The following is a 45,964-nucleotide window of genomic DNA, read 5'->3' on the forward strand; positions in this document are numbered from 1 at the left end:
AGAGCGACCGGGGCCCGCAGGCCGACCGCATCGAACGCCTCTGACGAGGCGGCCCCACCGATGGCTGATCACTTCCCGACGAGAGTGCTCGTTCATCCCGTCGATGGTGCCGTCGGCAACGCGGCTGCAGCCTCCTCCAGGAGATCGATCTCCCTCGTGGTGACGGGGGCCCCGTGCCGACCCGAGGACCTGCTCCGCGCTCAGAAGCTCACCAGTCACCCCACCCAACGACACAGAGCTATTGATGTATCCCAAACGAGTGAATGGATGCGTTAGACCTGGTCGCAGAGCTCGATCTTTATGAGCCGGCGGACGTTGATCACGGTGCAGGCCAGCGTGAGTAGCGCCAGCGTGGTGCGTTCGGTCCGGTCGTAGCGCAGCCCGAGGCGTTTGAACCGCAGCAGCCAGGAGATGGTGCGTTCGACGACCCAGCGGACCCGGCCGAGGCGGGACTTGCCCTCAATCCCGCGCCGGGCGATACGGACCTTGATACCGCGGCGGGTCAGGTAGCGGCGGCAGCGGCGGTAGTCGTAGCCCTTGTCGGCGTGCAGCTTGTCCGGTCGGCATCGTGGCCGGCCCGCCCGGCCGTGGTGGCCGCGCACGGTCGGGTTCGTGTCCAGCAGCGGCTCGAACAGCATGCTGTCGTGGGTGTTTGCCGCCGACAACACGATGTGCAGCGGTAGCCCGTTCGCGTCGCACAGAACGTGGTACCTGGAGCCGGCTTTACCCCGGTCAGTGGGGCTGCGGCCGGTCAGCTCGCCCCCCTTTTCGACCGCACCGACACCGCGTCGATGCAGCCTCTGGTCCAGTCGAGCTCGTCGATGTTGGACAGCTCGTCGAGCACGAGCTGGTGCAGCCGGTCCCACACGCCGGCGTCCTGCCACTCACGTAACCGCCGCCACGCGGTGTGCCCGGAACCGCATCCGAGCTCCTCGGGTAGGTCTCGCCAGCGGCAGCCGGTGTCGAGCACGAACAAGATCCCCTCTAGCGCGGCACGGTCATCGATCCGGGGCCGCCCACCCGGACCGCGCGGCGCTGGTCGGGACGGGATCAGGGGTTCGATCAGCTCCCAGAGCCGGTCTTCGACCCGCCGCTGCTGCGTCGTCTTCGCCACGACTGCCCACGATCGACGACCAGGACCGGCAGGTTACGCGGTGACATACCCTTAAGTTTTGAGACCAGGTCTAAGTGTTATCGCCATAGAAGTGTGGCCGCTACAGTTTTGGCGTGGCTGCACCATCGCGGCCGGTACGCGTCTGGACCCACTGCATTACTGAAGTGACTCCACGTTCGGAGCCGCTCACCTTTGGCGTAGATGCGCCGCCGCGAGACGGTCGAACTGGAGCGCCGCTGCGTGAGCATCCTCGCCGAGCTGTGGCCACCGTGGACTGGATCCACTACATGACTTAAGTGACTCCACCTTCGAGGTCACTCATCTTTCGGTCTGGATGTACTGTCGCGGCCGCTGTGCGTCTGGACCCACTGCATTACTGAAGTGACTCCACTTTCGAGGCTGCTCACCTTTCGGCCTGGATGCGCCGTCGCGGCCGGTGGGCAGATGGAGCCACTGCATGTCTGAAGTGACTCCACCTTTGGAGTCGATGCGCAGCTGAAGCCACTCCGACATTTGAGCCGCTGCGCATCCGGAGCCCCTGAGCACCCGCTGGGCTCCACTCCGACTCGAGGTCAGCGTCGCGGATCCGCCCCGCCACCCAGACCGGCCACCCAGACCCGCCACCCAGAACCCGACGCCAGGCTTTCGAAGCCGCTCAGCCCCCGGATGGGTCCCACCGCCGGAGTTGCACCGTCCGGGTGGGAACCACCACTCCACACCAGTCCACGACGTCCCCCAGCCGCGAACGCCTCCCACAAGCAGGGTGAGGTGGAGGGTGCCGGGCATGGGTGAGCGAGGGCGGCTGCGGCTGCATCCGGACGAGGAGCCGGTGCCCGTGGCGAGCGCCGAGGAACTGCTCCGGCGCGTCGCGGCGGGGGACGAATCCGCGTTCGCGGCGCTGTACGACCACATCGCCGGGCCGGTGCTCGGGCTGGTGACGCGCGTGCTGCGCAACCACGCCCAGGCCGAGGAAGTGGCGCAGGAGGTCCTGGTGGAGGTGTGGCGCAAGGCCACGAGATACGTCCCGGAGCGCGGCAGCGCGCTGTCGTGGGTGCTGACGATCGCCCACCGCCGGGCCGTGGACCGCGTGCGCTCGCACCAAGCCGTGCTCGACCGCGAGGAGCGGGCGGGCCGGATGGACGTGCGGCGGCCGTTCGACGAGGTCACCGAGTCCACTTTGGCCACTCTCGACCAGCAGCGGGTGCGGCAGTGCCTCGCCCAGCTCACCGATCTCCAGCGCGAGTCGATCGTGCTGGCCTACTACAACGGCTACACCTATCCCGAGGTCGCCGAGGTGCTGAAAGTGGCGCCCGGGACCGTGAAAACCCGCATCCGGGACGGTCTGATCCGGTTGCGTGACTGCCTGGGGGTGGATCGATGACCGCCGAGCTGCACACGCTGACCGGGGCCTACGCGCTGGATGCCGTGTCCGATGTGGAGCGTGCCGGGTTCGAACGGCACCTCGGGGAGTGCGCGGCGTGCCGCCAGGAGGTGGCCGAGCTGCGGGCGACCGGCACCTGGCTCGGCGTGGCCGAGACCGTGGGGCCGCCGCCGGCACTGAAGGCGCTGGTGCTCGCCGACGTGACGCGCACCCGCCAGCTGCCGCCGCGGGTCGCCGCGTTCCGGAAGCCGCGGCGTACCAAGGCTTTCGGGCTGCGCGTCGCGCTGTTCGGGGCCGCCGCGGCCGCCGTCGTCGCGGTCGGGGTCGGCGTCGTCACGACGTCCGCGCCGCCGGCTCCGGTCGACTCGGTCCTGTCCGCGCCGGACGCCACCGCGATCCAGGGCGCCGGCGAGGGCAGCGCGACGCTCGTCGTCTCGCGCAGCCGGAACCAGGCCGTCCTGCTCGCCTCCGGGCTGCCCGCACTCGACGCCGGGCACGTCTACCAGGTGTGGATGATTCGCGCCGGCGAAGCGCGCTCGGCCGGGGTCCTGCAGCCGCGGATGCTGATGTCCGACATCCCGCCGGGCACCGACCGGATCGGGATCACCGTCGAACCCGCGGGCGGCTCGGCCGGCCCGACGACCCCGGCGGTCACCCGGATCTCGCTGACCTAGCGCCACGACTGGAGAACCATGAGCACGTCAACGGCCGAACAGGCCACCCCGGCGTCCGGTGAGGCGCCCGAGCCCCGGCTGAGCCGCCGGGTGGCCGCCCTCCTGGGCGTCCTGGCGCTCGCGGCGGCGCTGGCGGCGGGACACCTCGTCGCCGGCCTCGTCGGCATCAACGCTTCGCCGTACCTCGCGGTCGGCAACGGCGCCATCGACCTGACCCCGGTGGAGCTCAAGGACTTCGCGGTCCGCACCTTCGGCACGTACGACAAGCTCGTGCTGCTCGCGGGGATGGCCGTGGTCATGGTGGTCGTGGCGGCGGTGGCGGGTCTCCTTTCGCGCCGCACGCCGTGGCCGGGGCTCGTGCTGGTCACCGGGTTCGGCCTGGTCGGGCTCGTCGCGGTGTACGAACGGCCCGACCTCGACACGCTCGCGCTGCTCGCCCCGCTGGCGAGCCTGGTCGCGGGGGTCGCGGTGTTCGCCCTGCTGCACCGCCTGGCACGGCGCGACGCCGCGCCGGCGTCCGCCGAGGGCTCGTCACGCCGGACGGTGCTGCTGGCCGGGGCCGGCGTGGTCGTCGGAGCCGGGGTCGCCGGGCTCGGCGGGCAACTGCTCGCCGGGAGCCGTGACGCGGCCTCGTCGCGCGAGGCGGTCGGGCGGCTGGTCCCGGCGCGGACCGCCCCGATGATCCCGGCGGACGCCGACTTCGCGAAGCTGGGCACCCCGACGTTCCTCACCCGCAACGCGGACTTCTACCGCGTGGACACCGCGTTGTCCGTCCCGCAGGTGCGGACCGAGGACTGGAGCCTGCGGCTGCACGGCATGGTCGACCGCGAAGTCCGCTACGGCTACGGGGACATCCGCAACCGGCCGCTCGTGGAACGCACGATCACGATGACGTGCGTCTCCAACGAGGTCGGCGGCACCTACGTGTCGACGGCGAACTTCATCGGCGTCGACCTCGCGGACCTGCTCGAGGAGGCCGGCGTGCGCCCCGGCGCCGAGCAGCTCTACTCGTCCAGTGTGGACGGCTGGACCTCCGGCAGCCCGGTCGCCGCGGCGATGGACCGCGGGCGCGGCGCCATGCTCGCGATCGGGATGAACGGCGAACCGCTGCCGATCGAACACGGTTTTCCGGCGCGCCTGGTGATACCCGGGTTGTACGGTTACGTGTCGGCCACGAAATGGGTGACCGATCTCGAAGTGACGACCTGGCAGGCGCGGCAGGCGTATTGGCTGAAACGCGGCTGGAGCCGGGAAGCGCCGATCAAGACGGAATCGCGGATCGACACGCCGAAGGGGTTCGAAACCGTGCCCGGCGGAAAGGTGCGCGTCGCCGGGATCGCGTGGGCCCAGCACACCGGAGTCGACCGGGTCGAAGTGCGGATCGACGACGGCCCATGGCGCGAAGCCATGCTGTCGCAGCAAGTAAATCTCGAAACCTGGCGAATGTGGTGGATCGAGTTCGACGCCAAGCCCGGCGGCCACCAGGTCGTCTGCCGGGCCACCGACAAGAGCGGTTACACACAGACGGACATGCGCGCCGGAACCGTTCCCGACGGCGCCACCGGGTGGCACAGCATCAATTTCACCGCCCAGTGACCCGCATCACCCGATCGGATGGCAATCCGATTCGAGTACAGCCTCGAATGACCCGTAAGAAGAAGTTCACAGCCGCTTTATTGGAGTGATTTTCGTGACCAAGCTTCGTGTCGCCGGAATCGGTTTCGCCGCCGTGGCCGCGCTTTCGCTGACCGCGTGCAGCGGCAGCGACACCGCTTCCTCCGGGAGCTCCAGCAGTGCCCCGGCCCCGGCTCCTTCGTCGTCGATGGCCGCGCCGTCGACCGACTCCGCCGCGTCCAACGGCGTGACCACCAACGCCGACGTCTTCGGCCCGGCCTGTTCGCAGCTGCCGCAGGGTTCGGCGCCCGGCTCGCTCGACTCGATGGGCCCGCAGCCGGTCGCGTCGGCCGCGTCGACGAACCCGCTGCTGACCAAGCTGGTCGCCGCGGTCAAGGCCACCAACCTGGTCGACACCCTCAACAGCCAGCAGGCCATCACGGTGTTCGCGCCGGCCGACCCGGCGTTCGCCGCGCTGGGCGACGCGAAGTTCGCCGAGCTTGCGGGCAAGCCGGCCGAGCTGGCGCCGATCCTGCAGTACCACGTCGTCGGCAAGCGTTACGACGCCAAGGGCCTCGAGTCGGCCGGCACGCTGGAGTCGCTGAACACCGCCGGCGGCCCGCTGAAGATCGAGGGCTCGGGCGAGAACATGACCGTCAACGGCGCGAAGATCCTGTGCGGCAACATCCCCACCAAGAACGCCACGGTCTTCGTGATCGACAAGGTCCTGACGCCGGGCACCAACAAGTAAGTCAGGGCTTCCGGCCCAGTGCCGGGGCGAGGCGTTCCGCGATGTCGGTGAGGATCTGCACGTAGTCTTCGTGTTCGAAGGTGAACGGCAGGGCGAAAGCCACCTCGTCGACCTCGCGGAACGCCGCGTGTGCGTGCAGCCGGTCGGCGATCTCGGCCGAGCTGCCGACGAAGTCGCGCGAGAACAGCATCCGCGCCGGGCCTTGCGGTTCCGCGGTGCGGGGAAGCCGCTTCTCGGCGTACGCCTGGTATTTCGCGCGCTGCTCCGGCGTCGCGCTGTCGGTCGGGACGACGACCAGTCCCTGCGAGACGCGGGCCGCTTCGCCGGCCGGGTGGTGCTCGCGGAAGGCCCGGATGTGCGACAGCTGGATCTCGGCGAAGTCGGCGCTTTCGCCTTCGGCCTTGACCACGCTGCTGGTCAGGAAGTTCATCGCGTGCTTGCCGGCCCACTCGGCCGAGCGCAGGCTGGCACCGCCGTACCAGAGGCGGTCGCCGAGCCCGGGCGCCTGCGGCTGGACCCGGTCGGAGAAGACCTCGAAGCCCTCGGTGCCGCTGAAGCCGGTCGCCGGCTTGCCACGCACGAAGTCCAAGAGCCGTCGCACGCGCTCGTAGGAGAAGTCCTCGGCGTCGGCGGTGTCCGGGTAGAGGGCGCGCTTGACCTCGTCGTAGCGCATCGGCGGCCCGACGCTGAGCCCCGGGTTGAGCCGGCCGCCGGAGAGCAGATCGACGGTGGCCAGGTCCTCGGCGAGCCGCAGCGGGTTCTCCCAGCCGAGCGGGATGACGGCGGTCCCGAGCTCGATCCGGCTGGTCCGCTGGGAGGCGGCGGCGAGCACGGCGACGGGCGAGGAGATGCCGTGCTGCAGGTGCCGGTGCCGCACCCAGGCGCTGTCGAACCCGAGCTGTTCACCGAGCTCGATGATCCCGAGGGTCGACTCGTGCCCCCGCCGCGGGTCGGCGGGGTCGAACAGGCCGATGGTCAGGAAGCCGAGCTTCCGCAGTGGTCGCGACACACCGCCGATTCTGCCTCCGGCGGCGCAGGTGGCCGTGGGAGTTCCACCTGCTGGGCGACCGCGTCGGGGCGATCGCCGAGCCGCGCGCCGAGGCCGGCGGACGTGAGGCCGTCAACGGGCTCACTTCGCCGCACAGTCGATATCCGATGGATACGGCCAAGGCGGTCGATCCGCGCACAATGGCCGAATGCGGAAGTTCATCATCGGCTTGATTTCCCTGGTCGTCGTGCTCCTGGTTCTCGTCGGAATATTTCTGGCGCATGCGCGACCTGAGACGGATATTCCTCTCGAAGTGGCCAAGGTGGGGATGAATCTGACCGTCGCCGTGCTGATCACCGGCGTCCTGTCCGTCCTGGTCGGCCGCCGGGCCGAGGAGCGGGCGCGAGCGGAAAAGGAAGCGTCCGAGCGGACGGCGCGAGAAGAGGAGCGCGCGTCGGCACTGGCGGGAGCCTTGCGTGAGCTGAAGGCGGGATACGAACGAGTTCAGGTCGCGCGGTTCTACCTGCGCGCCCGCACGACGGGTAAGACCTTCGGAGAGCAGATCGAGGCGTTCTCGGATGCTCGGGCGCATCTCCACCGGGTCCAGCGCGAACGGTTCGTCCTCGGGACCGACGTCGAGAAATGCGTGCAGCGCATGCTGGACTACCTGAACGGTGTATTGGACGAATATCGGCACAACTACTCGCGCATCACGTCATACGCACTCGACGAGGAACGAGTCCGGCAACGCATCCTCAATGGTGCGGACGCTGATCTTTCCGCGTTCCCCAGCTTGCCGGCTGAGGAATTCGTAGCGGTTGCCCGGATCGTCGTCGACGAGGACGGGTGGAAGGAGACGGCGTTCCACCGGAACTACCACGACGCCAAACACCAACTCCTGGATCGGATGGCCGTGCGGCCGCCACTGGTGACCGGCTGAGTCAAGCCTGCTCGCGCAGGCGGTCCAAGCCGTCGAGGATGACGTCCAGGCCGAATTCGAACTCGGCCTGGTCGTCGCACCAGCCCAGGGTCGAGTCCGGGTCGTCGTGGGCGATCTCGCCGAGCATCCCGACCAGGTTCGGCAGCTGCCAAGCCAGGTCCACCGGCACGTCGGCCGACTGGCCGGCCGACGGGTCGAACAGCTCCTGGCTGAACCCGAGCGCGCGGCTGCCGAGCGCGTGCAGCGCGTGGTGGACCAGGTCGTAGGAGAACCCGCCGCCGCGCATCTGGCCGACCAGCGCGTCGTAGTAGCGCAGGACCGCGGTGCTCGTCGACGACCTCGTCTCGAACAGCTCCGGCGCCCAGCGGTGCCGGAGGAACACCTCGCGCGCGGTCAGGATCCGCTGCCGCACCGCGGGCTTCCACTCCGGCGACGGCTCGACGCGGGCGACGGCGTCGTTGATCTCCGCGGCCACGACGTCGACGATGCCGTCGAGCACGTCCTCCTTCTTGGCGACGTGGTAGTAGAGCGACATCGCCTCGGCGCCGAGCTCCTCCGCGAGGCGGCGCATCGTCAGCGCGCGCAGCCCGTGTTCGTCGGCGAGCTCGACGGCCGCACGCAGCACGCGCTCGCGGCTGAGGGGGATCCGCGCGTCGGTCGTCACCCACAAGATCGTACAAGGTAAGGCGCCATTGACGTTCTTACGTTGTACGGCGTACCTTACGAAGTACGACTTACGGCGTAAGAATCGCGGGAGGCGACATGAAAGCCCTGGTCCAGTACGTGTACGGCGCATCGGACAGCCTGACGTTCGAGGACGTCCCCGATCCGGTGCCCGCCGAAGGCGAGGTGCTGGTCCGGGTGCGGGCGACTTCGGTCAACCCGTACGACTGGCACTTCATGAGAGGCGAGCCGTACGTCGCGCGGCTGATGCAAGGCGGCTTCGGCCTGCGCCGCCCACCCGCCGGCATCCTCGGCTGTGACCTGGCAGGCCGGGTCGAGACGGCGGGGGCGAACTTCCGGCCCGGCGACGACGTCTACGCGCTGCTGCCGAGGGGCGCGTACGCCGAGTACGTCTGCGTGCGCGAGGAACTGCTGGCGCCCATGCCGGTGAACCTCACCCACGCCCAGGCGGCGGCGATGCCGATGGCGGCCGTCACTGCGCTGGTCGCGTTGCGAGGCGTGGAAGCCGGGCAGCGAGTGCTGGTCAACGGCGCGTCCGGCGGCGTCGGCACCTTCGCGGTCCAGCTGGCGCGAGCTTTCGGGGCCCGGGTCGACGCTGTCTGCAGCGCGGCGAACGTCGAGCTGGCCCGCTCCCTCGGCGCGGAGCACGTCGTCGACTACCGCTCGGCGGACTTCACCCGCAGCGGGCGGCGCTACGACTTCGTGCTGGACATCGCGGGCAGCAAGTCGCTCCTGTCGTGCCGCCGGGTGGTGGATCGCGGCGGCAAGTTCGTGGCCGTCGGCGGCCCGGCCGGGCGCTGGCTGCAGCCGGCCGGGCACGCGTTCGGAGCGCTGGCCACCGGCCCGTTCGTCCGGAGACGGGCGGTGCTGGCGGACGCGGTGGGCTGCCAGGACAAGAAGGCGGCGCTGGGCGAGCTGGCCGCACTGACAGAGCGCGGCGCGCTCACGCCGGTGATCGACCGGAGCTACCCGTTCGACGACCTGCGCACCGCGATCACGTACCAGGAAGCGGGGCACGCCAAGGGAAAGGTGGTGGTGACGCTGTGACAGTCGCGAATGACTCATCCGCGACACCGAAGCCGGGAGACGCCGGGCGTGCCGGCGCCTCCCGGTGTCGTCAGCCGTTGTGCGGGCAGTTGCCCCGATAGTCCGAAATGGACAGACTGGTGCCCGGGATCGGGCAGAGGAACTGTTCGTAGCGGGTGTCGTTGTCGATGAACCGCTTGAGCCAGGAGAGGGTGTACTTCGCGATCGTCGTGTTCGACGAGTTGGGAGCGAAGTGGCTGGCGCCGCGCAGTTCGAGGTACGCCTTGTCCAGGGAGGACGGAAGGCTGGTGTAGAAGGGAATCGAGTGCGAGGCCACCGGGGCGACGGTGTCCGCCTCCGCCCCCACGACGAGCGTCGGCACGCGGACCGTCGACCAGCTCTTGGTCAGGTTCCAGCCGGTCAACGGGATCGCGGCCTGCAGCGACGGCCGGGAGCGCGCCGCTTCGAGCGTGCCGCCTCCGCCCATCGAGTGCCCGACCACGCCGAGCCGGCTGCTGTCGATGCGTGAGCGCACCGAGCTCTGCTGGGTCAGGTAGTCGAGCGAGGCCAGCAGTTGCCGGCCCCGGCTGTCGGGCTGGTCGCTGGTGGTCAGGGTGTCGATCGTGAAGACCACGAAGCCCTGCGACGCGAGCCGCGGGCCCAGCCAGGCGATGCTCGACTGGAGCGCGGTGAAGCCGGGCGCGATCGAGATGGCCCCGAACGTGCCCGCGGTCGTGCTCGTCGGGTAGTAGATGGTGCCGCCGCCGAAGCCGGAGACGGTCAGCCGAGACACGGTGACGGTGCTGGTCGCGAAGCTGCCGCGGCTGGCTTCGATGCTGGAGGTGGTCGGGTCGGGGCCGCGTTCGTAGGGGTTCGCGGCGGCGGGCGCCGGAGCGGCGACACCGGTGGTCAGCGCGAGCGCGGCCAGGACGACCCCGGCAGCTTTGGCGCGCCACCCCCGGTGGCGGGATATTTTCTCACCCGAGCCAGACGACGTCGGCGGGCTGGTGAGTACGGACATGGATCGCTCTCTTTCCCCGGGCAGGCGAAAGCGCGCCCGGACACAGGCGGGCGGATCGATGGAACCGTTGCACGGCAACGAAGGAAGTGCCGCGTGCGGGGTGCGGGGTAACCGCTTTCCCCGGGTGCAATGAAACACTTCGGTCAAATGTTCCACAACGGCCGAACGGGTGAGTGGTTGACCGACTGTGCGCTTGCTCAGCGACGAGACCAACCTCGGCGGGCCGGCCGGTGCCGCGTCAGAGGGCCGCGGTGGGCCCCAAAGCCCCGGTCACCAACGTGTCCAGCAACGTCGTCGCGACCTTCAGGTCCACCGTCCGCGCCGCCAGCACGTCCGAATACAGGAACGACTCGCCCAGCCGCACCACCGCGAACGCCAAGTCCGGCAACCCCACCAGCGGCGTCAACTCCGCCGCCGAAGCGTCCGCGCGAAAGAGGTCCACGTGCGCGTCGACGAGGGCCGGCTGCACCTCGCCGCGCGGGTCGGTCAGCACCCTGAGGGCCACCGTCGACTCCGCCTCGAACAGCTTGCGCATCCCCTCGTTGCCCGCGACCTCGCGCCGGTACTCCTCCATCACCCACAGGCACCGCAGCCGGCCCTCGGGAGTGCGGACCGCTTCGCCGTGCGCCGAGCGCCACTGCTCCAGCGCTCGCTGCCACGTCCGATCGGACAGCAGTCGCAGCCCCGCGCCCATCAGGTCGTCGCGGTTGCCGACGCGGCGGAAGAACGTCGTGCGCGAAATCCCGAGCTCCGCCGCCATCCGGCCGAGGTCGAGGCGGGTGCCGGCGAACAGCAGCCGCGCCGCGTGGCGGACGATGTCGTCGGTCGAGACGGTCACCGGCCCACCCTATCCGCAGGTCGCCGACGGTTACTTTGAAGTGCGTGCCACCGCGCGGTTAGCGTGGTGGGGTGCGTGTAGACATCTGGTCCGATCTCGTCTGTCCCTGGTGCTATCTCGGCAAGCGCCGCTTCGAGCAGGCGGTCGCCGAGCTCGGCGCCGACGTCGAGGTCGTGCACCACTCGTTCCAGCTCGACCCGTCGTTCCCGCGCGGGACGTCCCGGCCGACGCGTGAGGTGCTGTCCGAAAAGTACGGCCGGACGCTCGAAGAAGCCGACGCGATGGAAGCGCAGATGGAAGCGCGCGCGGCCGCCGACGGTCTCGAGTACCACCTCGACGGCGTCCACATGGGAAACACCGTCGACGGCCACCGCCTGGTGCACCTGGCAGGCGAGCGTGGGCTGGCCGACGCCGTCGTCGACCGGTTCTACCGCGCGCACTTCACCGAGCGGCGGTCACTGTTCGACCGCGACTCGTTGGTGGACCTGGCGGCCGAAGCCGGGCTCGACGCCACCGAGGCCCGCGCGGTGCTCGAGTCGGACGCCTACGAAGCCGAAGTCGAGGCGGACGGCGAGCAGGCGCGGGCGCTCGGCGCGACCGGGGTGCCGTTCTTCGTGATCGACCAGCGCTTCGGCGTCGCCGGCGCTCAGTCGCCCGAGGTGTTCACCCAGGTGCTGCGGCGCGCGCAGGAGTCCGCGGCGAGCTAGCGACGCCGACGGCTGCGGCTGAACCGCGACCGGTCGGTGGCGACACCGGCCAGGTGCAGCGCGACGCACAGCAGGCCAGCCGTGGTGAGGGTGCTGGTGGTGATGATCGGGCCCAGCCCGAACCCGGCCAGCTCCATGAGCAGGGCGAGCCCGAAGAGCACGGCGGCGAGGATGGCGAGCATGACGCCTCGTTTCTGCTGCGGCGGGGCCGAATGGTCCACACCACTGCGACATTCGCGGTACCGGGGGATCCGGCTTGGTGGCCAGGAATGCCCCGGCTTATCCAGGCTGAAACGGGGTAAGCCGGCTCGCGTCTCAGGAGGGCCGGCCGGCGTGCCTGGGGAGTCGGTTCGCGTGCCTGGAGGGTCGGCTCATCCCACGGCCCGCCGGCGTAGGAAGCCTTTGGAGTGGGGCGGCGCCCCCCGTCTTCCAGGCTACCTGCGGGCACCGACAGTTTCGTCGTCCAGCCGCGCCGACCCAGGTCAAGCCGGTGGGGGTGCTGTGCTCGAACGGAGCACCAGCTCCGTCGGCACCGTCACCGGCTCCCCGGCCTCCGCTCCCGTCTCGATCTCCGCCAGCAACGCCGAAACCGCGTGGTGGCCGACCGCCTCGAACGACTGGCGGATCGTCGTCAGCGGGGGCCAGAAGCACGCCGACTCCTCCATGTCGTCGAATCCGACCACGCTCACCTCCTCCGGCACGCGACGCCCCGTCTCGTGCAATGCCCGCAACAGCCCCAGCGCCATCTGGTCGTTCGCCACGAACACCGCCGTCACCGCCGGGTCGGCCGCCAGCTTCAACCCCGTTTCATACCCCGATGCCGGGGACCAGTCGCCGACCAGCGCCGGGGGGACGAACGCGCCCGCCAGCTCCAAGGTCGCTCGCCACGACTTGCGGCGGCGCTCGGCCGAATACGACTGCGGGGGCCCCGCGATGTGCCACACCGTCGCGTGCCCCAGCTCCAGCAGGTGCCGGGTCGCCGTCGCCGCGCCGTCGGCCTGGTCCGTGTCGACCACCGGGTAGTCGTAGCGCGCGCTGGAATCGATCACCACCACCGGGAGCCCGTGCGGCAGCTCGATCTCGCTCTGGTCGAGCTGGTGCTGCTCGATCAGGATGATCACGCCGTCCACCGCCTGCTCGTTCAGCTTGCTGAACGCCCCCGTCACTTCGCCCTGCGTCGGGCGCGTCACCGGCATCAGGATGATCGAGAACCCCTCCGGGACGACCGCCGCCGCGATCGCGTCCAGCGTGCGGCTGTTCCCGAACGTCGGCAGTGCCGAAATGATCACGCCGATGCTGCGGAACTTGCCGTTGCGCAACGCGCGCGCCGCGCTGTTGGGGCGGTAGCCGATCCGGCGCATCGCGGCGAGGACGCGCTCGCGGGTCGCGTCGTCCACATTGGTCTTGCCGTTCGCGACGCGGGACACCGTCTGGCCGGACACGCCCGCCTCGCGCGCGACGTCCGCCATCGACGGTCCACGGCGCGGGGATGCTGCCGTCACGGGTGACTCCTCGGTGTCCTGGACATGTTTACGTCAACACGTTACTCTCCGAGCCGTTCATGTTGACGTAAACATGCGGAGAAGACGATGACGTCCACTGCGGCTCCGCCCGTCCCGGCGCCGGCCCGTCCGGCGCCGCCGGTCCGCCGACCGCGCCGGCACTGGCGAGGCTGGCTCTTCGTCGCTCCCTTCATGCTGGTGTTCGCGCTGACGTTCATCGCGCCGGTCGTCTACGCCTTCGTGCTCAGCCTCTACCGCGACCAGGCCTTCTTCGGCGGCACGGTGTTCGTCGGCGCCGACAACTACGCGCAGGTGCTCGGCGACCCGAAGTTCTGGGAGTCCTTCCAGCGGGTCCTGGTGTTCCTCGCCGTGCAGGTGCCGATCATGCTGCTGCTCGCGCTGGTCGCGGCCCTGGCGATCGACAGCGCCCGGCTGCACGCCGCCGGGCTCTTCCGGATCGTGATCTTCCTGCCGTACGCGGTGCCCGCCGTGGTCGCCACGCTGATGTGGGGCTTCATCTACGGCGACCACTTCGGACTGGCCGCCGACCTCAACCACCTGCTCGGCACCGACGCGGTGAAGCCGCTGTCGCAGAACTGGCTGCTCACCTCGATCGGCAACGTCGTCACCTGGGAGTTCGTCGGCTACAACATGCTGATCTTCTACTCCGCGCTCAAGGTGATTCCCACCGAGCTGTTCGAGGCGGCCGCGATCGACGGCGCCGGCACGTTCCGGGTGATCCGGTCGGTCAAGCTCCCCGCGATCCGCGGTGCCATCGTGATCGCCACGATCTTCTCGATCATCGGCAGCTTCCAGCTGTTCAACGAGCCGAACATCATGCGCAACCTGGTGCCGAACGTGATCGGGACCTTCTACACGCCCAACATGTACGCCTACAACCTCTCCTTCGCCGGCCAGCAGTACAACTACTCCGCCACGGTCGCGATCGTGATGGGCGTGATCACCGCGGTCATCGCCTACGTCGTGCAGCTGCGCGGCTCCCGGAAGGGGATGTGACGTGGCCACGCTCTCGGTGACGCGGCCGCGCAAATCGCGCACGCTCACGGCCGTCATGGCCCTCTACCTGGTCTACACCCTCATTCCGCTGGTGTGGCTGGTGATCAACGCTTCCAAGAGCCAGCCGGCGCTGTTCTCGACGTCGGGCCTGTCCTTCGGCGGCCCGTTCGCCCTCTTCGACAACATCGGCCAGACGTTCACCTACAACAACGGGATCTTCTTCCGCTGGCTGGGCAACACCCTGCTGTACGTGGTGGTCGGCGCGGGCGGCGCGACGATCCTCGCCACCGCGGCGGGCTACGGCCTGGCCAAGTACCGCTTCCCCGGCCGGCGGGCGGTGTTCGCGATCGTCCTCGGCGCGGTGGCCGTCCCCACGACGGCGCTCGCCGTGCCGACGTTCCTGATGTTCAGCAAGCTCGGGCTGACGAACACGCCGCTGTCCGTCATCATCCCGTCGCTGATCAGCCCGTTCGGCCTCTACCTGATCTGGGTCTACGCCGCCGACGCCATCCCGGACGAGCTGATGGAGGCGGCGCGGATCGACGGGGCGGGCGAGCTCCGGATCTTCTTCACCGTGACGCTGCGCCAGCTGGCCCCGGGCATCGTCACGGTTGCGCTGTTCACGATGGTGCAGACCTGGAACAACTACTTCCTGCCGCTGATCATGCTCAGCGAACCGAAGTGGTACCCGCTGACCGTCGGGCTCAACCAGTGGAGCGCGCAGGCCAACGGCGCCGGCGCGCAGCCGATCTTCAACCTGGTGCTCACCGGGTCGCTGCTCACCATCATCCCCCTCGTCATCGCTTTCCTGTTCATGCAACGGTTCTGGCAATCGGGGCTGAGCGCGGGAAGTGTCAAGCAATGAGCCGTCACACCGTCGTGAAGGGACACTCGATGTCACGCATCCGCAGTCGTGCCAAGGCGTTCGCCGCCGTGGCACTCGCCGCCGCCCTCGCGGTCGGCTGCTCGTCCGGAAGCTCGTCCGGGCCCGCGGCCGCCACCGGCACCCAGGACTCCGTCGACGCCGCGCTCAAGGCGGGCGGCTCGATCACGTACTGGAGCTGGACGCCCTCGGCCAAGGACCAGGTCGCCGCGTTCGAGAAGGCGTACCCGAACGTCAAGGTGAACTACGTCAACGCCGGGACGAACAAGGACGAGTACACCAAGCTGCAGAACGCGATCAAGGCCGGCTCCGGCGCGCCGGACGTCGCGCAGATCGAGTACTACGCCCTCCCGCAGTTCGCGCTGACGGATTCACTGGTCGACCTGAATCAATACGGCTTCGGGTCGTTCGAAAAGGACTACAGCGCCTCGACGTGGGCCCAGGTCAAGAACGCCAACGGGGTCTACGGCCTGCCGCAGGACTCCGGCCCGATGGCGCTGTTCTACAACAAGGAAGTCTTCGACAAGAACGCCATCGCCGTGCCGAAGACGTGGGAGGAGTACATCGCCGCGGCGAAGAAGCTGCACGCCGCCGATCCCACCAAGTACATCACCTCGGACACCGGTGACCCCGGGTTCGCGCTGAGCATGATCTGGCAGGCCGGTGGGCGCCCGGTCAGCGTCGACGGCCGGAACGTGAAGGTCAACTTCGCCGACGCGGGCACCAAGAAGTGGACCGCCATGTGGGACCAGCTGATCCAGGGCAAGCTGCTCGCCCCGGTCAAGGAGTGGTCCGACGACTGGTTCCGCGCCCTGGGTGACGGCACCATCTCCTCCCTGGTCACCGGCGCCTGGATGCCGGGCAACTTCATCTCGTCGGTGCCCGGCGGCAGCGGCAAGTGGGCGGTGGCGCCGATGCCGACCTACGACGGGCAGAAGGCGGTCACGGCGGAAAACGGCGGCAGCACGCAGTCGGTGCTCAAGCAGAGCGCCAACCCGGCGCTGGCCGCGGCGTTCGTGCGCTGGCTCAACCACGACGGCGGCGTCCAGCCGTTCATCAAGAGCGGCGGCTTCCCGTCCACCACGGCCGACCTGACCTCGCCCGCGTTCGTCGACCAGGCTGTGCCGTACTTCGGCGGCCAGAAGGTCAACCAGGTGCTGACCCAGGCGTCGAAGGACGTCGCGCCGGGCTGGACCTACCTGCCGTACCAGACCTACGCCAACAGCGTCTTCAGCGACACCGCGGGCAAGGCCTACCTGAACGCCACCGGGCTCGACGCCGGGCTGGCGGCCTGGCAACAGGCGATCGTCGACTACGGCAACCAGCAGGGCTTCACGGTCAGCGCCGGATGACGGTCCACATCGAAGGCGACGCGGGTGCGGTCATCGGCCCCGTCCCGCGTCGCCTGTTCGGCTCGTTCGTCGAGCACATGGGCCGGTCGGTGTACACCGGGATCTTCGAACCGGGACACTCCACATCGGACGATCGCGGGTTCCGCGGAGACGTGCTGGAGCTGGTGCGGGAACTGGGCCCGACCGTGGTCCGGTACCCCGGCGGCAACTTCGTCTCCGCCTACCGCTGGGAGGACGGTGTCGGGACGGATCGGCCGGCCCGGCTCGACCCGGCCTGGCACAGCGTCGAGTCCAACCGCTTCGGGCTGCACGAGTTTGCCGAATGGGCCGAAGCCGCGGGCACCGAGGTGATGTACGCGGTCAACCTCGGCACCCGCGGCATCCAGGAGGCCGCCGACGTCTTGGAGTACTGCAACCACGCCGGCGGCACGGAACTGAGCGAGCGGCGGCGCGCGAACGGCGCCGACCGCCCGTTCGGCTTCAAGCTGTGGTGCCTCGGCAACGAGATGGACGGCCCGTGGCAGATCGGCCACAAGACCGCCGACGAGTACGGCCGCCTGGCCGCGGAAACCGCGCGGCTCATGCGGATGATCGACCCGGGTGTCGAACTGGTCGTGGCCGGCAGCTCCCACGCCGACATGCCGACGTTCGGCGAGTGGGAACGCACGGTGCTGCGCCACACCGCCGAGCTGGTCGACCACATCTCGCTGCACGCCTACTACCAGGAGCTGCACGGCGACACCGACAGCTACCTCGCCAGCGGCGCCGCGCTGGACCGCTTCATCCGGACCACCGCGGGGATCATCGACGAGACGCTCGCCGAGCTGGGCCTGGACAAGAAGATCGGGATCAGCGTCGACGAGTGGAACGTCTGGGACCTGCGCCGCTGGAACGAGGTCGACCAGGCGCGGCTCGCCGAGGGCGGCTGGCGGGAGCACCCGCGGATCATCGAGGACGACTACACCGTCACCGACGCGGTCGTCGTCGGCTCGCTGCTGAGCTCCCTGCTGCGCAACGTCGACCGCGTCACCATGGCCAACCAGGCGCAGCTGGTGAACGTCATCGCGCCGATCCGCACCGAACCCGGCGGCCCGGCCTGGCGGCAGGCGACGTTCCACCCGTTCCGGCAGGTGGCCGCGCTGGCGAGCGGGGTCAGCCTGCGCCTGAACGTCGAGGGCGAGCGCCTGCGCACCGCGCAGCACGGCGAGGTCGACCTGGTCGACGTCGCCGCGACGGCCGGGGAGTGCGGGCGCGGCGCGGTGTTCCTCACCAACCGGGCCACGGCGTCGCCGACCGAGGTCCGCCTGCGCCTGCGCGGCGCACGATACGGCGTCTATGCCGCCGAAACCCTGACCACGCCCGACGGCGAGACGCGGCACACCGTCAACACCGCCGACTCACAACCGGTCCGGCCGGTGCCCTTGCCCGGCACCGCCGTGACGGCCGACCCCGGGGGGACGACCATCACCGTGACACTGCCACCCCTGTCCTGGACCGTGCTCCAGCTGTGCCCGGAGGCGGGCGGCCATGCCTGAGTTCGTGATCGGGGAGACCGACTTCCTGCTCGACGGCCGGCCGTTCCGGATCCTTTCCGGTGCGCTGCACTACTTCCGCGTGCACCCGGACCTGTGGGCCGACCGGATCGACAAGGCCCGGCGGATGGGCCTGAACACCATCGAGACGTACGTCCCGTGGAACGCGCACGCCCCCTCACCGGGCGAGTTCGACCTCTCCGGCGGGCTCGACCTCGACCGGTTCCTGCGGCTCGTCGCCGACGCCGGGATGTCCGCGATCGTGCGGCCCGGCCCGTACATCTGCGCGGAGTGGGACAACGGCGGCCTGCCGCCGTGGCTGTTCCGCGACCCGTCGGTCGGGGTCCGCCGGTACGAGCCGAAGTACCTGGACGCGGTGCGCGAATACCTCGCGCGCGTCTACGAAGTCGTGGTGCCGCACCAGGTCGACCGCGGTGGGCCGGTGCTGCTCGTCCAGATCGAGAACGAGTACGGCGCGTTCGGCGACGACAAGCGCTACCTGCGGGCGCTGGCCGAGCACACGCGCGCGTGCGGGATCACCGTGCCACTGACCACAGTGGACCAGCCGGACATGCTCGAAGCGGGCAGCCTGGAAGGGCTGCACCGCACCGCGTCCTTCGGCTCGAACGCCGAGGCGCGGCTGGCGATCCTGCGCGCGCACCAACCTACCGGGCCGCTGATGTGCAGTGAGTTCTGGAACGGCTGGTTCGACCACTGGGGCGCGCACCACCACACGACGTCGGCGGCGGACGCGGCGGCCGAGCTCGACACGCTGCTCGCCGCGGGCGCGTCGGTCAACCTGTACATGTTCCACGGCGGCACCAACTTCGGGTTCACCAGCGGCGCGAACGACAAGGGCGTCTACCAGCCGCTGGTCACGTCCTACGACTACGACGCACCCCTGGACGAAGCGGGTGAGCCGACGCCGAAGTACCACGCCTTCCGGGACGTGATCGCGCGCTACCACAAGGTGCCGGACTCCGTTCCGCCGCCGGCCCGGCCCGCGCCGGCTTTCGAGTCGGTGCTGCGCGACCCCGTCCGGCTGCTCGACGCCCCGGACCGCTGGGGCACCTGGGAGTTCCACGAGGACCTGCCCGCGTTCGACGACCTGACGCCGATGCCGCGGCTCGCCCTGCTGCGCACGACCGTCTCAGGTGACCGGCCGGGCGTCCTGACCTTCGGCGAGGTCCGTGACCGCGCGACGGTGTTCTTCGACGGCGACCCGGTCGGCACGCTGCTGCGCGAGCACCACGACCGCGCGGTCGCGCTGCCGCGGGCGAACGGCGAGCTGCTCGTGCTGGCCGAGGACCAGGGCCGCGTCGACTACGGCCCGCGGATCGGCGAGGCGAAGGGCATCATCGGCGGCGCGAAGCTGCACGGCGAGCCACTGGCCGGCTGGGACGTGTTGCCGCTCGATCTGGAAGCGCTTCCCGCGCCGGTCACGGAGTCCGCTGTGGAGGGACCGGTGGCCGGCCCGGTGCTGCTGCGTGCGTTCTTCGAGGCCGAGGCGTCCGCGGACCTGTTCCTCGACACCGGGGAGTGGGGCAAGGGCCTCGCGTGGCTCAACGGGTTCCCGCTCGGCCGGTACTGGCGGCGCGGGCCGCAGCGGACGTTGTACGTGCCGGGCCCGGTCGTCCGCGCGGGTGCCAACGAACTCGTCGTGCTCGAACTGGACACGATGCTCGACCCGGCGGCCCGGTTCGTGCCGCGGCCGCTGCTGGGACACACCGAAGCCTGAGGAAGTCCCCACCGGAAACGAAGGGCAGTTCGACGATGAACCGCTTGCTCACCGTCCTTTGTGTACCTCTCGTCGCGGCCGGGGTGCTGGCGGCGCCGGCGGCCGCGGCCACCGCGGTGACAAGCGGGGCTTCGCCCCGGGGCGGGGGCTCCGCCACCCGCACCCCCGAACTGCGGTCGGCAGTGACCGTGAAGCCCGACCCGGCCTACCGGCAGCAGCCGTTCGAAGGCTGGGGCTCGAGCCTGGCGTGGATGGCCGAGGCGACCGGCGGCTACCCCGACGCGGTGCGGACCAAGCTGGCCGACCTCGTCTTCGGCGCCGACGGGCTGAACCTCAACATCGCGCGCTTCAACATCGGCGGTGGCAACGCCCCGGACGTCCCGGCGTACCTGCGTCCGGGTGGCGCGGTGCCGGGCTGGTGGAAGGCACCGGCCGGGACGACCCGCGCCGACAAGGACTGGTGGACGCCCGGCGATCCGGCGGAGTTCGACGCCGCCGCGGACCCGAACCAGCGCTGGTGGGTGGACCGCATCAAGAACCGCGTCACGAAGTGGGAGGCGTTCAGCAACTCGCCGCCGTACTTCCAGACCGTGTCGGGGTACGTCTCAGGCGGCTTCACCGCGACCGACGAACAGCTTCGCCCCGACAAGATCGGTGACTTCACGGCGTACCTGGCGCAGGTGGTGCGGACTCTCGAACGCGCGCACGGCATCAAGTTCTCGTCGGTGAACCCGCTGAACGAGCCCAACACGAACTACTGGAAGACGACCCTCGGCGCCGACGGGAACCCGACCGGCGGCCGGCAGGAGGGTGCGCACATCGGGCCGTCGGTCCAGTCGCAGCTGATCCCGGCGATGGCCGAGGCGGCGCCCGGGAAGGTCGTTTCCGCGCCCGACGAAACCAACCCGGACATCTTCGCCGCGGACTGGAACGGCTGGTCTCCTTCGGCTCGCGCAGTGGCCGGGCGGCTGAACGTGCACACCTACGGCACCGGCAACCGGCCGATCCCGCGTGACATCGCCAAGGGCGCGTCGAAGCCGTTGTGGATGAGCGAGGTCGGCGGCAGCTGGCTCGACCGGCAGGACTTCACCAGCATGGACCCGGGGCTCGGGCTGGCCGGCCAGATCACCGACGACCTGCGCCTGCTCGAACCGAGCGCGTGGGTGAGCTGGCAGCCGATCGAGGACTACGACAACATGAAGCCCGGCGGCGAGTCCGCGGCCGGGATGAACTGGGGCGAGATCCAGGTTCCGTTCAATTGCACCACTTCGGACTGTCCGATCCGGACGAACACGAAGTTCAATACGATGCGGAACTTCACCCACTACATCCGGCCGGGTGACCGGCTGATCGCGTCGAACGACACCGCCTCGACGGCCGCGATGCGCGGCGACGCCCTGTCTTCGGTGGTCCACGTCAACGCGGGCACGGCGGAGCAGGACGTCACGTTGGACCTGACCGGGTTCGGGTGCGTCCGGCCCGGCGCTTCGGTGACGCCGGTCGTCACCGACGTCACCGGTGCGTTGAAGCGGGGCAAGCCGGTGCGGGTGACGTCGGCCCGCCCGACGCTGCGGGTCCCGGCGCGTTCGGTGACGACCTTCCTGGTCGACGGCGTCTCGTCGACGGCCGCGGGCACCGGGCTGGGCTCGGGCAAGCCGGTCACGTTCACCGGCGTGCAGAGCGGCAAGTCCCTGTCGGCGGAGGGCGGCTCGCTGGTCCAGCGCACGACGGACGCGTCGGCGGCCGCGCAGCGCTGGACGCTGACCGACCGCACGGGCCGCTACGGCAACCGCGACCGGTTCACGGTGTCCAACGCCGGCACGGGCCAGGTGCTCAGCACAGCGGGCGGAGCGGTGACGCTGGCCCCGGCCGGAACGGTCGATGCGGCTTCGCAGTGGACGCTGTCGACCACGGGCGACGGGACGTGGACGTTCGTCAACGCGGCGGACGGGCAGCTGCTCGACGTCACAGGCGAGTCGCGGGAAGACGGCGCCCGCATCGGCCTGTACCGGCCGACGAACGGGCCGAACCAGCGCTGGCAGGCCGTCACCCGGTAGGCGGCGGCCGGCTTGGGGACAGCGGGCCCACTACGCGCGGCAGGCGCCGGGTTTCGTCGGTGCCTGCCGCTAGCGTGGAACCGGGGGCTGCTCAGGCGGCCCGGCCTTGTCGGGGAGCGCTCCGGCGGCCGCTAGAATCCTCTCGGACCCGTTGAAACGCCAGCGGTGGTCTCGGTTGACGCTGCTGGCGGGCTCTTTCCCATGGCTCGCGGCTTGACGCACGGGGAGGGGTGGGCGGTGCCGACCACCGGTGACGGCATGGCGGAGCGGGTCGACGAGCTGAACGTCGTCCTGGCCGATCTCGTCGGGGTCCTCGAGTCGGTGTCCGACACGCCCGGGCTGCTCGACGCGGTCTGCGGCGAGGCGGTGCGGGTGGTGCCCGACGCGGACCTGGCGAGCATCGTGGTGGTCCGCGACGGCGTGACCCAGACCGCGGCCTTCACCGACGAGCGCGTCCGGCGCATCGACGACGCCCAGTACGCGGCGGGCGACGGTCCCGGCCTGCTCGCGGCGCTCACGGGCGAGGTCGTGCGCGTCGCGGTCGGCGACACGGGCGAGCGGTGGCCCGAGTTCGTCCTCGCGGCCAAGGAGCTCGGCGTGGGCAGCTACCTGGCGGTACCGCTGCGGGTGGACGACACGCTCGTCGGCGCGATCACGCTGTTCGGCTTCGGCGCGCACGGCTACCACGAGTTCGACACGAAGGTGCTGCGGCTGTTCACGTTGTGCGTGGAGACCGTCCTGCGGCTGACCCGCCGCTACCGCGAAGCCCGCCTCCTCGCCGACGAGCTCCGGCACGCGATGGAGACGCGCGCGGTGATCGAGCAGGCCAAGGGGATGCTGATGCTGATCCACCGGGTGAGCGAGGACGCGGCGATGCAGCGCCTGATCGTCGAGTCGCAGAACACGAACACGAAGCTGCGCGACGTCGCGGCGCGCTTCACGAAGAGGATGAGCTCGGCGGGCGGAGGGTCTTAGCGAAGAGCGGGCCGAGCCCGTCACGCTCCGGTGCGGCGCTGGCCGCGACGGCGAGAGAGCGGTGATCTTCCGCGCGTCCCACGCGGCGAGGGCGCGGTCGGACGCGGCGTCGGCCGAGACCGCGTGCACCGTCGTCACGCCCACCTCGCCGAGGAAGCCGGCGAAGACCGCGGTCAGGTCCGGGTGGTAGACGGACGTGAGGGCCCGATGCCCGGGTTCCACTCCACATAGGCGAAGTCGAGGTCCACGCCGAGCTGGTCGCACAGCGCGGTGAAGTCGTCTTCGCCGCAGTCGCGCGTCGGGTAGAGGAGGCCGATGCGGGTCATGAGTCCATCATGGCGGGCGCCGCGAACGCCGGGACCAGGCTCGGGTCGTTGAACGCCGTGATCCGCGCGATCCGGGTGCCGATCAGCGTCAGGACCTGGACGCCGTGGGCTTCGAACCGGCCGTCGCCGGTGGCCGCGTACTCGAGCAGTGCCGGCTGGCCGTTCGCCCGCGTCGGGACCAGCCGCCAGTTCCCCGGGCGCAGGACGCGGCGGCTCAAGAACCCGGCGACCGCGTCCCGGCCGGTGAACCACGTCGGGATCGGGGGCATCTCCAGCTCGACGTCGGCGCGCAGCAGCGTCACCAGCGCGCCCGGGTCGGCGCGGACGAACGCGTCGACGTAGCGGTCGAGCAAGGGACCCTGCCCGGCCGGCTCCGCCAGGTCCGCCTCCACCGGGCCCGCCTCGGCGAGCCGGCCGCGGGCCCGGCGCAGCGCGCTGTCGACCGCCGCGGGAGTCGTGCCGAGCAGCTCGGCGACCTCGCCGGTGCGGAACGCCAGCACGTCGCGCAGGGTCAGCACGGCCCGCTGCCGGGCGGGCAGGAGCTGCAGCGCGGCGATGAACGCCAGCCGCACGCCGGCGCGGCCGGCCACGACCGCCGCCGGGTCGAGCAGCGCGTCGGGGACCGGCTGGAGCCAGGGCACCGACGGGTCCGCGGCGGCCACTGCCACCCGGTGGTCGTCGGCCGGAGCGCCCAGGCCCGACGGCAGCGGCCGCCGGGCCCTGGTCTCCAGCGCCGTCAGGCAGGCCGTCGTGGCGATCTTGTACAGCCAGCGCCGCACCGAAGACCGGCCCTCGAACCCGCCGAAGGCCCGCCACGCGCGCAGGTACGTCTCCTGCACGAGGTCCTCGGCGTCGTGGATCGAGCCGAGCAGGCGGTAGCAGTGGGCGAGCAGCTCGGGCCGGAACGGCTCGGTCTCGGTGGCGAAGTCGGGCATGGCAGTCAGAGCGTACGCAGCCCGGTGCCGCTGACCTGGTATTCCGCGGCGTCGCCGTCGACGACTTCGAGGACGGCCTTGGCGACCTGCTCCGGCGTCAGGACCGATTCCATGTTCTTGACGAACGTGTCGTGGTCGATCCCGTTGCGCGCGGCGTAGCCGTCGACGCCCGCCGAGCCGAGGCCGGTGAGCGGGGTCAGCTGCGGCAGGAGCGTGGCGAACCGGAGGCCGAGCCCGGCGCGTTCCGACTCCTCGGCGGCGTACGCGCGCAGGTACCGGATCGCGGCTTTCGCACTGGCGTACCCACCACTGAGCGGCGACCCGCCGATGGCCGCCCCACTCGACATCGAGACGACGACGCCACCCTTTTCGAGAGGTTCCCGGAGTGCGGCGCGCGTCCAGGCGAAGACGTGCCGGGTGTCGACGTGCCAGTTGCGGCTGAAGGTTTCCCAGGTCTGTTCGTGCACGGGCGCCATGTGCGGCACGGCTCCCGCGTTGAGGACGAGCAGGCCGGGGCGGTGCTCGCGGAGGACGCTCTCGGCGAGGGTGTCGTCGGTCGCGTCGGCGGCGACGGGGACGAAGCCGGCGCCGAGTTCTTCGCGCACGGCGTCGAGTTCGGATTCGCTGCGCGCGATGCCGACGACGGTGCGCCCGCCGGCGACGAGCGCGGCGGCGATGGCGCGCCCGAAGCCGCGGCCGGCTCCGGTGACGACGGCGGTGGACTGGGTGGACATGAGGCACTCTCCGGCGGTCGATGCGGTGTGGACCGGATCAAGACCAGCCTCGGAGGAGGAATCCGTCGCTGAGTGACGTGAGTCACAAATGGGTGCTACTGGCGGTTCAGCAGGCTGGCCTCGATGACCGAGGGAGTCTCGGAAGCGGGCAGGGCGGCGGCTTCGATGCGCGCGAAGATCTTCCCGAACTCGACTGCCTTCTCGGCGCCCCGCGCGTCGGCGAACTGTTGGTCACCGTCGGGTCGCTCGATGCTCAGGTGAATGTCGTTCACCTGGTCGGACATCTTCATGATCGTGAACGAGCTTTGCATTCCGTCGATCCAGCCGGCGGTGTACGGAAGAATACGCACGGACACGTTGCTTTGCCGTGATACTTGCAGCATCCACTGCAGCTGTTCGCGCCAGTGCACGAACTCCGTGACCCGCCGGTACAGAACGGATTCGTCCAGGATGAAATTGTGTCCGAGTTCGGGGTCTTCCAGCCTGGCTTGCCGCATCCTGCGCACCTTCACTTGGCGCTCGGCCCACTCCTGGCCCCAGCCGCTGGTCCGCACCAAGGATCTCGTGTATGCGGCCGTCTGCAGCAATCCGGGAATCAGGTGGAACTGATATTGCTGGACCATTTCCGCCGCCGACTCGAGTCCGAGGAAGCGCACGAAGTCCGGCTTGAAGACGCGCCGGTAATCGTCCCACCAAGCCGGTTGCCTGCCGGCTCTGGCCAGTTGGACGTAACTTTCTACCCGGTCCCGGTCGGTGATGCCGTAGTGCAGCAGCAACGCTTTCAGGTCTGTGATCGAAAGGCCGACCGAGCCGCGCTCTATTCTGATGATCTTCGAAACCGACCAGTCCAGCGCCTCGGCCACTTCCCGTTGGGTGAGAGAAAGGGCTTCGCGTGCCTCGCGGATTGCGGCCAGTACGCGCCTCTGGCTGACGATGGGCGAATTCGGTCGGGTCATGGCGCGTGGCCCCCGTTCGTCCGACTGGTGGCTATCTGCCAGCTAGCAGAATGATAGCTCACGAACGGGTGGTCATGCCTGACCTTGCGTGATCGGCTATCGACGCGCCGGGAGAGCCGAAAAGAGGAACGCCTGCCAAGATCGGCCGGGAACGACGATCGTCGGCCCGGGGTCTTTCGAGTCGCGTACCGCGACGTGCGATTCGGTGGTTGCGACTTCGACGCACTCGGCACCGGACCCGCTCGAGCTCGCCGAGCTCTTGACCCAGACGAGAGGGTCGCGGTCGAGGACGACGGGGGTTTCTTGGCCCTGGGGCACGGCCACTTCGCTTTCTGGCCGGCGTGCGCCGGCCGGGCGTGCAACGCGCCGGCTTGGATCCGCGCGTCATCCGGGATGTCGTGTTGCGGAGCGTACACGCGCCATTCGGCCACTCGGGTCGCGCCCCGGGTGGGTCGACCGCGTTCCATTCACCCTATGGGTTGACGCTGACCACGTTGCCGTGGCTCGCCGAAGCTCGGGCCGGGTGGGCGCGCGACCCGAGCCTCGGCGGGTCGTTCACGAACCGTGTCCAGGTCGCCTCAGTCGTTGTGCTGCCAGTCGAAGGCCCAGTGCGAAGAGTTTCGCGAAGTTCGCGCTGGGGCGGAAGCTTTCGTTGAGGACGAAAGAGGCCATTACTCCCAGTTCCAAGAATGCTGCCGCGCTGTCGCAGGTTTCGGCGACCCGGCTGCCGAGTCGTCGGTGTTCGTCCTTCGATTTTTTCATGGCTGATGCACCGGCTTCCGATTTGGGTGTAGTACCTTTCGGCTCGAGGGTACCGCCGGGAAAGCGGGCCTGGTGAAGGACATTTTCCGGCCATATCGACGGTAGGCTCTTCATCAGTCGGCTGTTTGCGCCGTGGCCGATGTTTCGGGGCAAGGCGATTCTTGGCGGTTTGATTGCAGGCATTCGTATCGCGGCGACTTGCCCGGCGGCACTCTGCCACGATGTCGTCGGTGATCCGGCGGTCTGCCAGCTGGCGCACTGCGAGCACGGGGTGGAATCGCCGGGTTCATCTCGTGGCGCCGAAGGGCGGCCGTCTCGGTGGGATATGCGCTTGTTGGCTGGTCGAGCCGAGTACGGGTGATCATGTCGATCCCATTCGGCCGACACCGCCGGTATCGTCGTCGCGTCGCTCGTGCATCTGCAAGTGTGGCTCGGCGGATGGCTCTGCTCTGCTTCGGGCAAGGTGGAGAATGGCGATTGACGGCGCGGCGTTCCGCCTGGCGACCGCTCGCGATCTGGCCGGCTGCCAGCTGGCAAAACGGCGTGGGCGCCACGGCGGGCAGGTGACGGTGCGTGGCGGGTCCGCCCGGTCAAAGTTCACCCGGACGAACCAGGGGTTGAGACAGGCGTCAGGTCTTGGCCGAGGGCCGTCGGTGCAGGAGGTCGAACCGTGACCACATCGCCTCCGCGGCCTCGATGGACTCGCTGGTCCGCGCCGGGTCGACCGCCGCCAGCTGCGCGACGATCGCCTGGACCAGCGCCATGCCCGCGGTCAGCGACGGGAAGAACGTCACGCCCTCCGCCGGCACCATCAGCACCTGCTCCACCGCGCCCGCCAGGGCCGGGCTCGCCGCGTCCGTCACGGCGAACACCCGTGCGCCGCGGCTCTTCGCCTCGCTCGCCGCCAGGACCGTGCTCTCGTACAGGCGCCAGAAGCTGATCGCCACCAGCACGTCGTCCGAGGTCAGCTTGGCTGTCTGGTTCGCCAGTTCCGCGTCGCCCGCCGTGACCGCGTGGACGTCGTAGCCCGCGAGACGCGCGTTGTGCGCGAAGGCGATGCCGACCGCCGCGTAGCTGCCGTCGGCGATCACCAGCGTGCGGCGGGCCGCCGCGATCGCGCGGGCGACCTCGCGGATCACCTCTTCGTCGAAACGCCGGTTCAGCAGGGCGAGGCTGTCGAGGTCCCGGCGCAGCGACGCCGAGCCCGGCGAGTCGACGCCGCGGTGCTCCTCGGCCACCTGGGGCGCGCTCAGTGACGACATGTACCGGGCGCGCAGCTCCTGCTGCAACGCCGGCCAGCCCGCGAAGCCCAGCGCCTGCGCCGTGCGCGTCACGGTCGCGACGTTGACGCCGGCGAGCTGCGCCAGCTCGGCCGTCGAGCCGAACGACGCGCGCCTCGGCTGGGAGACCAGCACCTCCAGCACCGCGGCCGACTTCGGGCGCAGCCCCCGCTCGGGCAGCCGGTCCCGCAGCCACGCCTCGAAACCGTCGTCGGCTTCCGCCACTTTCGTCCCTCCCTCGGATCGCGTAGACCGTAACGCAGCGAGGTTGTCGTGCAACGAACGTTGCAAAACTGCGAAAACGCAGTATACGTTGTCCGCACTCCCCGGCGCCCGGACACGGAAGGCGTTCCCCATGACCCTGCTGGCACGACTGGACCGGCTCCCGCTGAGCCGGCCCCACTACAAGCTGCTGCTGATCGGCGGGCTCGGCTACACCTTCGACGGCATGGACTCGGCGGTCGTCGCCTTCCTGCTGCCCAGCGCGAAGGCGGCGTGGGGCCTCGACAACGGCCAGCTCGGCCTGATCGGCTCGGCGACGCCGTTCGGCTTCCTCTTCGGCGCGGTCGCCGCGGGCCTGCTCGGCGACCGCATCGGCCGCAAGAAGGTCATGATGTACGCGCTGGCCTTCTACGCGCTGTTCTCGGTCATCGCGTCCTTCTCGCCCAACTACGAAGTCTTCCTCGGCGCCCGGGTGCTCGCCGGCGCGGGCGCCGGTGCGGAAAGCGCCATCATCGCGCCCTTCCTGTCCGAGTTCGTGCCGGCCAAGCGGCGCGGCTGGTTCGTCGGCGCGCTCGCCGGCTTCTTCTCCTTCGGCTTCGTGGCGGCCGCGCTGATCGGCCGGTTCGTCGTGCCGACGTTCGACGAAGGCTGGCGGATCGCGCAGCTCGTCACCGCGCTGCCGATCGTGATGTTGTTGTGGTGGCGGCGATCTCTGCCCGAGTCGCCGCGGTTCCTACTCGCTCAGGGACGGTCCGCCGAAGCGGAAATCGTCGTCGCCAAGATGGAGCGCGACGTCGAGAAGGCCACCGGCACCACGCTTCCGCCGGTGCCGCCCGCCGATGCCCAGCCCGCCACCGAGACTCCGAAGGTCAACCTCTTCAGCGCGCTGAAGTTCCTGTGGAGCCCCGCGATGCGGCGACGGACGGCGGTGATCTGGACCGTCTGGTTCGTGATCACGTTCTCCTACTACGGCTTCTTCTCGTGGATCCCGACGCTGCTCGTCGAACGCGGCATCACGGTGACGAAGAGCTTCGAGTTCTCGATCATCATCTACCTGGCCCAGGTGCCCGGCTACTTCTCCGCCGCGTGGTTGTCCGAACGGCTGGACCGCAAGCACACGATCGCGCTGTACCTCGCGGGCTCGGCGGTGAGCGCTTTCTGGCTGAGCCAGACGAGCGCGCCGTGGTCGATCACGCTCGCCGGCGCGGTGCTTTCGTTCTTCCTCAACGGCACCTACGCCGGGGTGTACTCCTACACGCCCGAAGTGTTCCCGACCTGGATCCGCGCCAGCGGCACCGGCCTGTCCAGCGCGTTCGGCCGGGTCGGCAGCATCCTCGCGCCGACGATCATCGGCCTGTCCGCGGCGAGCCTCGGGTTTGCCGGCGTTTTCGGCCTGACGACGGCCGTCCTCGCGGCAGGCGTGCTCTGCGTGCTCGTCTTCGGCCTGTCGACCGCCGGGCGGTCCCTGGAAGAACTGACCGAACACGGGGCGCCGGTGCGCGCCGCGAAGGAGATGACGAAGTGAGTTTGTCCACTGTGGAGGAACGGGTGCGCGACGCGATCGGCGTGCGGCTGTTCACGGTGCTCGCCTGGGTTCCCGAGCGTCGCGCGTTGAAGCGGGTGCACAGCAGCCATCCCGCGGAGTACCCGGTGGGCGGGGAGAAGACCGTCGAAGTCGCCGCCGGCTGGCTCGACAAGTGCATCACCGCGCAGCGGCCGTACTTCGGGCCGGACCGCGCGGCCGTGCGTGAGATCTTCGCCGACCACGACCTGATCGAGGGACTCGGCTGCGGCTCGATCATCAACGTGCCGGTGATCGCCGACGGCCGGACGCTCGGCGTGCTCAACATCCTCGACGCGGAAGGCAGTTACGACGACGATGCGGTGGTGGTGGCCGAGTCGCTCGCGCCGCTGGCCGTGTCCGCACTGCTCGACTTGGAGAAGGAGAACCGGTGACCCTGCTGCTGCGCAACGCCCGGCTGCTCGACCCCGTTTCCGGGGAGTACACCGAAGGCGACCTGCGGACTGCTGACGGCCGCATCGTGGAGGTGGGGCCGAACCTCGCGGCGGCCGACGTGCGTTCGGTGGACGTCCGGGGCGCGGTGGTCATGCCCGGGCTGGTCGACGCGCACGTGCACGTCACGGCGTCGACGGCGGACCTGGGTTCGCTGCCGTCGTCGTCACCGTCCTATGTGGCCGCCCACGCGGCCCGCACGATGAGCCGGATGCTCGACCGCGGGTTCACCACGGTCCGCGACGCGTCGGGCGCCGACTACGGTCTCGCGGACGCCCAGGCGGAGGGGCTGTTCCGCGGCCCGCGGCTGTTGTTCTGCGGGCGGGCGCTGAGCCAGACGGGCGGGCACGGCGACAGCCGCACCCGCGGCACGCACGCGAAGGACGACCACCCGTGCTGCGCGGGGCTGGGCCGGGTGGCGGACGGCGTCGACGCGGTCCGCGCGGCCGCCCGCGACGAGCTGCGCAAGGGCGCCCATCACATCAAGGTGATGGCCTCGGGCGGCGTCGCGTCCCCGACCGACCGCATCGACTCGACGCAGTATTCGGCGGAGGAGCTGAGCGCGATCGTCGAGGAGGCGACGGCGGCGAACAGGTACGTGGCGGCGCACGCGTACACGGCCCGCGCGGTGAACCGGGCGCTGGAGCTGGGCGTCCGTTCGATCGAGCACGGCAACCTGCTGGACGACCGGAGCGTTTCGCTGTTCCTCTCGCAGGAGGCGTACTTGGTGCCGACGCTGGTGACGTATTGGGCGTTGAAGGAAGAAGGTCGCGAGCACGGGCTGCCGGAGTCGAGCTGGCGCAAGGTCGACGAGGTCCTGGGAGCGGGCCTGGCGGCCCTGGAGCGCGCGGCCCGCGGCGGCGTGAAACTGGTGTACGGGACGGACCTGCTGGGCGGGATGCACCGCCACCAGAACCACGAGTTCCGCTTGCGCGGCGAAGTCCAGTCTCCGGTCGAGGTGATTCGCTCGGCGACCTCGACGGCGGCGGAGCTGCTGAATCTGACGGGCGAGATCGGGACGTTGGCCGTGGGTGCGCACGCGGACCTGCTGGTGGTGGATGGGGATCCGTTGGCGGACATCGGGGTCTTGGCGGAGCCGAAGCACTTCCGCCACATCATCCAGGGTGGCGAGGTGGTGGCCGGAAACCCCGCGTGACGACCGGCCGGTGGTGCCCCGGACGCATGTCGCGGGGCACCACCGTCGTGGCTGCGTCAGCAGCGCCACCAGTTCTTGACCGCCAGTAGTGCGACGGCGGCGAGGGTGGCATAGGTAGCGGGGTCGTGCACGTGCGTACTCCCTGGGATAGCTATTCGGGGCTTGTCATGCTGGGCTGGGTGGCCAGAACATGAATCAAAGTGGGGTGCCCGAAGGCTAGGGAGCCTTGGTCTCTCGCCGCAAGGGCCGTTAGCGATAACTGGAAACTACTCCCGGTAGTTCTGGGGACGTGCAGGACCGCCTAGCAGCGCAAATTTGGTCACTCTCGGGTGAAAGCTGCCGCGCGGTAAAGCGATAGTTCACTCATTGGTGTTGGCGTGTCCGGGCTCGGGGCGGGCTCGGCATGGCGACCGTGTCCTCGTGCCCGCTCCGCGCGCCGGGGATGAGCGCCTCGGTGTCGGCGACCACTTCGCCGATGCGAGCCTGCAGTCGGTCGGCCTTGGCGTCCCGGCCGCGACCACGGTAGAAGGCGACGGCCTCGGTCCACGCCTCGATCGCGCCGCTGGGGTTGTGCAGTCTGCGCAGGATGTCGCCGAGTGCTTCGAGCGCGCGCGCCTGTCCGGTGGCGTTGTGGGCCTGCCGCGAAATCTCCACCGCGTCCCAAGCCAGCCTGAGTGCTTCCCGCGCGTTGCCCTCGGCATACGCGAGCCGGGCACGGACGGTGCAGAGCTTCATGGTCGCCGTGAGGTCGTCGCGGCCGTCGAGGTTGGCCAGCGCCTGCCGGCAGTGCATGTGAGCGAGCTCCAGCCGCTGCTCGTGTGTGTGCAGCGCGGCCAGGGCCGTCTGGGTCGCGATTTGTCCCATCGTGTCGCCGAGGACGGTCCGGAGATGGAGGGCGCGGTGATAGTGCGGCAGGGCCTGGGCGTGCTGGTCGAGGTCGGCGAACGTGTCCGCCAGGTAGTGCTCGGCGACGCTTTCCCGGATCGGGTCGGGAGCTCGCCGCGCCTGGTCGATGCACTTCAGATAGAGGTCGATGGCCGCGGCGTGGTCGCCGCAGTGCCGGTGGAGGCGGGCGAGGTTGATCTTGACGGTGAGGATCCCGACGGTCTCCTCGTACTCGGTGGCCAGCTCCAGCGACCGGTGGAGGTAGTGGCGCGCCTTCGTGTCGTCGCCGAGGATCAGGTGGAGTTCGCCGAGATCGTTGAGGGAGGATGCCTCGGCGATGATGTCCTTCGCCTCCCGAGCTGCCCGGACGGCGACCACTAGCCCCTGTGTCATGGCCGAGTGGCAGCCGTGGCGTTCCCAGCTGTCGTTGAGCAGATGCGGCAATCCGATGGCGTAGGAATGCAGCTGCCGGTGTTCGGCTTCACCGATCAGGGCCGTCAGGTTGTCACGCTCCACGAGAGTCCAGTTCGCGGCGGCCGTGGCCGAGTCGAAAGTGAGGGGGACGACTCCGGGTTCGGCGGGGATCATCGGAGGTCGGCTGCGGTACGGGTGCGCGGTCAGGTGAGCGCGGAGGGCGGTCTGCAGGTAGTGCGACAGCAACCGGCGCAGGGGCAGCGGATCGTCGTCCGCGGTCAGCGTGCGTGAGTAGCGGTGGAAGATGTCGGGAATGCGGTAGCGGTCGGGCTCGCCGGGTTGGTCGATGAGGTGCCAGGCGACGAGGTTCTCGAGGGCACGCCGAGTGGCTTCCCGGGGGTGACCGCTCGCCGAAAGCAACGTCTCGGCCTGGATCTCGGGACCGGGGTGGTGACCGAAGAGCCGGAACACGTCCTGCGCGGTGGAGTCGAGCGCCTGGTAAGAACCGGAGAACGTGGTGCGCAGGCCGTCGTCGTCCCCGTCGTCGCCGATGCTCAGCAGCGTCTCTGGGTCCCGTAGCTCGCCGAGCATGGTGTCGAGACTGATCCCGGGCCGGCTGGCGGCTCGCTGGGCGAGCAAGGTGAGGGCGAGTGGAAGGCCGTCCCCGAGCACGGCGAGTGCGCGCGCTGCTTCGGGTTCATCTTCGGCCCGTCCTCGCATCCGCTTGCTCAGGAGCGCGAGTGAACTCTGCTCGTCGAGGTGCACGAGTTTGATCGCGGGCATGTCGTGGCGGCGGGCCAGCGCGTGGAGCGAACTTCGCGAGGTGAGCAGCACCGTGCACGACTCGACGATGTCGATGACCTCGTCGACCTGCTCGGAACTGCCGACGTTGTCGAGGATGACGAGCAGTGGCCGTCCACACTCGAGCAGGGAGCGCAGTCGCGCGGCCCGCGCTGGGGCGCTGACCAGGTGGTCGATCGGGTAGTCGAGCGCGGTGAGGACGAGATCGACCACTTCGCCGGTCGTGCGCGCCGGGGCTGGCCCGAATCCCTGCATGTCGACGCAGACGATGCCGCCGGGGAACCGGTCCGCGGCACGGTGCGCCCAGTGGACGGCGAGGGTCGTCTTCCCGATGCCGGGCGGGCCGCACACGATGGCCGCGGGGGCGTGCCCGGCGCCGGGGGCGAGCAGGTATTCGTCGAGCCTGCGCAGAGCATCGGCACGGCCGAGGAACCCGCGAAGGTTGCGGGGCAGGCCGACGCGGATCGGGCCGACCGGGGAGGCAGGCGTGGGTCGCGGTGATGCCTCCGGCTTCGCTCCGGGCTCCTGGTGGCGCGCCCGCACCCGGGCGTGGTGCGACTGCAGGTCGGCGACTGCCTCAGCGTCGCCGACCTGCTCGTAGGACTTGAGCGCCGTCAGGAAGCAAGCGTGGGCTTCGTGCGACTGCCTCAGCGCATAGAGGGCGGTGATGCGGAGTTTCACGAACGCGGGTTCGGCGGCGTGCTGGTGGGGAACGCCGGCCAGATGCCTCAGCGCTTCTTCGGGGCGGCCGACGGCCAGCAATTCGGCCGTGAGGAAACTGTGCGCAGGTGCCCAGTCCGCGGCCGAACTGGCATGCCGCCAATTCCGGGCCGGTTCACTGGTCATTCCGGCAAGTGGTTCGTCCCGCCAGAGTGTCAGAGCTGCACGCGCGACCTCGCATGCGGTTTCATGGTCTCCGGAGGCGCTCAATTGTCGTGCCCTGCGCATTTCGTCGCAGAAGACGTGGATATCCACGAGATCGGGACGGATGTCGAGCTGGTAGCCGCCGTTGACGGTGCGGATGACCGGGGTGTGATCGGCGGCCTCCAGTGCTTGACGCAGCCGGGTCATCGCCTTGTAGAGAGCGTCTTTCGGGTTGCTCGGAGGAGCTGATTCGGTCCACGCCCAAGCGATCAGGCTGTCTTGGGAGAAACGTTTTCCGGGTCGGGTCAGCAATGCTGCCAGAAGGTGACGGGCTTGCCGGGACCCCCACTCCTCGGTCATCTTCCCGTGCATCCGCACTGTTGTTTGCCCGAGAATTCCGTATGCGATCTCCATTTCGCGGTTCCTTCCCCTCTCCCGTATCGCCAGCTTCGCATCGTTTTGGTGAAACGACGACGACGGCGCGGTAACGATCTTTTGTGTCCACGAACAGGCCACGAGATGTCCGGGGTTTGTCCGGCCGCCGGGAAGGCGTTCGGCAGTCGTGACCCGCATGCTCCGTCCGCTGATGTCATGAACCACGTCGAGGGGGACGGAAAATGACGACGGATTTGTGGGTACGAGGTCCGGTCGGGCTCGGCGCCGGGACTCGGGTCACCCGGCCGCGGTGTCGCGCCGTGCTGGTGGTGGTTCCCACCGTGACTGCGGGGACCCGGTTGCTCGACGTGATTTCCCTCCTGGAAACCGATCTGCGTGTTCAGTTGGTGTTCACGGTGCCGCACACGACGGAACAGTGGCACGGTGTCGAGGAGTTCGTGCGTGGCCTGCACGGTTTGGTCATGCCGTGGCACCAGGCGATCTCGCACCGGTTCGACCTCGTGCTCGCGGCGAGCCACCGCCACCTCGCCGAGGTGCACGGGCCCATCCTCCTCGTCGGGCACGGCGCCGGGAAGGTCAAGCCGCGTCGGCACAGCCGGAAAGCCGGCGGGGCGAGCGAGCGCACCACCGGCGTCGACCGGGAGCTGCTGACCTTCCGCGGGCGCGTGCTGCCCACGGTGCTCGGGCTCGCCACGGAAGGCGAGGTGGACCTGCTGCGGGAGCGGTGTCCCGAGGCGGTGCCGAACGCCGTGGTGGCCGGAGACATCTGTCTCGACCGGATGCGGGCGAGCAGGCACCTGAGGGAGGTGTACCGGCAGGCGCTGGGGGTGACGCCGGAGCGGCGACTGGTCGTGGTCAGCACGACCTGGTTCACCGATTCCGCGTTCGGCCGGCTGCCCGAGCTCCACCGGGCGGTCGTCAACGCGTTGCCCGCCCAGCGCTTTGCCGTCGCGGCCGTGCTGCACCCGAATGTCTGGGCGGTGCACGGACGACGGCAGGTCACCGCCTGGCTGGCCGGCGCGGTGTCGGACGGCCTGCTGCTCATCCCACCCGGGTCCGGGTGGCAGGCGACGATGCTCGCCGCGGACTGGGTGATCGGCGACCACGGTTCGACCACCGGCTACGCGGCCGCGGCGGGATGTCCGGTGACGCTCGCGTCCCTGTGCGGGCTGCCGCAGGAGGGGAGTGTCGCCGACGTCGTCCGTACGCACACGTTGCCGCTGGACTGGGCGCGTCCACTGCCCGGACAGGCCGAAGCTGCCTGGAGCCGGGTCGGTCGGCTCGCCGTCGCGGTGACGGAGGCGATCACGTCCCGTCCGGACCGCTCGGCGGAGCTCCTGCGGGCCGAGATGTACCGGTTGCTGGAGCTCTCGGCCCCGGTTGCGCCGGCAGTGCTGCCACTGTTGCCCGTTCCGCGGCCGTTGCCGGGGTGGGCGGCGTGACCGGGCCGCTCCCCGCCGAACCGGCCCCGGGAGTGTGGCGGATACGGATCCGGCGCGCGCCGGACAAGGGCGCGACGCTCGTCGTGGTCGACGCGGACCTCGCGGCCGGAACCTGGCCGGAGTGCGCTGACGTCGTCCTGGCGGGTAGCCACGGGTCACCGTGCGCCGCGTCGGCCACGGCGCGCCGGGTGGCCCGCGAGCACCCCGGCGCGGTGGCGGCCCTGGCTTGGCACCCGGAAACGGCGGCGGTCTTCGCTTGGCGGAACCAGGGGCGGACGTACCGGGCCGCCTCCCGGTCAGTCTTCCTGGTCAGTGAGTTCGGCTGCCCGCGGATCCCCGAGCCGGGCGTACAGGAGCCGAGCTTCCGCGCGGTGCTCATGCGCCTGATCGAGGTCGTCGTGACGGGTCTCGAGGTCGGCCAGGACGGCGAGGATCTCGGCGGTGTAGTACGGCGAGTCGAGTGCCCGGACAACGCGCAGCGCATCGACTAACCGGCTTCTCGCATGGTCGTACCGGCCGTGGCGGTCGTGCAGCCGGGCCAGGGCCGTGACCGCCCGGGCGTGCTGGTTGGCGTCGCCGGCCTCGGCCATGGTGTCTGCGGCCGCGGTGAGCTCGGCCGCGGCCTCCTGGTCCCGGTTCAGCTCGATCAGGAGCTCGCCCCGGCGACGGCGAGCGAGCGCGACACCACGGGGGCGGCCGATCTCGGCGTGCAGCTCGGCGCTGCGCCGGTACAGCTGGAGCGCCTGCTCGAGGTCGCCGCGCCGGCGGGCCGCTCTGGCCAGCCGGGAGACGGCGGTCGCGAGTGTGGGTCCGTCGTTCTCCCGCTCGCCGATCTCCAACGCGACGGCGTGCTGGGCGTCCGCCTCCTCGAGCCTGCCCAGCTGGTCCAGTGCAAAACCGAGCTGACTGCGCAACCGCGCCTCGACGAGTGGCAAGCCGCATCGTCGAGCGGAAGCGATGCCGAGGGTGGTGAGGGCGAGGAAGGGTTCGTAGTCGCGGTTGTGGAGGAAGAAGCCCCATGACCCTTCGCACAGCTGCCACACCTCGGAATCCCAGCCTTGCGCGGCCGCGTCCCGTGTGACGGCTCGGATGACCTGGTGGTCCCGGCGCCACCAGCGGATCGCAAGATCCCGGTCGGCGAAGATCCGCGCGGCCGGCTCGCCGAGGGTGGCGAAGCGCGGCCGGAACGGGTGGATGAGCTCGTCCGCGGCCAGGACTCGGTCGAGGTGCCAGCGGGTGAACGCCAGGAGCGTCGCCGAGTGATCTTCCGGCGTCATCTCACGCTCGTACCGGGTCCGGGCATCGTCACGGACCACGTCGTGCCGGCTGACCACTTCTCCGTGATCGCTCAGCAAGTTGGCTTCGACCAGCTCCTCGATCCGGTCGTCGATGCCGTCGGCCGGCGTGGCGAGGAGGTGGGCCAGCGCGTCGAGCGCGATGTGAGTGCCGGGGAGCACCCCGCAGAGGCGGTAGATCTGCGCCGCGGCCGGGGTGAGTGAGTCGTACGACGCGTCGAACACCGCCTTGTGCGGTCCTCCGACGCCCGCTCCGCGTCCGCGGACCTCCCTGGCGATGTTCCGCTCGGGACGGGCGCGCAGGCGGGCGCCGACGACCGCGATCGTCAAGGGGAGGCCACCGCAGGCGCGGAGGAGCTGCCGAGCGGCGCTGGGATCCGCGTCGAGCCGTCCGGCGCCGGCGCGCGAAGCCAGCAGGGTGCGTGCGGCGTTCTTCCCGAGCGGTTCGACCGGAACGATGTCGGCGCCGTCCAGGCCGAGCCCGCTGAGCTGGGAGCGGCTGGTGACGAGCACGAACGCGGTGGACGCGGACGGCAGCAAGGTGCGGACCTGAGCGGCGAAAGCAGCGTTGTCGAGCAGAAGCGCGAACGTGTGGCCGGTGGTGAGGGCGCGGAACAACGCGACGCGCTCGGCCGTTCGGGCCGGGATGTCGGAATTGGGGATGCCGAGCGCGGCGAGGAAGCCGTGGAGTGCGATGCCGGGCGACTCGGGACCGTCGTCGTCGGCTCCCGAGGCGAAGCTCGTATAGAGCACACCGTCGGGGAACGCGTCCCGGCGGGTGGTGAGCCAGTGCACGGCGAGCGCGGTCTTCCCGACACCTCCGACGCCGGTCAGGACGACGATCCGGGGGTGTTCCCGCAGGTGCTCTCGCAGGGCGTCGAGCTGTTCGAGCTCCGGCTCCCGGCCGACGATTCCGGGTGATGGCGGCGGCAGCTGAATCGGTCCCGGCCGTCCGGTGCGATGTCCCGGCTGAGGATGCGTCATGGCTCCCCCTCCCGCGGCAACCCCGACTCTCTGGTCTACCGGTTCGTCGAATGCGGTGGGCGGTAATGTGAAAATCTGCACACCACGGTGGGAGCAATCCATTGTGGACTATTACTGTGCGTCGACCGGAGTTGGTAAACTTGTTTACTCAGCGCGTTTGCCTTCCCCCACGTGGGCGCATGGGAACGCGATGTTGTTGCAACAAGCGATAGATCTTTCCGTAAGACACATCATGAGCGTCGGCGATTTCGCGAACCGTTGCGCCGTCGAGGTAGGAAGCCACGACTTCCTCACTGTCGAGGTCGCGTTTGATGCCGCGTCCGACGGTGGGAAGGTCGGCGCCGTTCTGTCGGAGCAATGACCCGGTCCAGTTGAGTGACAAGCCGTACTGTTGCGCGATTTGGGTGATGCTGGCGCCGTTCTGCCAGTCCTGAACCATGCGACGATTACGGTCAGTGCGCAGGGCGGCTTCCGGATCAGGTTGTTCCGGCATGTCCATGCGCGTGCTCCCGAGGCGGTCGCTGGCGTCGTGCTCGGGCGTTGATTGTCTCATCGCGCCCGGCGAACCAGAGCGTGCCGGTCAGGTGAAATCGAGAGTGAGCTTCGTGTGCATCTGCACGCTCCGGTTGCATGTGTCTCAGCGTTGTTGTTCTTTCCGGACGACAGAAGTCCCTTGATCGGGTTGGGTTGTAGGCTGTCGCTCGGCCATCGTGGGCGGACACGATCCGTATGGTCGGGGTGGAAAAGCAAGGCGATGGAGTGGCTTGTCCTTGCCCCGTTTCGGGAATTCCGCAGCGCGGTTCTTGTGATTCGGCGGACAGTCGGAACTTCGGAAACCCTGACGGGTGAGCGGGTTCGCGGCGGGTGCTGGTCCACGAACCCGCTCCGGCTACCAGTTCCGCACGGCAGGCGCATAGCCGTCCGGTTTGTCACCCACCTTCGTGTCCGGGGTGACGATCCAGTTCTGGTACTGGGCCGTGAACATCCGGTACACCGAGGCCGGCGGCACCGCGCTCGCCTCGTCCAGCACCGCGCGCAGCTCCGCCGGGATCTCGAAGTCCAATGCCGCCATGCTCTTGCCCAGCTGGTCTGCGCTGCTCGCCCCGACGATCGCCGACGCGATGCCCGGCTGGGTTGCCACCCAGTTGATCGCCACCTGGGCCATCGTGACGCCCAGCTTGCCCGCGACCTCCTCGAGCGGCTTCAGCAGCTGCCAGTCGCGCTCGGTCCACGTCTGGGCGTCCGGGTCGAACCGGCCGGCGCCGCCGTCGCGGTACTTGCCTGTGAGGAAGCCGCCGGCCAGGGGGCTCCATGCCGTGACGCCGAGGCCGAGGTGCCGGCCCATCGGGACGTGCTCGGTCTCGATTTCGCGCTGTACCAGGGAATACGGCAGCTGCAGGTTGATCATCGGCGTGAGCGAGTGCGCCTCGGCGATGCTCTGGGCCCGCGCCGCGTACCAGGCCGGTACGTCCGACAGGCCCGCGTAGCGGATCTTGCCCGCGCGGACGAGGTCGTCGAGCGTGTGCACGACTTCCTCGACCGGGGTGAGCCGGTCCCACGTGTGCAGCAGGAAGAGGTCGACGTAGTCCGTGCCCAGCCGCCGCAGCGACGCCTCGAGCGCGCGGACCAGGTGCTTGCGGCCGTTGCCGCCCGCGTTGGGGTCGCCGGGGTCGACGCTGTTGGTGAACTTCGTCGTGAGCACGACGCGCTCGCGCACGTTCGCCTCGGTGATGAGCCTGCCGAGGATGGTCTCGCTCTCGCCCGCGGTGTAGAAGTCCGCCGTGTCGAGGAAGTTGCCGCCCTCGTCGAGGTACTTGCGGAAGATCGGGCGGACCTCGTCCTCGGTCTTCCCGTAGGCGGCGTGGAACCCGCCGGTGCCGAAGTTCATCGTCCCGAGCGCGAGCCGGCTGACGCGCAGGCCCGACCGGCCGAGGAGGTAGTACTGATCAAGTGGCATGACTTCACAGTGCCGATCGGTTTTTGGACCCGCAAGTCCATTCGAGCGAGGGGCCGTGCGTGCCGGAGGGAGGCCGGCACACACGGCCTGGACTCAGCGGCAGCGGTAGCTCGAGGCCACCGCGGGGTCGCCGCCCGCATAGCGCGACACCGACGGGAGCGGGCACAGGTTCCGGGTCTTCCCGTCCGCGGACGCCGCCGCGAGCGTGGCCGGGGCCAGCTCGCGCTCCACCCAGTCGACCAGCTGCCCGAGCGCGTTCGTCGGCTCCGGGCCGCCGCCCCCGAAGCAGTGCTCGACGCCCGGGGCGAGGAACAGCCGGTAGAAGTCGTTCACCCGCTGCGCACCGCCCATCGTCCGCTCGACCTGCTTGCGGTAGGACAGGGTGCCGCCCGGCGGGATCAGCTGGTCGTTCGCGCCCACGAACGTGATCAGCTTGCCGCCCGAACGGCGGAACGCCGACAGGTCCGGGTCGGACGTGCCGATGACGTCGTCGTACTCCCGCACCGACTGGCGGAACAGGTCGGCGAACTGGCCGTACGTCAGCTTCGACGTGTCGAAGCCTGGCTGCTTCTCCAGGAACGACTGCACCCAGTGGACGGCCACCGGGAAGCCCGGCGCGACGAGCGTCCCGTCGGGGCCGGGCGTCGTGCCGGCCAGCCAGGTGAAGTCCGCGCCCTTGGGGAGCCCGGCCCACAGCTCGCGGCCGCGCTCGTCGGCCGGGCCCGCCCAGATCTTGCGCATGACCTCGGCGTCCGCCGCCGTCACGGTGAACTCGTGGCCTTCGCAGACCACCTTCGTGCCGACCAGGCCGCGCGGGTCGTAGCCGCATTCGTCCGGCCGGTCGACGATGCCGTTGGTGACGCCGTCCCGCGCGTCGCACGCCTGGACCGCGGCCGTCCGGAACGCGGAAAGCACGCAGGTGCTGGGGAAGTCGTGGCTCTGGTTCATGACGACCTGCGGCCACAGCGTCGCGACGGCGAACTGCGTCCAGTCGACGGCCGGGGCGTTGGCCAGGATGCCGTCGAAGTCGTCCGCGTAGTTCTGGGCCTCGGAGTAGCCCTGGCGGCCGCCGGTCGAGCAGCCGGTCCAGTACGAGTACGCCACCGGGCGGTGGTAGTACCGCTGCGTGACGGCTTTTCCGATCAGGGCCTCTTCGTGCACCGAACGGGTGGCGAAGTTGGTCAGGAGCGTCTGGTCGACGGTGCCGTCGGTGGTCAGCGCCCAGGATGTGTCGAGCCCGTCCAGGGACACGCCCGCGTCGGTCGTCACGCCGGTGTAGCCGTCCTTGACGGCCTGGGCGAGCCCGTCGAAGTTGCCGGCGGCGTAGGCGCTGCCGCCGAGGGCCTGGAGGCGCCCGGTCCAGCCGGTGTCGGGCAGGGCCACGGCGACCTTGACGTGGTCCTGGCCGGAGTGGGTCAGCGTGATGGTGAGCTGGCAGTACGCGGTCTTGTGTTCGGCCGTGACCGACTCGATCTTCGCGCCGGCCGGGGCGGGCACCGAGACGGCGGCGCACACCGGCGTCGCGGCCGACGCGCTCGGCGCCAGCGGCACCAGGCCGGTCAGCAGGAGCGGCACGGCGGCCGCCAAGAACTTGGGGATGCGTCTCATCGGTTCCTCTGGTCGCTTTCGTCCGATGTGGACATGGCGCTGCCGAGCTTGGCCGCCGGGGTGCGGCGCCCGCGCCCGTCGGATGACGCTGTCGATGTACGTCACTCGGCCGTGAGCTGCGGAAACGTGGGTTGGGTAAGGTCGGTTCCATGGCGCTGCACGGGCGGGAAGCCGAGCTGAAGGAGCTGGCCGAGCTCGTCGACGGTCCCGAAGACCGCAGCGGCGTCGTCCTGCGCGGCGAGGCGGGGATCGGGAAGTCGGCGCTGGTGGCCGAGACGGCGGCCGCGGCGTCGGTCGCCGGGCTGCGCGTGCTGCGGACGGCCGGGGCCGAGGCTGAGCAGAACCTCGCGTACGCCGGGCTGCACCAGCTGCTCCACCCCGTCCGGGCGGGGGTGGCGGAGCTGCCGGCGCCGCAGCGGGACGCGCTGCGGACGGCGCTCGGGCTGGCGGACGGCTCGGCGCCCAGTGCGTTTTTGGTCGGGCTCGCGGCGTTGACGCTGCTGGCCGAGGAGGCGGCCGCGAAGCCGTTATTGCTGGTGGCGGAGGACGTGCACTGGCTCGACCGGGCCAGCGCGGACGTCCTGGCGTTCGTGGCGCGGCGGATCGAGACGGAGCCGATCGTCGTGGTGGCGACGCTCCGGGACGGCGCTTCGTCCCCGCTGCTCGACGCGGGCTTGGCGCCGATGGCCCTGGAGCGGCTGGGCGCGGACGAGGCGGCGGACCTTCTGGACGCGGTCGCGCCGAGCCTCGCCCCGGCGGTGCGGACCCGGCTGCTGACGGAGGCGGCGGGGCACCCGCTGGCGTTGACGGAGCTGCCGCTGGGGCTGGCGGATCTCGACGGGCTGGACCCGGTGCTGCCGCTGACGGAACGCCTGGAGCGGACGTTCACGGCCCGGGTGGCGGGATTGCCGGCGGAGACGCGGACGGCGTTGCTGGTGGCGGCGTTGAACGAGACGACCTCGCTGGCGGAGACTTTGACGGCGACGGGCGCTCTCCTGGGAATGGAGGAGCCGCCTGAGCCCGGTGTTGCTCCGCCCATCGACCACCCGGCCGCCGCACCCTGTCTCCGCGTCGAGCCGGAAATCCTTGCCCCTGCCGTCGAAGCTCGCCTGATCGAACTCTCCGCCGGCACCGTCACCTTCCGGCACCCGCTCATGCGCTCCGCCATCCCCGCGGCCGCCACCCCCACCGAGCGGCGGCGTGCCCACCTCGCCCTCGCCGAAGCCCTCCGGGACCAGCCCGACCGGCGGGCCTGGCACCAGGCCGCCGCTACCGCCGGGCCCGATGAGACCGTCGCTGGGGAACTCGATCGCACCGCCGAAAGGGCCCGGTACCGAGGCGGGGCAGCCGCCGCCATCGCTGCTCTCGAACAAGCCGCCCGGTTGAGCGAACAGCCCCACGACCGGACCGGACGACTCCTGAAAGCCGCCGAGCTGGCCGTCGACTCCGGACGTCGCGAGACCGCCGAACGCCTGGTGCATGCCGCGAAACCCACGAGCAAACACCACCGGGCCACCGCGAGCCGGCTGCTCAGCGAGTTCGAAGACGGCCTTCGCGAAGATCCTGCCCGGGTCGCCGAACTCGCCGTCACCGCCGAGGCCGTCGCCGGCGAGGGGGAAACCGGTGCCGCCATGCGGATCCTCTGGAGTGCCGCCATGCGGTGCTTCTGGACCGAGCCCGGCGACGCCGCCCGGAAAGCCCTGCTCGACGTCGCCGATCGGCTGCCGATCCCCGACGATGACCCGCGCGTCGTGGCCGTCACCGCCTATGTCGCGCCCTTCGAACGCGGCGCAGTCGTCATCGACCGGCTCAAGAAGCTCGCCGGGGCGACCGGCGCCGACCCGGAAGTCGACCGGTACCTGGGCAGCGCCGCCCTGCAGGTCGGCGCCTTCGACCTCGCCGCGCGGTTCTCCGCGGCCGCCGCGCCGGGGCTGCGGGCCCAGGGCCGGCTCGGGCTGCTGCCGCGGGCGCTGGCCGTCCAGGCGTGGAGCCGCGCCCGGCTCGGCGACCTCGCCGCGGCCGTGCCGGTCGCCGCCGAAGCCGCCCGGTTCGCGCGGGAGACCGGCCAGCCCTTCATGTACGGCCTCGCCACCGCCGTCCAGGCCGAGATCGCCGCCCTGCGCGGTGACCACAAGCAGGCGAAAACCCTGGCCGGCGAGGCCGAACGCGCCGGGCTCGCCGCGGGCGCCCGGCCGGTGCTCGCCACCGTCCAGCTCGCGCGCGGCCTCACGAACCTGAGCGAAGGCCGCTTCGACGACGCCTTCGCCGACCTGCGCCGGCTGCTCGACCCGGCCGACCCCGCCTACCAGCTGGCCCTGCGCGCCTACTGCGTCGCCGAGCTCACCGAGGCCGCGGTGCGGTCGGGGCAGACCGACGCCCTGCGCGACATCCTCGCCGAGCTCGAACCACTGGCGAAGTGCACGCCGTCGCCCGCGCTGCACATCGGGCTCAGGTACGCGCGCGCCGTGCTCGACCCGAGTGACGCACTGTTCGCCGAAGCGCTGCGGGCCGACCTGACCGGCTGGCCCGCCGAACGCGGCCGCGTCCACCTGGCCTTCGGCGAGTGGCTGCGGCGGCAGCGGCGCGTCGTCGAGTCGCGGACGCACCTGCGCACCGCCCGCGAAACCTTCGACGCCCTCGGCATGACGGCCTGGGCCGAGCGGGCGCGGGCCGAGCTGCGCGGCGCGGGCGAGTCGAGCCCGAACCGCGGTCCGGACGCGCGGGAGAAGCTGACCCCGCACGAGCTGAGCATCGCCCAGCTGGCCGCCGACGGGCTGACGAACCGCGAGATCGGGCAGCGGCTGTACCTTTCGCACCGGACCGTCGGCACCCACCTGCACCGGATCTTCCCCAAGCTGGGCGTGAGCTCCCGCGCCGACCTCGCCGGGATGCTGAAGACCCTCGAAGGGTGACTTACACCGGCTGCGTCACCTGACGGGCGCGAAGATCACCGGACCGGCTCTAACGTCGTGAAAGTCCCACGGTCTTTCGCACAGGAGTCAAGATGATCAGCAGGAGAAGGTTCGGGCAGGCGTTCGCGGCGGGACTGGCGGCGACCTCCTTGGCGGCCTGCTCGTCGAACGCCGCCGCCCCGGCCACGACCCCTGACCTGCGGGCCGGGTCGGGCGAGCACACCTCGCTCGGCGAGCTCAAGCACGCCGACGCCGGGGTGCTGAGCATGGCCTACTACGAGTCCGGGCCGGCGACCGGGCAGCCGGTGGTGCTGCTGCACGGCTGGCCGTACGACCCGTACAGCTACGTCGACGTCGCGCCGATCCTGGCCGCCGCCGGCCACCGGGTGATCGTCCCGTTCCTGCGCGGCTACGGCCCCACGACGTTCAAGTCGGCGCAGACCGTCCGCAATGGACAGCAGGCGGCGGTCGCGCTCGACGTCGTCGCCCTGATGGACGCGCTCAAGATCGACAAGGCCGTCCTCGGCGGCTACGACTGGGGTTCGCGGACGGTCGACATCATCGCGGCGCTCTTCCCGGAACGCTGCGTGGCCGTCGTCGCGGTGAGCGGGTACATCGTCACGAACCTGGTGGCGAACCAGAAACCCCTGGCGCCGCAAGCCGAACTCGGCTGGTGGTACCAGTACTACTTCGCGACCGAGCGCGGCCGCGCCGGCTACGCGGCCAACCGCCACGACTTCAACAAGCTGATCTGGAAGACGGCCTCCCCGGCGTGGCACTTCGACGACGCGACGTACGACCGCAGCGCGGCGGCGTTCGACAACCCCGACCACGTCGCCATCGTCGTCCACAACTACCGCTGGCGCCTGAGCCTCGCGCCGGGCGAGCCGCAGTACGAGGCGTACGAACAGAAACTCGCGACGGGTCCGGCCATCACGGTCCCGGCGATCACGATCGCCAGCGACTTCGACGGCGCGGCCAAGGACGGCAAGGCCTACCGCGCGAAGTACACCGGCAAGTACGAACACCGGATCCTCGACGGCATCGGGCACAACGTCCCGCAGGAAGCGCCGCGCCCCTTCGCCCAGGCCATTGTGGACGCTGCCCGCATGTAAGCAGTCGTGGGGGGGGGAGACCGGGAGGACAAAGTATTACGCACACACCCCCCCGAGCACACACGGGCGGGCGGGGGGTGACGCGAGTTGTGGCGGGGGGGCGACGACGGGG

The 45,964-nt window shown here is 70.2% G+C and carries 39 protein-coding genes (1 of these 39 running past the window's edge); 21 read left to right on the forward strand and 18 right to left on the reverse strand.

What is annotated here, in order from left to right:
- A protein-coding gene (locus QQ657_RS57000) for a cold-shock protein (RefSeq protein WP_434056805.1) crosses the window boundary here: on the forward strand, window positions 1-44 show its end. 904 nt of this gene lie to the left of the window's left edge; the window shows 44 of its 948 coding nt (coding positions 905-948); its start codon lies beyond the left edge, outside the window; the stop codon is at window positions 42-44.
- 228 nt (window positions 45-272) lie between these two features.
- Here the strand turns inward: QQ657_RS57000 and QQ657_RS32625 are convergent.
- A protein-coding gene (locus tag QQ657_RS32625) for an IS5 family transposase (RefSeq protein WP_434056806.1) occupies window positions 273-1,114 on the reverse strand; the annotation gives its coding sequence in 2 pieces (ribosomal slippage) (window positions 273-778 and window positions 778-1,114; 843 coding nt in all).
- Window positions 1,115-1,898: 784 nt separating this feature from the next.
- Between QQ657_RS32625 and sigK the strand changes: the two genes are divergently transcribed.
- The 4 genes from sigK to QQ657_RS32645 all read left to right on the forward strand — a co-directional run bounded on the left by sigK (window position 1,899) and on the right by QQ657_RS32645 (window position 5,534).
- Complete coding sequence (gene sigK / locus QQ657_RS32630) at window positions 1,899-2,495, forward strand: ECF RNA polymerase sigma factor SigK (RefSeq protein WP_284746116.1); 597 nt, start codon at window positions 1,899-1,901, stop codon at window positions 2,493-2,495.
- Window positions 2,492-3,169, forward strand: a complete 678-nt coding sequence (locus QQ657_RS32635; protein WP_284746117.1) for an anti-sigma factor — start codon at window positions 2,492-2,494, stop codon at window positions 3,167-3,169. Before sigK ends, QQ657_RS32635 begins: the two co-directional genes overlap by 4 nt.
- An 18-nt stretch (window positions 3,170-3,187) precedes the next feature.
- A complete protein-coding gene (locus tag QQ657_RS32640) occupies window positions 3,188-4,765 on the forward strand; it encodes a molybdopterin-dependent oxidoreductase (RefSeq protein ID WP_284746118.1) in 1,578 nt (525 codons plus the stop codon).
- Window positions 4,766-4,859: 94 nt separating this feature from the next.
- Window positions 4,860-5,534 (forward strand): fasciclin domain-containing protein, encoded by a 675-nt coding sequence (locus QQ657_RS32645; RefSeq protein WP_284746119.1) that lies wholly within the window; start codon window positions 4,860-4,862, stop codon window positions 5,532-5,534.
- A gap of 1 nt (window position 5,535) precedes the next feature.
- Here QQ657_RS32645 and QQ657_RS32650 read toward each other — a convergent pair whose 3' ends face one another.
- A complete protein-coding gene (locus QQ657_RS32650) occupies window positions 5,536-6,543 on the reverse strand; it encodes an LLM class flavin-dependent oxidoreductase (RefSeq protein ID WP_284746120.1) in 1,008 nt (335 codons plus the stop codon).
- 187 nt (window positions 6,544-6,730) lie between these two features.
- Between QQ657_RS32650 and QQ657_RS32655 the strand changes: the two genes are divergently transcribed.
- The gene (locus QQ657_RS32655; RefSeq protein WP_284746121.1) at window positions 6,731-7,462 is read left to right on the forward strand and encodes a hypothetical protein; all 732 of its coding nucleotides are present in this window, start codon (window positions 6,731-6,733) and stop codon (window positions 7,460-7,462) included.
- Between the two features lies 1 nt (window position 7,463).
- Here QQ657_RS32655 and QQ657_RS32660 read toward each other — a convergent pair whose 3' ends face one another.
- Window positions 7,464-8,126 carry a TetR/AcrR family transcriptional regulator gene (locus QQ657_RS32660; protein ID WP_284746122.1) on the reverse strand — a complete coding sequence of 221 codons (663 nt, stop codon included), beginning with the start codon at window positions 8,124-8,126 and terminating at the stop codon, window positions 7,464-7,466.
- A 98-nt stretch (window positions 8,127-8,224) separates the two neighbouring features.
- On the opposite strand from QQ657_RS32660, the gene QQ657_RS32665 reads away from it, so the two are divergent.
- Entirely contained in the window at window positions 8,225-9,193 is a 969-nt protein-coding gene (locus QQ657_RS32665; RefSeq protein WP_284746123.1) for an NAD(P)-dependent alcohol dehydrogenase, read from the forward strand.
- A 70-nt stretch (window positions 9,194-9,263) separates the two neighbouring features.
- Here the strand turns inward: QQ657_RS32665 and bdeA are convergent, their stop codons facing one another.
- Together bdeA and QQ657_RS32675 are read right to left on the reverse strand one after the other, a co-directional pair.
- Entirely contained in the window at window positions 9,264-10,193 is a 930-nt protein-coding gene (bdeA, locus tag QQ657_RS32670; protein ID WP_284746124.1) for a bis(hydroxyethyl) terephthalate hydrolase, read from the reverse strand.
- A gap of 238 nt (window positions 10,194-10,431) precedes the next feature.
- Window positions 10,432-11,031 carry a QsdR family transcriptional regulator gene (locus QQ657_RS32675; RefSeq protein WP_284746125.1) on the reverse strand — a complete coding sequence of 200 codons (600 nt, stop codon included), beginning with the start codon at window positions 11,029-11,031 and terminating at the stop codon, window positions 10,432-10,434.
- Between the two features lie 83 nt (window positions 11,032-11,114).
- Between QQ657_RS32675 and QQ657_RS32680 the strand changes: the two genes are divergently transcribed.
- Window positions 11,115-11,738, forward strand: coding sequence for a DsbA family oxidoreductase (locus tag QQ657_RS32680; protein ID WP_284746158.1), 624 nt, complete (start codon window positions 11,115-11,117; stop codon window positions 11,736-11,738).
- Here the strand turns inward: QQ657_RS32680 and QQ657_RS32685 are convergent.
- Together QQ657_RS32685 and QQ657_RS32690 are read right to left on the reverse strand one after the other, a co-directional pair.
- Window positions 11,735-11,920, reverse strand: a complete 186-nt coding sequence (locus tag QQ657_RS32685; protein ID WP_284746126.1) for a hypothetical protein — start codon at window positions 11,918-11,920, stop codon at window positions 11,735-11,737. The two genes, QQ657_RS32680 and QQ657_RS32685, sit on opposite strands and share 4 nt — an antisense overlap.
- A gap of 300 nt (window positions 11,921-12,220) precedes the next feature.
- Window positions 12,221-13,207 carry a LacI family DNA-binding transcriptional regulator gene (locus tag QQ657_RS32690; RefSeq protein ID WP_284746159.1) on the reverse strand — a complete coding sequence of 329 codons (987 nt, stop codon included), beginning with the start codon at window positions 13,205-13,207 and terminating at the stop codon, window positions 12,221-12,223.
- Window positions 13,208-13,327: 120 nt separating this feature from the next.
- Between QQ657_RS32690 and QQ657_RS32695 the strand changes: the two genes are divergently transcribed.
- The 7 genes from QQ657_RS32695 to QQ657_RS32725 all read left to right on the forward strand — a co-directional run bounded on the left by QQ657_RS32695 (window position 13,328) and on the right by QQ657_RS32725 (window position 22,794).
- Window positions 13,328-14,257, forward strand: coding sequence for a carbohydrate ABC transporter permease (locus tag QQ657_RS32695; RefSeq protein WP_284746127.1), 930 nt, complete (start codon window positions 13,328-13,330; stop codon window positions 14,255-14,257).
- A gap of 1 nt (window position 14,258) precedes the next feature.
- Window positions 14,259-15,122, forward strand: a complete 864-nt coding sequence (locus tag QQ657_RS32700; protein WP_284746128.1) for a carbohydrate ABC transporter permease — start codon at window positions 14,259-14,261, stop codon at window positions 15,120-15,122.
- 29 nt (window positions 15,123-15,151) lie between these two features.
- Entirely contained in the window at window positions 15,152-16,492 is a 1,341-nt protein-coding gene (locus QQ657_RS32705; protein ID WP_284746129.1) for an ABC transporter substrate-binding protein, read from the forward strand.
- Window positions 16,489-18,027, forward strand: coding sequence for an alpha-N-arabinofuranosidase (locus QQ657_RS32710; RefSeq protein ID WP_284746130.1), 1,539 nt, complete (start codon window positions 16,489-16,491; stop codon window positions 18,025-18,027). The genes QQ657_RS32705 and QQ657_RS32710 overlap by 4 nt, the downstream gene beginning before the upstream one ends.
- A complete protein-coding gene (locus QQ657_RS32715; RefSeq protein WP_284746131.1) occupies window positions 18,020-19,762 on the forward strand; it encodes a glycoside hydrolase family 35 protein in 1,743 nt (580 codons plus the stop codon). The genes QQ657_RS32710 and QQ657_RS32715 overlap by 8 nt, the downstream gene beginning before the upstream one ends.
- A 35-nt stretch (window positions 19,763-19,797) precedes the next feature.
- A complete protein-coding gene (locus QQ657_RS32720; RefSeq protein ID WP_284746132.1) occupies window positions 19,798-21,819 on the forward strand; it encodes an RICIN domain-containing protein in 2,022 nt (673 codons plus the stop codon).
- 258 nt (window positions 21,820-22,077) lie between these two features.
- Window positions 22,078-22,794, forward strand: coding sequence for an ANTAR domain-containing response regulator (locus tag QQ657_RS32725; protein ID WP_284746160.1), 717 nt, complete (start codon window positions 22,078-22,080; stop codon window positions 22,792-22,794).
- 173 nt (window positions 22,795-22,967) lie between these two features.
- Here QQ657_RS32725 and QQ657_RS32730 read toward each other — a convergent pair whose 3' ends face one another.
- From QQ657_RS32730 to QQ657_RS32755, 6 genes are all read right to left on the reverse strand, one after another.
- Window positions 22,968-23,120: a hypothetical protein gene (locus QQ657_RS32730; protein ID WP_284746133.1), complete on the reverse strand. Its 153-nt coding sequence runs from the start codon at window positions 23,118-23,120 to the stop codon at window positions 22,968-22,970.
- Window positions 23,117-24,055, reverse strand: coding sequence for an RNA polymerase subunit sigma-70 (locus QQ657_RS32735; RefSeq protein ID WP_284746134.1), 939 nt, complete (start codon window positions 24,053-24,055; stop codon window positions 23,117-23,119). The genes QQ657_RS32730 and QQ657_RS32735 overlap by 4 nt, the downstream gene beginning before the upstream one ends.
- A 5-nt stretch (window positions 24,056-24,060) precedes the next feature.
- Complete coding sequence (locus QQ657_RS32740; protein ID WP_284746135.1) at window positions 24,061-24,789, reverse strand: SDR family oxidoreductase; 729 nt, start codon at window positions 24,787-24,789, stop codon at window positions 24,061-24,063.
- A gap of 95 nt (window positions 24,790-24,884) precedes the next feature.
- Entirely contained in the window at window positions 24,885-25,745 is an 861-nt protein-coding gene (locus QQ657_RS32745; protein WP_284746136.1) for a helix-turn-helix domain-containing protein, read from the reverse strand.
- Between the two features lie 96 nt (window positions 25,746-25,841).
- Window positions 25,842-26,069 carry a DUF397 domain-containing protein gene (locus QQ657_RS32750; protein WP_350310717.1) on the reverse strand — a complete coding sequence of 76 codons (228 nt, stop codon included), beginning with the start codon at window positions 26,067-26,069 and terminating at the stop codon, window positions 25,842-25,844.
- Between the two features lie 1,067 nt (window positions 26,070-27,136).
- On the reverse strand, window positions 27,137-28,012 hold the full coding sequence (locus QQ657_RS32755) for a MurR/RpiR family transcriptional regulator (RefSeq protein WP_284746137.1): 876 nt from the start codon (window positions 28,010-28,012) through the stop codon (window positions 27,137-27,139).
- A 130-nt stretch (window positions 28,013-28,142) separates the two neighbouring features.
- On the opposite strand from QQ657_RS32755, the gene QQ657_RS32760 reads away from it, so the two are divergent.
- From QQ657_RS32760 to QQ657_RS32770, 3 genes are read left to right on the forward strand one after another with little or no spacing between them, the layout of a single operon-like run.
- Complete coding sequence (locus QQ657_RS32760; RefSeq protein ID WP_284746138.1) at window positions 28,143-29,534, forward strand: MFS transporter; 1,392 nt, start codon at window positions 28,143-28,145, stop codon at window positions 29,532-29,534.
- On the forward strand, window positions 29,531-29,965 hold the full coding sequence (locus QQ657_RS32765; protein WP_284746139.1) for a GAF domain-containing protein: 435 nt from the start codon (window positions 29,531-29,533) through the stop codon (window positions 29,963-29,965). Before QQ657_RS32760 ends, QQ657_RS32765 begins: the two co-directional genes overlap by 4 nt.
- On the forward strand, window positions 29,962-31,179 hold the full coding sequence (locus QQ657_RS32770; RefSeq protein ID WP_284746140.1) for a metal-dependent hydrolase family protein: 1,218 nt from the start codon (window positions 29,962-29,964) through the stop codon (window positions 31,177-31,179). Before QQ657_RS32765 ends, QQ657_RS32770 begins: the two co-directional genes overlap by 4 nt.
- A 363-nt stretch (window positions 31,180-31,542) precedes the next feature.
- Here the strand turns inward: QQ657_RS32770 and QQ657_RS32775 are convergent, their stop codons facing one another.
- The gene (locus QQ657_RS32775) at window positions 31,543-34,716 is read right to left on the reverse strand and encodes an AfsR/SARP family transcriptional regulator (protein WP_350310718.1); all 3,174 of its coding nucleotides are present in this window, start codon (window positions 34,714-34,716) and stop codon (window positions 31,543-31,545) included.
- Window positions 34,717-34,859: 143 nt separating this feature from the next.
- On the opposite strand from QQ657_RS32775, the gene QQ657_RS32780 reads away from it, so the two are divergent.
- On the forward strand, window positions 34,860-35,981 hold the full coding sequence (locus QQ657_RS32780) for a hypothetical protein (RefSeq protein ID WP_350310719.1): 1,122 nt from the start codon (window positions 34,860-34,862) through the stop codon (window positions 35,979-35,981).
- A gap of 296 nt (window positions 35,982-36,277) precedes the next feature.
- Here the strand turns inward: QQ657_RS32780 and QQ657_RS32785 are convergent, their stop codons facing one another.
- The 4 genes from QQ657_RS32785 to QQ657_RS32800 all read right to left on the reverse strand — a co-directional run bounded on the left by QQ657_RS32785 (window position 36,278) and on the right by QQ657_RS32800 (window position 41,825).
- Window positions 36,278-38,260 carry a tetratricopeptide repeat protein gene (locus QQ657_RS32785; RefSeq protein ID WP_284746143.1) on the reverse strand — a complete coding sequence of 661 codons (1,983 nt, stop codon included), beginning with the start codon at window positions 38,258-38,260 and terminating at the stop codon, window positions 36,278-36,280.
- A gap of 148 nt (window positions 38,261-38,408) precedes the next feature.
- Window positions 38,409-38,759 (reverse strand): helix-turn-helix domain-containing protein, encoded by a 351-nt coding sequence (locus tag QQ657_RS32790; RefSeq protein WP_284746144.1) that lies wholly within the window; start codon window positions 38,757-38,759, stop codon window positions 38,409-38,411.
- Window positions 38,760-39,149: 390 nt separating this feature from the next.
- A complete protein-coding gene (locus QQ657_RS32795) occupies window positions 39,150-40,217 on the reverse strand; it encodes an aldo/keto reductase (protein ID WP_284746145.1) in 1,068 nt (355 codons plus the stop codon).
- 93 nt (window positions 40,218-40,310) lie between these two features.
- Window positions 40,311-41,825: a tannase/feruloyl esterase family alpha/beta hydrolase gene (locus QQ657_RS32800; RefSeq protein ID WP_284746146.1), complete on the reverse strand. Its 1,515-nt coding sequence runs from the start codon at window positions 41,823-41,825 to the stop codon at window positions 40,311-40,313.
- A gap of 149 nt (window positions 41,826-41,974) precedes the next feature.
- Here QQ657_RS32800 and QQ657_RS32805 point away from each other — a divergent pair, with 149 nt between their 5' ends.
- Together QQ657_RS32805 and QQ657_RS32810 are read left to right on the forward strand one after the other, a co-directional pair.
- Complete coding sequence (locus tag QQ657_RS32805; protein WP_284746147.1) at window positions 41,975-44,737, forward strand: AAA family ATPase; 2,763 nt, start codon at window positions 41,975-41,977, stop codon at window positions 44,735-44,737.
- A gap of 92 nt (window positions 44,738-44,829) precedes the next feature.
- On the forward strand, window positions 44,830-45,852 hold the full coding sequence (locus QQ657_RS32810) for an alpha/beta fold hydrolase (RefSeq protein WP_284746148.1): 1,023 nt from the start codon (window positions 44,830-44,832) through the stop codon (window positions 45,850-45,852).
- Window positions 45,853-45,964 lie beyond the last annotated feature (112 nt).

The sequence above is a fragment of the Amycolatopsis ponsaeliensis genome (genome assembly GCF_030182635.1).
Classification (GTDB): Bacteria; Actinomycetota; Actinomycetes; order Mycobacteriales; family Pseudonocardiaceae; genus Amycolatopsis; species Amycolatopsis ponsaeliensis.

Excerpts from the sequence above, each read along its gene's own strand:
- QQ657_RS32735 (WP_284746134.1), bottom strand. The coding sequence starts at position 24,055 with ATGCCCGACTTCGCCACCGAGACCGAGCCGTTCCGGCCCGAGCTGCTC.
- QQ657_RS32760 (WP_284746138.1), top strand. The coding sequence starts at position 28,143 with ATGACCCTGCTGGCACGACTGGACCGGCTCCCGCTGAGCCGGCCCCAC.
- QQ657_RS32685 (WP_284746126.1), bottom strand. The coding sequence starts at position 11,920 with ATGCTCGCCATCCTCGCCGCCGTGCTCTTCGGGCTCGCCCTGCTCATG.
- QQ657_RS32795 (WP_284746145.1), bottom strand. The coding sequence starts at position 40,217 with ATGCCACTTGATCAGTACTACCTCCTCGGCCGGTCGGGCCTGCGCGTC.
- QQ657_RS32705 (WP_284746129.1), top strand. The coding sequence starts at position 15,152 with ATGTCACGCATCCGCAGTCGTGCCAAGGCGTTCGCCGCCGTGGCACTC.
- QQ657_RS32720 (WP_284746132.1), top strand. The coding sequence starts at position 19,798 with ATGAACCGCTTGCTCACCGTCCTTTGTGTACCTCTCGTCGCGGCCGGG.
- QQ657_RS32805 (WP_284746147.1), top strand. The coding sequence starts at position 41,975 with ATGGCGCTGCACGGGCGGGAAGCCGAGCTGAAGGAGCTGGCCGAGCTC.
- QQ657_RS32690 (WP_284746159.1), bottom strand. The coding sequence starts at position 13,207 with ATGGCGGACGTCGCGCGCGAGGCGGGCGTGTCCGGCCAGACGGTGTCC.
- QQ657_RS32740 (WP_284746135.1), bottom strand. The coding sequence starts at position 24,789 with ATGTCCACCCAGTCCACCGCCGTCGTCACCGGAGCCGGCCGCGGCTTC.
- QQ657_RS32725 (WP_284746160.1), top strand. The coding sequence starts at position 22,078 with ATGGCGGAGCGGGTCGACGAGCTGAACGTCGTCCTGGCCGATCTCGTC.
- QQ657_RS32730 (WP_284746133.1), bottom strand. The coding sequence starts at position 23,120 with ATGACCCGCATCGGCCTCCTCTACCCGACGCGCGACTGCGGCGAAGAC.
- QQ657_RS32790 (WP_284746144.1), bottom strand. The coding sequence starts at position 38,759 with ATGGACATGCCGGAACAACCTGATCCGGAAGCCGCCCTGCGCACTGAC.
- QQ657_RS32810 (WP_284746148.1), top strand. The coding sequence starts at position 44,830 with ATGATCAGCAGGAGAAGGTTCGGGCAGGCGTTCGCGGCGGGACTGGCG.
- QQ657_RS32785 (WP_284746143.1), bottom strand. The coding sequence starts at position 38,260 with ATGACGCATCCTCAGCCGGGACATCGCACCGGACGGCCGGGACCGATT.
- QQ657_RS32640 (WP_284746118.1), top strand. The coding sequence starts at position 3,188 with ATGAGCACGTCAACGGCCGAACAGGCCACCCCGGCGTCCGGTGAGGCG.
- QQ657_RS32710 (WP_284746130.1), top strand. The coding sequence starts at position 16,489 with ATGACGGTCCACATCGAAGGCGACGCGGGTGCGGTCATCGGCCCCGTC.
- QQ657_RS32715 (WP_284746131.1), top strand. The coding sequence starts at position 18,020 with ATGCCTGAGTTCGTGATCGGGGAGACCGACTTCCTGCTCGACGGCCGG.
- QQ657_RS32775 (WP_350310718.1), bottom strand. The coding sequence starts at position 34,716 with ATGCGGGTCACGACTGCCGAACGCCTTCCCGGCGGCCGGACAAACCCC.
- QQ657_RS32655 (WP_284746121.1), top strand. The coding sequence starts at position 6,731 with ATGCGGAAGTTCATCATCGGCTTGATTTCCCTGGTCGTCGTGCTCCTG.
- QQ657_RS32695 (WP_284746127.1), top strand. The coding sequence starts at position 13,328 with ATGACGTCCACTGCGGCTCCGCCCGTCCCGGCGCCGGCCCGTCCGGCG.
- QQ657_RS32800 (WP_284746146.1), bottom strand. The coding sequence starts at position 41,825 with ATGAGACGCATCCCCAAGTTCTTGGCGGCCGCCGTGCCGCTCCTGCTG.
- QQ657_RS32745 (WP_284746136.1), bottom strand. The coding sequence starts at position 25,745 with ATGACCCGACCGAATTCGCCCATCGTCAGCCAGAGGCGCGTACTGGCC.
- sigK (WP_284746116.1), top strand. The coding sequence starts at position 1,899 with ATGGGTGAGCGAGGGCGGCTGCGGCTGCATCCGGACGAGGAGCCGGTG.
- QQ657_RS32635 (WP_284746117.1), top strand. The coding sequence starts at position 2,492 with ATGACCGCCGAGCTGCACACGCTGACCGGGGCCTACGCGCTGGATGCC.
- bdeA (WP_284746124.1), bottom strand. The coding sequence starts at position 10,193 with ATGTCCGTACTCACCAGCCCGCCGACGTCGTCTGGCTCGGGTGAGAAA.
- QQ657_RS32665 (WP_284746123.1), top strand. The coding sequence starts at position 8,225 with ATGAAAGCCCTGGTCCAGTACGTGTACGGCGCATCGGACAGCCTGACG.